At 46.3% G+C, this 56,990-nt stretch carries 54 protein-coding genes, 17 tRNA genes and 1 rRNA gene (1 of these 72 running past the window's edge); 59 read left to right on the forward strand and 13 right to left on the reverse strand.

Annotation, left to right across the window (positions count from 1 at the left end):
* From AC3Y23_RS14380 to AC3Y23_RS14465, 18 genes are all read left to right on the forward strand, one after another.
* A 23S ribosomal RNA gene (locus AC3Y23_RS14380) occupies positions 1-97 on the forward strand; the annotation flags it as partial.
* A gap of 62 nt (positions 98-159) precedes the next feature.
* A tRNA-Asn gene (locus AC3Y23_RS14385) sits at positions 160-235 on the forward strand.
* Between the two features lie 3 nt (positions 236-238).
* Positions 239-331: transfer RNA gene (locus tag AC3Y23_RS14390), tRNA-Ser, on the forward strand.
* A gap of 15 nt (positions 332-346) precedes the next feature.
* Positions 347-421: transfer RNA gene (locus tag AC3Y23_RS14395), tRNA-Glu, on the forward strand.
* Between the two features lie 55 nt (positions 422-476).
* Positions 477-552: transfer RNA gene (locus AC3Y23_RS14400), tRNA-Val, on the forward strand.
* 41 nt (positions 553-593) lie between these two features.
* Positions 594-670 (forward strand) — tRNA-Met (locus AC3Y23_RS14405).
* A gap of 4 nt (positions 671-674) precedes the next feature.
* Positions 675-752: transfer RNA gene (locus AC3Y23_RS14410), tRNA-Asp, on the forward strand.
* A gap of 12 nt (positions 753-764) precedes the next feature.
* Positions 765-840, forward strand: a tRNA-Phe gene (locus AC3Y23_RS14415).
* A gap of 20 nt (positions 841-860) precedes the next feature.
* Positions 861-936: transfer RNA gene (locus AC3Y23_RS14420), tRNA-Thr, on the forward strand.
* 5 nt (positions 937-941) lie between these two features.
* Positions 942-1,027 (forward strand) — tRNA-Tyr (locus tag AC3Y23_RS14425).
* A 4-nt stretch (positions 1,028-1,031) separates the two neighbouring features.
* Positions 1,032-1,105, forward strand: a tRNA-Trp gene (locus AC3Y23_RS14430).
* Between the two features lie 23 nt (positions 1,106-1,128).
* Positions 1,129-1,204 (forward strand) — tRNA-His (locus AC3Y23_RS14435).
* A gap of 45 nt (positions 1,205-1,249) precedes the next feature.
* Positions 1,250-1,325, forward strand: a tRNA-His gene (locus AC3Y23_RS14440).
* 46 nt (positions 1,326-1,371) lie between these two features.
* Positions 1,372-1,447: transfer RNA gene (locus AC3Y23_RS14445), tRNA-His, on the forward strand.
* Between the two features lie 17 nt (positions 1,448-1,464).
* Positions 1,465-1,539: transfer RNA gene (locus AC3Y23_RS14450), tRNA-Gln, on the forward strand.
* 5 nt (positions 1,540-1,544) lie between these two features.
* Positions 1,545-1,619, forward strand: a tRNA-Gly gene (locus AC3Y23_RS14455).
* A 7-nt stretch (positions 1,620-1,626) separates the two neighbouring features.
* Positions 1,627-1,700, forward strand: a tRNA-Cys gene (locus tag AC3Y23_RS14460).
* Positions 1,701-1,729: 29 nt separating this feature from the next.
* A tRNA-Leu gene (locus AC3Y23_RS14465) sits at positions 1,730-1,808 on the forward strand.
* 742 nt (positions 1,809-2,550) lie between these two features.
* On the opposite strand, the gene msrA is transcribed toward AC3Y23_RS14465, so the two are convergent.
* Positions 2,551-3,054, reverse strand: a complete 504-nt coding sequence (gene msrA / locus AC3Y23_RS14470) for a peptide-methionine (S)-S-oxide reductase MsrA (RefSeq protein ID WP_379200018.1) — start codon at positions 3,052-3,054, stop codon at positions 2,551-2,553.
* Between the two features lie 447 nt (positions 3,055-3,501).
* Here msrA and AC3Y23_RS14475 point away from each other — a divergent pair, with 447 nt between their 5' ends.
* The 5 genes from AC3Y23_RS14475 (at position 3,502) to AC3Y23_RS14495 (ending at position 9,180) form a co-directional block, all read left to right on the forward strand.
* A complete protein-coding gene (locus tag AC3Y23_RS14475; RefSeq protein ID WP_379200020.1) occupies positions 3,502-5,172 on the forward strand; it encodes a peptide ABC transporter substrate-binding protein in 1,671 nt (556 codons plus the stop codon).
* 70 nt (positions 5,173-5,242) lie between these two features.
* Positions 5,243-6,178: an ABC transporter permease gene (locus AC3Y23_RS14480; RefSeq protein WP_379200022.1), complete on the forward strand. Its 936-nt coding sequence runs from the start codon at positions 5,243-5,245 to the stop codon at positions 6,176-6,178.
* Complete coding sequence (opp3C, locus tag AC3Y23_RS14485; RefSeq protein ID WP_379200024.1) at positions 6,178-7,167, forward strand: oligopeptide ABC transporter permease; 990 nt, start codon at positions 6,178-6,180, stop codon at positions 7,165-7,167. Before AC3Y23_RS14480 ends, opp3C begins: the two co-directional genes overlap by 1 nt.
* A gap of 8 nt (positions 7,168-7,175) precedes the next feature.
* The gene (locus AC3Y23_RS14490) at positions 7,176-8,261 is read left to right on the forward strand and encodes an ABC transporter ATP-binding protein (RefSeq protein WP_379200026.1); all 1,086 of its coding nucleotides are present in this window, start codon (positions 7,176-7,178) and stop codon (positions 8,259-8,261) included.
* On the forward strand, positions 8,233-9,180 hold the full coding sequence (locus AC3Y23_RS14495; RefSeq protein WP_379200028.1) for an ABC transporter ATP-binding protein: 948 nt from the start codon (positions 8,233-8,235) through the stop codon (positions 9,178-9,180). Before AC3Y23_RS14490 ends, AC3Y23_RS14495 begins: the two co-directional genes overlap by 29 nt.
* A gap of 238 nt (positions 9,181-9,418) precedes the next feature.
* Here the strand turns inward: AC3Y23_RS14495 and AC3Y23_RS14500 are convergent, their stop codons facing one another.
* Positions 9,419-9,739, reverse strand: a complete 321-nt coding sequence (locus AC3Y23_RS14500; protein ID WP_379200030.1) for a hypothetical protein — start codon at positions 9,737-9,739, stop codon at positions 9,419-9,421.
* Positions 9,740-9,778: 39 nt separating this feature from the next.
* Complete coding sequence (locus tag AC3Y23_RS14505) at positions 9,779-10,495, reverse strand: response regulator transcription factor (protein WP_379200032.1); 717 nt, start codon at positions 10,493-10,495, stop codon at positions 9,779-9,781.
* 178 nt (positions 10,496-10,673) lie between these two features.
* Between AC3Y23_RS14505 and AC3Y23_RS14510 the strand changes: the two genes are divergently transcribed.
* The 13 genes from AC3Y23_RS14510 (at position 10,674) to AC3Y23_RS14570 (ending at position 25,432) form a co-directional block, all read left to right on the forward strand.
* The gene (locus AC3Y23_RS14510) at positions 10,674-11,540 is read left to right on the forward strand and encodes a carbohydrate ABC transporter permease (protein WP_379200034.1); all 867 of its coding nucleotides are present in this window, start codon (positions 10,674-10,676) and stop codon (positions 11,538-11,540) included.
* 34 nt (positions 11,541-11,574) lie between these two features.
* Entirely contained in the window at positions 11,575-12,429 is an 855-nt protein-coding gene (locus tag AC3Y23_RS14515; RefSeq protein ID WP_379200586.1) for a carbohydrate ABC transporter permease, read from the forward strand.
* A 111-nt stretch (positions 12,430-12,540) separates the two neighbouring features.
* Positions 12,541-13,878, forward strand: a complete 1,338-nt coding sequence (locus AC3Y23_RS14520; protein ID WP_379200036.1) for an ABC transporter substrate-binding protein — start codon at positions 12,541-12,543, stop codon at positions 13,876-13,878.
* Positions 13,879-13,954: 76 nt separating this feature from the next.
* The gene (locus tag AC3Y23_RS14525; protein WP_379200038.1) at positions 13,955-15,088 is read left to right on the forward strand and encodes an efflux RND transporter periplasmic adaptor subunit; all 1,134 of its coding nucleotides are present in this window, start codon (positions 13,955-13,957) and stop codon (positions 15,086-15,088) included.
* 27 nt (positions 15,089-15,115) lie between these two features.
* Positions 15,116-17,617 (forward strand): hypothetical protein, encoded by a 2,502-nt coding sequence (locus AC3Y23_RS14530; RefSeq protein WP_379200040.1) that lies wholly within the window; start codon positions 15,116-15,118, stop codon positions 17,615-17,617.
* 288 nt (positions 17,618-17,905) lie between these two features.
* Positions 17,906-19,018, forward strand: coding sequence for an amidohydrolase/deacetylase family metallohydrolase (locus AC3Y23_RS14535; RefSeq protein ID WP_379200042.1), 1,113 nt, complete (start codon positions 17,906-17,908; stop codon positions 19,016-19,018).
* Positions 18,984-20,087: a DgaE family pyridoxal phosphate-dependent ammonia lyase gene (locus tag AC3Y23_RS14540; RefSeq protein ID WP_379200044.1), complete on the forward strand. Its 1,104-nt coding sequence runs from the start codon at positions 18,984-18,986 to the stop codon at positions 20,085-20,087. The genes AC3Y23_RS14535 and AC3Y23_RS14540 overlap by 35 nt, the downstream gene beginning before the upstream one ends.
* Position 20,088: 1 nt before the next feature.
* The gene (gene dagF, locus AC3Y23_RS14545; protein ID WP_379200046.1) at positions 20,089-20,844 is read left to right on the forward strand and encodes a 2-dehydro-3-deoxy-phosphogluconate aldolase; all 756 of its coding nucleotides are present in this window, start codon (positions 20,089-20,091) and stop codon (positions 20,842-20,844) included.
* Complete coding sequence (locus tag AC3Y23_RS14550; protein WP_379200048.1) at positions 20,837-21,853, forward strand: sugar kinase; 1,017 nt, start codon at positions 20,837-20,839, stop codon at positions 21,851-21,853. Before dagF ends, AC3Y23_RS14550 begins: the two co-directional genes overlap by 8 nt.
* A gap of 11 nt (positions 21,854-21,864) precedes the next feature.
* Positions 21,865-22,578, forward strand: coding sequence for a GntR family transcriptional regulator (locus AC3Y23_RS14555; RefSeq protein WP_379200050.1), 714 nt, complete (start codon positions 21,865-21,867; stop codon positions 22,576-22,578).
* Positions 22,579-22,881: 303 nt separating this feature from the next.
* The gene (locus AC3Y23_RS14560) at positions 22,882-23,643 is read left to right on the forward strand and encodes a methionine ABC transporter ATP-binding protein (RefSeq protein ID WP_379200052.1); all 762 of its coding nucleotides are present in this window, start codon (positions 22,882-22,884) and stop codon (positions 23,641-23,643) included.
* Positions 23,636-24,298: a methionine ABC transporter permease gene (locus tag AC3Y23_RS14565; RefSeq protein ID WP_379200054.1), complete on the forward strand. Its 663-nt coding sequence runs from the start codon at positions 23,636-23,638 to the stop codon at positions 24,296-24,298. Before AC3Y23_RS14560 ends, AC3Y23_RS14565 begins: the two co-directional genes overlap by 8 nt.
* A 291-nt stretch (positions 24,299-24,589) precedes the next feature.
* A complete protein-coding gene (locus AC3Y23_RS14570) occupies positions 24,590-25,432 on the forward strand; it encodes a MetQ/NlpA family ABC transporter substrate-binding protein (protein WP_379200056.1) in 843 nt (280 codons plus the stop codon).
* A gap of 125 nt (positions 25,433-25,557) precedes the next feature.
* On the opposite strand, the gene AC3Y23_RS14575 is transcribed toward AC3Y23_RS14570, so the two are convergent.
* From AC3Y23_RS14575 to AC3Y23_RS14590, 4 genes are all read right to left on the reverse strand, one after another.
* Positions 25,558-28,092: an ABC transporter permease gene (locus AC3Y23_RS14575; protein WP_379200058.1), complete on the reverse strand. Its 2,535-nt coding sequence runs from the start codon at positions 28,090-28,092 to the stop codon at positions 25,558-25,560.
* Entirely contained in the window at positions 28,089-28,787 is a 699-nt protein-coding gene (locus tag AC3Y23_RS14580) for an ABC transporter ATP-binding protein (protein ID WP_379200060.1), read from the reverse strand. The genes AC3Y23_RS14575 and AC3Y23_RS14580 overlap by 4 nt, the downstream gene beginning before the upstream one ends.
* Positions 28,788-28,886: 99 nt before the next feature.
* Complete coding sequence (locus AC3Y23_RS14585; protein WP_379200062.1) at positions 28,887-29,903, reverse strand: sensor histidine kinase; 1,017 nt, start codon at positions 29,901-29,903, stop codon at positions 28,887-28,889.
* A gap of 11 nt (positions 29,904-29,914) precedes the next feature.
* The gene (locus AC3Y23_RS14590) at positions 29,915-30,601 is read right to left on the reverse strand and encodes a response regulator transcription factor (protein WP_379200064.1); all 687 of its coding nucleotides are present in this window, start codon (positions 30,599-30,601) and stop codon (positions 29,915-29,917) included.
* Positions 30,602-30,889: 288 nt separating this feature from the next.
* On the opposite strand from AC3Y23_RS14590, the gene AC3Y23_RS14595 reads away from it, so the two are divergent.
* The 10 genes from AC3Y23_RS14595 to AC3Y23_RS14640 all read left to right on the forward strand — a co-directional run bounded on the left by AC3Y23_RS14595 (position 30,890) and on the right by AC3Y23_RS14640 (position 41,169).
* A complete protein-coding gene (locus AC3Y23_RS14595) occupies positions 30,890-31,192 on the forward strand; it encodes a hypothetical protein (RefSeq protein WP_175369873.1) in 303 nt (100 codons plus the stop codon).
* Positions 31,193-31,239: 47 nt separating this feature from the next.
* Positions 31,240-31,917, forward strand: coding sequence for a PspA/IM30 family protein (locus AC3Y23_RS14600; RefSeq protein ID WP_379200067.1), 678 nt, complete (start codon positions 31,240-31,242; stop codon positions 31,915-31,917).
* A gap of 4 nt (positions 31,918-31,921) precedes the next feature.
* Positions 31,922-32,425: a PspC domain-containing protein gene (locus tag AC3Y23_RS14605; protein ID WP_379200069.1), complete on the forward strand. Its 504-nt coding sequence runs from the start codon at positions 31,922-31,924 to the stop codon at positions 32,423-32,425.
* A gap of 2 nt (positions 32,426-32,427) precedes the next feature.
* Positions 32,428-33,129, forward strand: a complete 702-nt coding sequence (locus AC3Y23_RS14610) for a PspA/IM30 family protein (RefSeq protein WP_379200071.1) — start codon at positions 32,428-32,430, stop codon at positions 33,127-33,129.
* Between the two features lie 825 nt (positions 33,130-33,954).
* A complete protein-coding gene (gene liaF / locus AC3Y23_RS14615; protein ID WP_379200073.1) occupies positions 33,955-34,602 on the forward strand; it encodes a cell wall-active antibiotics response protein LiaF in 648 nt (215 codons plus the stop codon).
* 44 nt (positions 34,603-34,646) lie between these two features.
* Positions 34,647-35,660, forward strand: coding sequence for a sensor histidine kinase (locus AC3Y23_RS14620; protein ID WP_379200588.1), 1,014 nt, complete (start codon positions 34,647-34,649; stop codon positions 35,658-35,660).
* Between the two features lie 24 nt (positions 35,661-35,684).
* A complete protein-coding gene (locus AC3Y23_RS14625; RefSeq protein WP_175369894.1) occupies positions 35,685-36,332 on the forward strand; it encodes a response regulator in 648 nt (215 codons plus the stop codon).
* A 209-nt stretch (positions 36,333-36,541) separates the two neighbouring features.
* Positions 36,542-37,390, forward strand: a complete 849-nt coding sequence (locus tag AC3Y23_RS14630) for a YwmB family TATA-box binding protein (RefSeq protein ID WP_379200075.1) — start codon at positions 36,542-36,544, stop codon at positions 37,388-37,390.
* A 204-nt stretch (positions 37,391-37,594) separates the two neighbouring features.
* Positions 37,595-39,145, forward strand: coding sequence for a glucose-6-phosphate dehydrogenase (zwf, locus tag AC3Y23_RS14635; RefSeq protein ID WP_379200077.1), 1,551 nt, complete (start codon positions 37,595-37,597; stop codon positions 39,143-39,145).
* 440 nt (positions 39,146-39,585) lie between these two features.
* Positions 39,586-41,169 carry a peptide chain release factor 3 gene (locus AC3Y23_RS14640; protein WP_379200079.1) on the forward strand — a complete coding sequence of 528 codons (1,584 nt, stop codon included), beginning with the start codon at positions 39,586-39,588 and terminating at the stop codon, positions 41,167-41,169.
* A gap of 119 nt (positions 41,170-41,288) precedes the next feature.
* Here the strand turns inward: AC3Y23_RS14640 and sspI are convergent, their stop codons facing one another.
* Positions 41,289-41,528, reverse strand: coding sequence for a small acid-soluble spore protein SspI (gene sspI / locus AC3Y23_RS14645; RefSeq protein WP_379200591.1), 240 nt, complete (start codon positions 41,526-41,528; stop codon positions 41,289-41,291).
* 95 nt (positions 41,529-41,623) lie between these two features.
* Here sspI and AC3Y23_RS14650 point away from each other — a divergent pair, with 95 nt between their 5' ends.
* From AC3Y23_RS14650 to AC3Y23_RS14665, 4 genes are all read left to right on the forward strand, one after another.
* Positions 41,624-42,322: a potassium channel family protein gene (locus tag AC3Y23_RS14650; protein WP_379200593.1), complete on the forward strand. Its 699-nt coding sequence runs from the start codon at positions 41,624-41,626 to the stop codon at positions 42,320-42,322.
* Between the two features lie 553 nt (positions 42,323-42,875).
* Positions 42,876-43,661 carry a TrmH family RNA methyltransferase gene (locus AC3Y23_RS14655; RefSeq protein ID WP_379200081.1) on the forward strand — a complete coding sequence of 262 codons (786 nt, stop codon included), beginning with the start codon at positions 42,876-42,878 and terminating at the stop codon, positions 43,659-43,661.
* A gap of 1,123 nt (positions 43,662-44,784) precedes the next feature.
* Positions 44,785-45,474, forward strand: a complete 690-nt coding sequence (locus AC3Y23_RS14660; RefSeq protein ID WP_379200083.1) for a hypothetical protein — start codon at positions 44,785-44,787, stop codon at positions 45,472-45,474.
* Positions 45,475-45,922: 448 nt separating this feature from the next.
* On the forward strand, positions 45,923-46,222 hold the full coding sequence (locus AC3Y23_RS14665; protein ID WP_379200085.1) for an iron-sulfur cluster assembly accessory protein: 300 nt from the start codon (positions 45,923-45,925) through the stop codon (positions 46,220-46,222).
* A 313-nt stretch (positions 46,223-46,535) separates the two neighbouring features.
* Here AC3Y23_RS14665 and AC3Y23_RS14670 read toward each other — a convergent pair whose 3' ends face one another.
* The 3 genes from AC3Y23_RS14670 to AC3Y23_RS14680 all read right to left on the reverse strand — a co-directional run bounded on the left by AC3Y23_RS14670 (position 46,536) and on the right by AC3Y23_RS14680 (position 49,248).
* Complete coding sequence (locus AC3Y23_RS14670) at positions 46,536-47,693, reverse strand: MFS transporter (RefSeq protein WP_379200087.1); 1,158 nt, start codon at positions 47,691-47,693, stop codon at positions 46,536-46,538.
* Between the two features lie 165 nt (positions 47,694-47,858).
* On the reverse strand, positions 47,859-48,905 hold the full coding sequence (locus tag AC3Y23_RS14675; RefSeq protein ID WP_379200089.1) for an LLM class flavin-dependent oxidoreductase: 1,047 nt from the start codon (positions 48,903-48,905) through the stop codon (positions 47,859-47,861).
* 61 nt (positions 48,906-48,966) lie between these two features.
* Complete coding sequence (locus AC3Y23_RS14680; RefSeq protein ID WP_379200091.1) at positions 48,967-49,248, reverse strand: ArsR/SmtB family transcription factor; 282 nt, start codon at positions 49,246-49,248, stop codon at positions 48,967-48,969.
* Positions 49,249-49,367: 119 nt separating this feature from the next.
* Between AC3Y23_RS14680 and AC3Y23_RS14685 the strand changes: the two genes are divergently transcribed.
* A complete protein-coding gene (locus AC3Y23_RS14685; protein ID WP_379200093.1) occupies positions 49,368-50,102 on the forward strand; it encodes a DNA polymerase subunit beta in 735 nt (244 codons plus the stop codon).
* Positions 50,103-50,178: 76 nt separating this feature from the next.
* On the opposite strand, the gene AC3Y23_RS14690 is transcribed toward AC3Y23_RS14685, so the two are convergent.
* On the reverse strand, positions 50,179-51,279 hold the full coding sequence (locus tag AC3Y23_RS14690; protein WP_379200095.1) for an MBL fold metallo-hydrolase: 1,101 nt from the start codon (positions 51,277-51,279) through the stop codon (positions 50,179-50,181).
* Positions 51,280-51,593: 314 nt separating this feature from the next.
* On the opposite strand from AC3Y23_RS14690, the gene AC3Y23_RS14695 reads away from it, so the two are divergent.
* The 3 genes from AC3Y23_RS14695 to AC3Y23_RS14705 all read left to right on the forward strand — a co-directional run bounded on the left by AC3Y23_RS14695 (position 51,594) and on the right by AC3Y23_RS14705 (position 52,910).
* Positions 51,594-52,091 (forward strand): RNA polymerase sigma factor, encoded by a 498-nt coding sequence (locus AC3Y23_RS14695; protein ID WP_379200097.1) that lies wholly within the window; start codon positions 51,594-51,596, stop codon positions 52,089-52,091.
* On the forward strand, positions 52,072-52,638 hold the full coding sequence (locus AC3Y23_RS14700) for a hypothetical protein (RefSeq protein ID WP_379200099.1): 567 nt from the start codon (positions 52,072-52,074) through the stop codon (positions 52,636-52,638). Before AC3Y23_RS14695 ends, AC3Y23_RS14700 begins: the two co-directional genes overlap by 20 nt.
* A gap of 101 nt (positions 52,639-52,739) precedes the next feature.
* Positions 52,740-52,910, forward strand: coding sequence for a hypothetical protein (locus tag AC3Y23_RS14705; protein ID WP_379200101.1), 171 nt, complete (start codon positions 52,740-52,742; stop codon positions 52,908-52,910).
* A 107-nt stretch (positions 52,911-53,017) separates the two neighbouring features.
* On the opposite strand, the gene AC3Y23_RS14710 is transcribed toward AC3Y23_RS14705, so the two are convergent.
* A complete protein-coding gene (locus AC3Y23_RS14710; protein ID WP_379200103.1) occupies positions 53,018-53,767 on the reverse strand; it encodes a YqjF family protein in 750 nt (249 codons plus the stop codon).
* Between the two features lie 184 nt (positions 53,768-53,951).
* On the opposite strand from AC3Y23_RS14710, the gene AC3Y23_RS14715 reads away from it, so the two are divergent.
* From AC3Y23_RS14715 to AC3Y23_RS14735, 5 genes are all read left to right on the forward strand, one after another.
* Positions 53,952-55,151 (forward strand): cell wall-binding repeat-containing protein, encoded by a 1,200-nt coding sequence (locus tag AC3Y23_RS14715; protein ID WP_379200105.1) that lies wholly within the window; start codon positions 53,952-53,954, stop codon positions 55,149-55,151.
* A 103-nt stretch (positions 55,152-55,254) separates the two neighbouring features.
* The gene (locus AC3Y23_RS14720; RefSeq protein ID WP_379200107.1) at positions 55,255-55,452 is read left to right on the forward strand and encodes a DUF2933 domain-containing protein; all 198 of its coding nucleotides are present in this window, start codon (positions 55,255-55,257) and stop codon (positions 55,450-55,452) included.
* A 29-nt stretch (positions 55,453-55,481) separates the two neighbouring features.
* Positions 55,482-55,742 (forward strand): hypothetical protein, encoded by a 261-nt coding sequence (locus tag AC3Y23_RS14725; protein ID WP_379200109.1) that lies wholly within the window; start codon positions 55,482-55,484, stop codon positions 55,740-55,742.
* A 217-nt stretch (positions 55,743-55,959) separates the two neighbouring features.
* Complete coding sequence (locus AC3Y23_RS14730) at positions 55,960-56,667, forward strand: response regulator transcription factor (RefSeq protein ID WP_379200595.1); 708 nt, start codon at positions 55,960-55,962, stop codon at positions 56,665-56,667.
* Positions 56,664-56,990 carry the beginning of a sensor histidine kinase gene (locus AC3Y23_RS14735; RefSeq protein WP_379200111.1) on the forward strand. The gene runs 1,092 nt beyond the window's last position, so 327 of the gene's 1,419 nt are visible here — the first part of the coding sequence; the start codon lies at positions 56,664-56,666; the stop codon falls past the right edge of the window. Before AC3Y23_RS14730 ends, AC3Y23_RS14735 begins: the two co-directional genes overlap by 4 nt.

Raw genomic sequence — 56,990 nt, forward strand, 5'->3', positions numbered from 1 at the left:
GTAAGACCCCTTGAAGACGACGAGGTAGATAGGTTGGAGGTGGAAGTGCAGCAATGCATGGAGCTGACCAATACTAATCGGTCGAGGGCTTATCCTATTAGATAAAATGCAAATTCGTTTCGATCCAGTTTTCAGGCGATTAAGGCCTGATATGAATATTCCCTGATAGCTCAGTTGGTAGAGCACTCGACTGTTAATCGAGTTGTCACAGGTTCGAGTCCTGTTCGGGGAGCCATATGGAGAGGTGTCCGAGTTTGGCCGAAGGAGCACGATTGGAAATCGTGTAGGCGCCACAAGCGTCTCGAGGGTTCGAATCCCTCTCTCTCCGCCACTATTATTACAGCAAGGCCCGTTGGTCAAGGGGTTAAGACACCTCCCTTTCACGGAGGTAACAGGGGTTCGAATCCCCTACGGGTCACCAATTTTACACTTGATTTTACATAGTGGAATGTGGTATGATAAGAAATGTCCGTTATGGAGGCTTAGCTCAGCTGGGAGAGCATCTGCCTTACAAGCAGAGGGTCGGGGGTTCGATCCCCTCAGCCTCCACCATGTAACCTCCTCTGGAGGACAAGGAAATATGTTTTTACTGACGCGGGGTGGAGCAGCCCGGTAGCTCGTCGGGCTCATAACCCGAAGGCCGCAGGTTCAAATCCTGCCCCCGCAACCAATTTGGAACCGTGGTGTAGTTGGCCTAACATGCCTGCCTGTCACGCAGGAGATCGCGGGTTCGAATCCCGTCGGTTCCGCCATTTAGACTTTATGGCTCGGTAGCTCAGTCGGTAGAGCAGAGGACTGAAAATCCTCGTGTCGGCGGTTCGATTCCGTCCCGAGCCACCATGAAGTATACAACTTAATATGCCGGTGTAGCTCAATTGGTAGAGCAACTGACTTGTAATCAGTAGGTTGGGGGTTCAAGTCCTCTCGCCGGCACCATCTTTGGGGGATTAGCGAAGTGGCCAAACGCATCAGACTGTAAATCTGCTCACGTACGTGTTCGGTGGTTCGAATCCATCATCCCCCACCATTTTAGGGGCATAGTTTAAAGGTAGAACAACGGTCTCCAAAACCGTTGGTGTGGGTTCAATTCCTGCTGCCCCTGCCAATTCTTTATTAAAGTTTAATATGGCGATCGTGGCGAAGGGGTTAACGCACCGGATTGTGGTTCCGGCATTCGTGGGTTCGAGACCCATCGGTCGCCCCATTTACTTTACTAAAATAATAGGCTTAACTAAGTCGGATTCATATGGCGACTGTGGCGAAGGGGTTAACGCACCGGATTGTGGTTCCGGCATTCGTGGGTTCGAGACCCATCAGTCGCCCCATTTACCTCACTGAAAATAATAAGCTTAATTAATTTGGATTCATATGGCGACTGTGGCGAAGGGGTTAACGCACCGGATTGTGGTTCCGGCATTCGTGGGTTCGAGACCCATCAGTCGCCCCATTATTGAAAATGTTTGTTGGGGATTAGCCAAGCGGTAAGGCAACGGACTTTGACTCCGTCACGCATAGGTTCGAATCCTATATCCCCAGCCATTTATGCGGACGTGGCTCAGCGGTAGAGCATCGCCTTGCCAAGGCGAGGGTCGCGGGTTCGATTCCCGTCGTCCGCTCCATAATTACGGCGCCATAGCCAAGTGGTAAGGCAAAGCTCTGCAAAAGCTTTATCCCCAGTTCAAATCTGGGTGGCGCCTCCATTATTTTTGGAGTTTCAATAGTTGAATATGCCGGTGTGGCGGAATGGCAGACGCGCTCGACTCAAAATCGAGTGGGAAACCGTGGAGGTTCGAGTCCTCTCACCGGTATACAAGCAGAAAAGCTCATTAGATGCAAAGTCTAATGAGCTTTTTTATTTGCTTCAAAATCTATTCATGGCATAGGAGAGAAAACCTTCGAACTGTACTCCTAATGAGAGTAAACATCGGCTGTAGATGCGCAGCCACTATGACCAAGCCACTCTAGACCTTCTTTCATCCTACACCATTTGCTAGCAGCAAGCTCGCGCAGCTATGATATCTAATTCGACGGAAGCTGTGACTACGAGCTCCTGGTTCGCCTTAAAGCGGAACAGAAGCAAATCGTGCTATGTATGAGGACCCCTACTGCACAGATTGCCTCGAATACATTTACGTAGATACTATGGGTGAACGAATTAAGCCAGGATATCATTCAAAACTATTTGTTTGGGAACTGACCCTATAACTTGAGACAAAATAAAACACCTTCAAGAAAATGTAAACATGTCATAAGATGTGGATACGATCTTGGAGGTGTTTTTGCGTTGACAACAAGAGTAAGCACTTAGTAGAGACTAAGATAAATGAAATTAGCAGGTTTGATTAAGGACCTGAGTAAGGGCCTGAGCATTCGTTAGTGCCGGGCTAACTCAGTTGAGCTTAATTGAGAGTAGGGCTGTCATTACAGCAAAAATAATAAATAGCTTCCCCGTCTTGAGGATCACATTAGGATCGCCTAATACACCTATTGCCTACTTTTTCAGCCTAGAATAGATGGATAATCTGTTAGATGGAAATGGAGCGTATGCTTTCATTTCTTCTCATCATCCTTAATCAAGCTAAAATCAACATGACACTGTGCATTCGGATTATTGGCAAGGTACTCTTGATGTTTTGCCTCTGCAATTTGGAAGTGATGAAGATTTCTTGCTTTTGTATGAATTGGTTGTGTATATAGTGCAGATTTAGAAGTAATGGCATTATCAATCATTATTTTATCAGACAAATTTTCATAGAAGATCCCTGTTCGATAGTGAGGACCTTCATCAGGCCCTTGCTTATTGTATGAAGTGGGATCAATTATTCTAAAGAGATGATCAATAATATTATCAAGCGATATGAGATTAGAATCATAGGTTAGCTTAACAGATTCAATTAGGTCATCGTAGTTATTTGTATCTATAGACTCATCTTCATGTCCAAATCCAACTTCTGTATCGATAATCCCTTTTAGGCGTCGATAATATTCCTCTACTCCCCAAAAGCAACCTCCTGCAACCACTATTGTCCGAATTTCATCATTACTAAACGTCATACTATTCTCCTCCATGGCTGGGATAGATATGTTTATGCTGTACATGTTTCCAAGCCCCTATTTCGTAAACGTAGTATATCACAATAAAAAAAATTTTATAAGTTTAATTCTTACAATTCGCATTTGAATTATTGACATAACAAACTATAAATATTATAGTAAATTACATTAGTGTTGCAATGATGTTATCAAAATTTTCAAACGCTTATTATATGTAAATCATCATGAGCTCGGTGGCATACATGAATCGTAAATTACATATCTCTAAAAGCTTTCAGCGGAAACTTGCTATGTTTTTAGCTTTATAAATTTACCGTTTAATTATCTTTTACTAGAAGATACAGCTTTTAATAGAGGATATAATAATTGGTTTTTGAATTTATTTTCACAACATTTACTCCTTCGTGTGGTGCAACTCTAGTGAATACGTAAACAAGGAGACTATTAATGAGTAAAAAGTTATTTGTATTAGGCATCGCTTTATCAGCAGTTCTTATTTTTACCGGTTGCACATCAACTAAAAATGATAGTGCTGCTGAAAGTAAAAATGTCACTGAAGGTAATAGTGTCTCTGAAAGCTCTAAGCGTGTTGTTAAATTTGCAAAAGACGTAGATATTATCAGTCTAGATACAACCCTCGCTTCAGATGGCTTTTCTCTTGAAATGATAGAAACATTTACAGATGGGCTTGTAGATTACGATAAAAACGGAAATATAGTTCCACGTATTGCAACCGATTGGAGTCATGACGATAGCGGGAAAGTGTACACGTTTAATTTAAGAAAAGATGCTAAATGGTCGAATGGTGAGCCTGTTACTGCTAATGATTTCGTGTATTCCTGGCGCAGAGCTGCAGATCCAGCAACAGCAAGTGAATATTCAGGTTTTGTAGCTGACGCGGGCATTAAGAATGCAGCTGCGATAACTGCAGGCAAGCTGCCAATTGAAGAATTGGGTGTTAAAGCGCTGGATGACCATACTTTAGAGGTTACACTTGAAACAGCAGTTCCCTATTTTATTAAATTTTTGCCCATCCCTGTTTTTAATCCTTTGAATGAAAAGTTTGTTACTGCACAAGGTGATAAATATGCTACGGCTCCAGAATATTTATTGTCTAATGGTCCGTTCAAATTCTCCGAATGGAATAAACTAAACAGCTGGAAAATCATAAAAAACCCGGATTATTACGCGGCAAATGATATCAAAATTGATGAAGTGGATTTTGTTAAACGCCAAGACTATTCTGTTGCAGCGTTAGAGTTTGAAAAAGGAGATATTGATGTAACCAAAATATCGTCCGAGCTCGTTGGCAGATATGCTGCTAATAAAGCATTTACCAGTGTAGTAACGGGTTATGTGTGGTATCTTTCCCCGAATAACCAATTTGAAACACTTAAAAATAAAAACCTGAGATTAGCGCTGGGTTATGCAATTGATAGAGATCATATTGCCAATGATATTTTGAAAGATGGATCGATTGGAGCAGACTTTATTGTACCTAAAGGTTTAGCTACGGATTCGGAAGGTGAGGATTTCCGGGATACTTCTCCTACATTCCAAACCTATAACGTTGAAAAAGCCAAGGAATATCTAGATAAAGCTAAAAGCGAGCTAGGTGTTAATCAAATAACACTCGAATTGCTAATTGAAAATTCTAATGAAATCAAGAAAACGGCAGAAGCGATTCAAGCGGACTTGCAAGCATTGGATGGTATTAAGATTAATATTGTCACGGTAACCAAAAGCGAACGTCTTGCCCGTATGAAAAAAGACGATTATCAGCTGGGATTGACTAGATGGGGTCCAAACTATGGAGATCCTTATGATTATCTCGGAACGCTATTCCTTTCTAACTCGAACTTCAATTATCCAAAGTACAATAATCCAGCTTATGACCAAATCGTGAAGAAAACAGCTCCAGGAGGGGCATTCGCTACGGATGAAAGTAGTCGTTGGAACTCTTTCAAAGAAGCAGAGAAACTGCTTCTGGGCGAGGACGGAGGAGCTATACCTGTGTTCCAAGCAGGGGAAGCGATGCTGATTAATCCGAAAGTAAAGGGCGTAGAATACTTCGTTGTAGGCGGACTTATTTCTTATCGTAATATTTCTGTTGAGTAAAAAGTAATAACTACAAAGCAAGAGACAAAAGAGCGCATTGCGCTCTTTTGTCTGCTAAGAGGTGAGATTTATGACAAAGTTTATTTTAGGGCGTATATTCTGGGCAATAGTTACATTGCTGGTTATTCTATTTGTTCTTTTTTTACTCCTAGAGTTTTTACCGGGATCGCCATTTAATGATGAACGATTAACAACTGACCAAATCACAATATTACGTGAACACTATGGTCTAAATAAGCCTTTCTTTGAAAAAGCATTTATTTTTTTCTTGAACGCAATAAGAGGAGATTTTGGTATTTCTTATTCTATTGTAAAAAACCAGCTAGTATCCGGTATCGTTTGGTCTCAATTGGGCGTATCCGTCAGAATTGGATTCCAGACGATGGTGTTGGGGAGTATTCTAGGCATAATGTTAGGGATCATCGGCGCGACTAGACTTCATACATGGAAGGATAGCGCTGCTACTGTAGTCTCCGTAATCGGTGTAAGTATTCCAGCTTACGTATTTGCTTTGCTGCTCAGTTACTATATTGGCTATCGTCTAGGATGGGCAGATCTAACTTATTCGATCGAGCATCCCTTCAGATCATCGATACTGCCAACATTGGCCTGTTCGATGTTTGTCATCGCACAAATAGCTCGCTTCCTTAGGACAGAGCTGATTGAGACGCTTAATTCTGATTATATTCAACTTGCCCGTGCAAAAGGGGTTAGATCCAAGCAAATCATTTATAAACACGGCTTACGTAATGCAATCATTTCCGTTATTACAGTTGTGGGTCCATTAATGGTTAATCTGATGACAGGATCATTAGTTGTTGAGAAAGTCTTTGGCATACCGGGGATTGGGAGTTTATTGGTTGATGCGATTCTGGTAAAAGATTATAACGTGATTGTCATGATCGCTTTTGTCTATAGCGCCCTCTATATTGTTGTTAATCTGCTCGTTGATATCTTATATGGCGTAATAGATCCAAGAATTCGTGTTGCAAAAGGAGGTGCGTAATGGCAACAAATTTATTTGAGTTTGATAAACGTCAAAATCACACAGAACAAGAAAGCATTCAGAGTGGCAGCTTCTTTAAAGATGCTTTTACGCGTTTTCGTAAAAATAAAGGTGCAGTTTTTGGCGTTGTTGTTATTATCGTAATCTTTTTGCTTTCATTAGTGGGTCCTCTTATGAGTGGAACAACGTTTGATCATGTTGAGAAGAGTCAATTAAATCTACCGCCAAGAATTCCATTAATAGAGAAGATAGGTATATTCAATGGTAAAGCAGATGGAATTGATATGTATGATAGTGAGTCTCTGAAGAATGTATACTATTGGTTTGGCAGTGATAGTTTAGGGCGTGATTTATGGGCCCGCGTTTGGAAAGGGACACAGATATCATTTTTAATCGCGTTCGTTGCCGTAAGTATTGACGTTATTATTGGTATTACTTTTGGTCTTATCTCAGGCTACTACGGCGGTAAAATTGATGGGGTAATGCAGCGGTTTATAGAAATCCTCAGTGGTATTCCCAGCTTGGTCGTTGTTATTATCTTTATGGTTTTATTAGAACCGGGAATCATCACAATTATACTTGCGTTGATACTAACAGGCTGGATAGGTATGAGCCGCGTTGTTCGTTCTCAGGTTTTAAGACTGAAAGAGCATGAGTTTGTATTAGCAGCGAAAACGCTGGGCGCTTCCAACTTCAAAATTATGATCAAAGAATTGTTACCCAATATAGCAGGGCAGATCTTAGTCATGTCTATGTTCTCTATACCGAGTGCTATCTTTTATGAATCCTTTTTGGCGTTTGTTGGTCTCGGACTTCAGCCTCCTCAAGCTTCACTTGGCGTTTTAATCAGCACAGGCTATCAAAGTATATTAACACAACCTTATATTGTTATTTCCCCTGTCATTGTGTTATCGCTATTAATGCTTAGTTTCAATCTCATAGCGGATGGGCTTCGCGATGTGTTTGATCCCAAAATGAAAGACTTGTAGGTGATAATATGAAGGACAATACATTATTAGAGGTTCAAAACTTAAAACTTAAATTTAAAATGAACTCCGGTTTTAATCATGTCATTCGCGATGTGAGTTTCGATTTGAATCGTGGGGAGACACTCGCTATCGTGGGCGAAAGTGGCAGCGGGAAGTCCATAACAACGAAAGCCATTTTAGGACTGGCAGGTAATAATGCCGTGATTGATGGAAGTATTTTTTTTCACAACGAGGGAGAAACTCTTAATTTAACAACACTAAGTGATAAAGAATTTGAAACAAACGTGCGTGGCTGTAAGATTGCTATCATCTTTCAGGATCCTATGACAAGCTTAAATCCCACGACCACTGTGGGAAAGCAAATTATGGAAAGCATGCTAATTCACCGTAAGGTAGCGACAAAGAAAGAAGCTTATACTCAAACACTGAAGCTATTGGAGCTTGTCGGGATAGAAAATCCCTTAAAACGGATTAAACAATACCCCCACCAGCTCTCAGGCGGGATGAGACAGCGTATAGTGATAGCTATTGCCCTCGCATGCGAACCTGATTTATTAATTGCAGATGAACCAACGACTGCTCTTGATGTTACAATACAGGCGCAGATCATTGATTTAATTAAAGATATTCAAAAACGTACAGGTATTGCCATTATTTTTATCACTCATGATCTTGGTGTTGTAGCTAATGTAGCCGATCGTGTTGCAGTTATGTATGCAGGACAGATTGTTGAAGAAGGTCGGGCAAATGAAATTTTCTATAATCCAAAGCATCCTTATACCTGGGGCCTTCTTTCTTCAATTCCTTCGCTGACAGATGATCCCCATGAAGAGGTATATTCGATTCCAGGTTCACCGCCTAGTTTAATTGAACCTCCTCAGGGGGATGCCTTTGCTTATCGAAGTGATTACGCACTTGCCATTGATTTTGAAGAAGAGCCCCCATACTTTAATGTAACCTCTACACATCGTGTAAAGAGCTGGCTGCTAGATGAAAGAGCACCTAAAGTAGAGCTGCCTGAAATACTCGCAAAAAGGCTGGCAAAATTAAGAGGGGGACGGATAAATGAGCCGCAAAAAGATACTGTCCGTTAAGCATCTGCATCAGCATTTTAAAATTGACCGAAAAACGACTGTTCGTGCTGTCAATGATGTATCCTTTGATATTTATGAGGGCGAAACCTTCAGTATTGTTGGTGAAAGTGGAAGTGGCAAAAGCACGTTGGGCCGCTCGTTGATACGCATCTATGATTACCAGCAGGGCGATGTTACATTTCTTGATGAGAAAATTTCTGGCCCTCTAAAAAAAGATAAAGAGAAATCTCTAAGAAGGAATATGCAGATGATATTCCAAGATCCTATGGCATCGCTGAACCCAAGAAAAAACATTCTGGATATCGTTGCATTGGGATTGGATATTAATCACTTGAGTCATTCGGCTGAAGATAGAAAACAACGTGTTATTAATGTACTGGAAAGTGTGGGTTTGTCAGGATCACTTATAAATCGTTATCCTCATCAATTCTCAGGAGGACAACGGCAAAGAATTGGAATAGCAAGAGCACTGATCGTTGAACCAAAGTTTATCATTGCGGATGAGATTATTTCCGCTTTAGATGTATCCATCCAGGCACAGGTCGTTAATCTCATGAAAAAACTACAGAAGCAACACAATTTAACCTATATGTTTATTGCTCATGATTTATCAATGGTACGATCGATCTCGGATAGAGTAGCCGTTATGCATCTGGGTCATATTGTTGAGCTTGGGACAGTGAAGGATATTTATGAAAATCCGCTTCATCCTTATACGAAGTCATTGCTATCTTCTATTCCAACTCCCGATCCCTTTGGTGAGAAGGCAAGAATTCGCCAGCTTTATAATAAACATGATATTGTTTATAGCGATGCTGTAATTCATCATTTAAGTGATACACACCAGGTTCTTGCATCAGATCATCATTTGAAACGATGGAAAGAAAGCCTTTATGATCCTTATTTAAGAGAGTTGTAAATCTGACCCAACAATTTGTCGTTTCAGCGTTTACTATAGTTACATCCATTTTTGAGGTAGATGAAGAGAGTGTCCCCGTAGCCATAGGCTATACGGGACACTCTCTTCTGTATTGAGCCGACCCGAAGGGCGGCTAATGGCAGGGAAGCAGCGAAAGAGACAACGGCGTCAGAACCGGAAAAGCAAAATAAAGAACAGCAGGGACCGCTCCTGACTGTTCCTATAATCTGTAGCAAACTTATTTGCTTTTTTTCTTGTCTGTTTTAGCTGGTGCTTTAGCAGGTGATTTGGCGGGTGATTTCGCTGGTGTTTTAGCTTCAGTTTTTGCTTTATCTTTTTTCGTTGGGGTAGCTGTTGGCTTAGGAGTGTCTTCTTTCACAGGAGTTGCTTTCGTTGTATCGGTGAGTTGCCCCATTGGAGCAGTATTAGGACTGGACTGGGTAACGGTAGTACCGGCTTTTTGGCCAGCCGACGATGTTGCAGTGGCAGCGAACGCGGATTGAGCGGAGATAAGGGAGATAGCCAGCACTGCACTTAGCAATGTTAATTTCGTTTTCATTCTAATCAGACTCCTATATGTGTATTCTGTTGGAATCTATCAATCAACCGAACTCCTTTCCGTCCGCAGTCGATAACCGTGCCCCCTTATGGTATCGATCGGAAGTTCCTTTATTTTTCTACGAAGCCGCTTCACCAGATCATCGATCGCCCGGTCATAGCCATAATAATTATCTCCCCAAATCATCGTAAGCAACGCGTCCCGCGTGAACGCCCGATTCGGCTGCTCAGATAACTTCTGCAGCAATTCAAATTCCTTCAGGGTCATTTCGACTTCTTCTCCAAGCCAGAACACACGTCGCTCTTCCAAGATGAGCCGCAGCTCGCCAACTTCTAACTCCGTGTCTTCCGGTTGCGAAGGGACAAGCTTCTCCTGGGCTTGACGAATCGAGCTAATCCGTTGGAACAAGCGGTTCACACGTGCGACTAATTCTCTCGGGCTGAACGGTTTAGTCAAGTAGTCGTCGCTGCCTAGCTCAAGCCCGAGGATGCGATCAACTTCTTCATCACGCGCCGAGATCATGATGATCGGCACTTCCGCCTCTTTACGAATTTTTCTGCACAACTCGAAGCCGCTCATCCCTGGAAGCATGATATCGAGAATCCACATATCTGGCGGATCGTTCTTCCACAGCTCCCAAGCGTCTTCGGCAGTCGAAAACTTCATCGTACGGTATCCCTCTTTATACAAATAAGTCGCAACGATTTCCTGGATCTGGATATCGTCGTCGACTACGGCGATTTGATAGGACTTCATGCAGTAACCTCCCCAACATTTACCCGAGGACAATTCTACCATAAAAGGTTCAGAAACGGCCCGATTCCACACGTTTTCCACATTGCTTACATATTTACTCCCAGATTTGTTTGTAAACTAATCGATGTACAGCCGTTCCGAACAAAGCGTTGATCGGCTCCCGATTGGAGGTTTCTTCGTGAAGTTTCACCGTCTGGCACGCAGGGAGCTTCTAGCTGCCTTAGGTTTTCTGGCTCCGAGCTTGTGTGGATTTTCCTTGTTCTATCTCATTCCGTTCGGTCAGAGTGTCTTGAACTCGTTCCAGGATCGAATTGGAGGAAGTTTCACGTTGTCCAATTACAACGAATTGTTCCTTAGCTCCTCTTTTCAAAAAGCGATGTCTAACACGTTCTGGTTCACCATGATTAGCGTGCCGATTCTCGTTACTGTATCACTTTTGTTAGCGTTACTCTTGAATCAGCGGGTATTTATTCGGAACTGGATACGCACTGCGTATGTACTGCCGCTTGTTGTGCCTGTTGCTTCGATTGTACTAGTCTGGCAAATCTTATTCGATTGGAATGGCACATTAAACGCTGTTTTGCAGCATTTCGGCCTTAGCCGTCACGATTGGATGAAATCCGACTGGGCTGGCTTTGTGATTGTGCTGGTCTATGTATGGAAGAACATCGGTTACAACGTCATCCTGTTCCTGGCTGGCTTGCAGAACATTCCGGATCAATATTATGAAATTGCCAATCTGGAAGGGGCAGGTCCAGTTCGCAGGCTGTTCGGAATTACGCTGACGTATTTGACGCCGACGACATTTCTGGTCGTACTCATGTCTGTGCTGAACTCGTTCAAGGTGTTCCGTGAGACGTATCTTGTCGCTGGTGCATACCCGCATGACCGTATCTATATGATGCAGCATTACATGAACAATATGTTCCTGTCCCTGGATATCCAGAAAGTATCGTCCGCGGCGGTGTTGATGGCGCTTTGCATTATGGTGCTTATGTTAATTCTGTTTCGCACAGAGCAGATTTTCCGCTCTTATATGGAGTAAACACAAGAAAAAGGTGAAGGGGGTGAATGAGGTGATGAAGCAATGGGTCGCGCCGCTGCTGCGTTCGTTGTTGCTGATCGCCATCGCCGTCCTGCTGCTTATGCCCGTTGTCCTGAACATTGTCAGTTCCTTCATGACAGAGCGGGAGATTACGTCAAATTACAGCATGTTAGGCAAAACCGATACGAGCGTATTCGTTAATCTGAAGTGGATTCCCGACTGGGTGTCGTTCCAGCAATATAACAAAGTACTAATCGCGACACCGCAATTTCTACACCTGTTCTGGAATTCCATATTGTTAGTGGTTCCTATCATCATCGGACAGGCGTTCGTGGCAACGCTCGCTGCATTCGCGTTCGGCAAGCTGTATTTTCCGGGCAGGGATGGACTGTTCTTACTTTATTTGATGACGATGCTGATGCCGTTCCAGGTGACGCTTGTGCCCAACTACTTGATGGCCGATCGGCTGGGTCTCCTAAATCATCCTAGCTCTATCATACTGCCTGGTATATTCGGCGCCTTTGGTGTGTTTCTGCTTCGGCAATTTATGCTCCAGATCCATTCGGCTTTTATTGAAGCAGCCAAAATCGATGGGGCAGGATACTTGCGAATATTCATATCGATTGCACTTCCGATGGTGAAGCCGGGTGTTGCCGCACTCATCGTACTCCTATTCGTCGACTATTGGAACATGGTCGAGCAGCCGCTTATTTTTCTGCAGGACGCTGCGATGCAGCCACTCTCTGTGTTTCTCTCCCGCATTCAGGAAGATGCGCTTGGCGTCTCTTTTGCCGCCTCAGTTATATACATGATGCCGATGGTACTTCTGTTCTTAAGCGCCGAACGGTATTTTATCGAAGGAATCCAGCTTTCCGGCGTGAAAGGCTGAGCGAAGAGAATAGGCAATATGAGTTCTGCCAAGTCAACGGATTGCTGGCTTTACGATGGCTGTGTTTCTTCTGCAACAACCAAATTTGACTACATTGAGAGGATGATTCATTTGAAAAAAATAGGGTTGATCGTCATGCTGTCCAGCGCCATGCTGTTATCTGCTTGTTCTGGCAACGAAGAAGGAGGTACTAAAGCCGAGACGGAGGGCGGCCAGAAAACTGTCGTCATCTCTGTCATGAGGAAGGATCGTTTCTTGGAAACTGCAGCGCGACAATTTGAGGAACAGCATAAGGATATTCATATCGAAATGAAAGAATATAAAGCATCGGATGTCACCGGAGACGGCGGTATGGCCGTAGAGTCTATCTCACTAGCAGACGTGGAAAAGTACGTGCAATCGCTGACGACGCAAGTCATTTCCGGTAAAGGGGCCGATCTTATTCTCATGAGCGAATTGCCCCAGGACAAATTCGTCGCCAAAAAACTGCTGGTGAACTTGAACGATCTATTGTCTAAAGACAGCTCGTTCGATCGAAATGCACTATACAGTAATATTTTGCAGGCATCCCAAGACGGAGAGGGTTTGTATGCTATGCTGCTCTCTTTCTCGCTCTCCCTGTTTCAGGGAAATACAGAGTTATTAAAGAAGGCGAATATTTCAGTTGATGCTAATAAAGCGTGGAGCTGGAGCCAGTTCAAGGATGTTGCCCAAAAGCTGAAGGAGCAAGGCGATGCCGAAAAGCTTATTAGCCTGGATCCCCTGTCGCTGCTCTTCGATTTTATCGAGGACAATTATTCTCAGCTTGTAGGGCAGGGTCAGCCGAACTTCGACTCGGATTTATTCCGCAATATGATAACACAAATCAAATCAATGTATGACGAAGGCTTACTCAGTGATGGAATGTCGTTCGATAACGGTAATGCGGCATTTCAAATGGTGAATGTATTCAGCCCCGAGCAAGCACTGACAAAGCCCCAGGGTATGGATTATTACCAGAAGCCGAACGCAAGCGGGCAAAAGGTTGGTGCACCGTTCCAGCCTACGTACAGTTTAGGGATAAACAGCAAATCTGATGTTCAACAGGAAGCGTGGGCATTCATCAAGTTTTTGCTTTCTGATGAAATGCAGGCTTCCCCGAATCTCGCGGGAATACCAATGAATAAAGGGATCAGTGATAAAAAATTCAAGGAAACTCTGCAAAAAATAGAGAGCGGAACACTGGAAACCATGATACCACTAGACATGCTGCCGGATGGCGAGACAGTAAAAAAACGGATTGAGACGGTAGAGAAGCTGATCTCGGAAACCAATTTTCGAAGATCTAGCGATATGAAAGTGATAACGATCGTCATGGAAGAGTTCAATAGCTTCATGAGCGGACAGAAATCGGCAGAAGAAGTAAGTAAACTTATCCAGAACCGAGCGAAAACATATTTGAATGAGTAACGGAAGAGGGGGAGATCGTTACTGGATCTCTCCCTATCATGAGTTTTAGAGGCAGGAAGAAATGGAGGAGCAGCAGATGTTACTGCAGGGAAAACAACGCTGGGCAAGTATAGGGTTAATCCTATTCTTTGTGCTGCTGGCCGGTCTAACATTATTCAGTAATACCCTAGAGACGGCAATGCTGCCGAAAGTGACCACCGAGAAACCTTCAAGTAAGCGTCTGGTGCATCATATTAAAGGCAGCGGCATCCTCACCCCGAAGAAAGTGAAGACATTGAACAGTGATAACGGCTGGCTGATCAGCGAAGTGCATGTGAAGGAGAAGGAGCGCGTAAAAAAAGGACAGCTGCTAGTGACTTTCGACAGCACCAAGTCGCAAGAAGAGCTGATAGATGCGGAATACCAACTTAAGAAACATGACTTGAACCGGGAAAAGCTGAAGGAGCAGTATATTGCCGCTGGCAATGCCGAAGACGAAGAAGGGATGATCAGTGCCAAACGGGAGCTGGATATCAACACATTGGATCGGAACAGCCTCCAGCGCAATATAGAACGGCTAAAACGCGAGCTAGGCAAAAGCCGTGCAGTCCACGCTCCGTTTGATGGAAGAATTATTGAACTGCCAGCAGAGCGAGGAATGATGATTGGGCAGGGGCAAAAGCTCATGACAATGGTCCAACTGAGTGAAGGGTATGAATTTTCTTTCACATTAGATAAGGATGCGGCAGCAATGCTGCAGCAGGATGAGAAGATTCCTGTTCAATTGAAAGGAAAAGAAAGTGAGAAATTCACTGGCACGCTATCTAAAATCACGATTGCCTCTTCAGTCCCAGGCCCAAATGACAAAGGAGAGGGCGAGCAAAATGCGCCTGAGAGCACGAATAAGCGGAAAATCATTATGACGCTGCCGGCGGAAGGAACCGAGGGAGATGAAGAGGCTTCGATAGCCATAAAGAAGGAGCCCGCTGCGCAAGGCCTGGTAATTCGGAATGAGCTGATCAAGCGTGATGGAGAGAGTAACTATGTGTGGGTGGTCCGTGAGAATAGAGGCACCCTTGGAACAACTTACACTGTTCAAAAGGCGTATGTTGTTAAAGGTGACACCGTGGAAAAAGAAACGATTATTCTGGGCGGGCTTTTGAAGGATGACGAACTGATTGTGGAATCAAGTGAACCCTTACAGGAGGGGAATCGAATTAGAATCAAATAAGTAATACTGGAAGCGGGAGGGAGTGTAATGAACAAACTTAGAACGACTGGTGCGGCCATACTGCTCTGTACAATTCTTTTTATCCAGGCAGCGGGCTATGGGGGTCACGCGATTACTGCAAGTGCTGCTCCAACTGCACCTCAAGGTTTTACACTGGATCAGCTCGGGACGATACTCCTGAAGAATGGGGTTAGCGTCAAATTGACCGATGTCAATCTGATGGAGCAGGACAACGGTAATATATTGACCTACTCGTTCAGCTATACGAATGGTACTAATAGCAGTGTTCTTTTAAAAGACTATTTCAATAAAGTGACTACACCGGGAGGTACCGTTGTCCAGGGAAATACGGTGACTAGCAGTACATATGCCAAAGCTATTCCTGCTAAATCTACTCAGAGTGTCACTTACTATGTGAATATCGGCAAGGCTAACAAGATTAACGGGATGAAAATTTCCTTGTACACCTGGGACTTCAACAGTGCGGATTTCCGTAGACAACTGGGCACCTTTACTGTTCCTGCTACTTATTCCATCATCGTTCCTCAAGATCAGAGCCAGAATCTTATACTGAACAATCAGCCGGTTAGCACTAAGGCAGAAAGCTTGCAGATCTACAAGTACAATGGAAAAGTATATGCAAAAGTAGGCATCAGCTTCTCCAATCTCGGCACGAAGACCCTTGAAGACTTGAATTTAAAAGGATACCTTGCCTCGGCGGGAGGCTCGATCTTCAAGCTATCCTTGGATGATACGGCAGGAGCGAATCATAAAGTGCAGCCCAAGGAGAAGAAAACGATCTTTTTCCTGACGGAAATTCCTTCCTATATTAAAACAGATAGAATGCGCCTACAGTTCTCCCAGGAGGACAGTACACTTAAGATCGAGCTGCCGGTAGCCACCTATAATCTTCCGACAGCTATTACTCCAAATCTCGTGGTTCCTAGTACCGTGGTTAAGAAGATTCTGATCAGCAATAACACCGTAGAAACCGAGCTGAAAAGTGCCAAGGTAGCTGCAAGCGGCGCTTCAGCCAAGTGGGAGCTAAAATTCCGGTTGAAAAATAGCGGCAACAAATCCGTTACGCTACCTGCGTATAAGCTTGAAGTGAAAGCGTCAGAAGGCTTCAGCTTCCCGGTAGACTCCAAGGCGTTCGCGAGTCTGACCCTAAAGCCGCTGGAAGAGAAGACCATCGACCTCTCAGCCGAGGTTCCTTTATCGGTAAATCAGGGTAAACTGCAGCTGCAACTGGTAGAGCCTGCTGCGGAGGGGAAGATTATTTTCCCGACGGCCTATTATCAGATCCCTTATTCGCTGCAAAGTAACCAGTGGCAGGATTCAGAATATATGGTTGATAACAATCAGGGCAAGTTTGGTGTGAAGTTGGTAAATGTTCAACGGCTGCCATGGCTTGATAAAGACCAAATGGTGGTCAAAATCAACATTCGCAATCTTCAATCCACTTCTGTGCAGCTGCCTACCCTTAAAGGAGTTGTGATGGCTGAGGGCAACAATGTTAGCGATACTTCGCAGGTAGTTACGGAAGACACGCAAACGATTCTGGCTCCCAATGAAACGGCTGCCGTCTACGTTCTGTTCAAGGTTCCTTATGCTTATACATTCAATCACTTAAAGATTGAGCTCCAGGAAACGGTAAGAGAGGAGAAGGAGAACTTCCTGACCTTGAACACCACCCAACTGTATAATCAGGTGAAAGAGATCGCACCCCTCAGTCCCTTCAAGCTGGAGTTAGCCGGGAAAAAAGCAGAGGTGGCTGAACTCCATACCACTGTCTATCCCGGCACTGGCTCCAATATCATGTACACAGAGCTGGTCATGACAAATGAGGAGAAGCGCAAAGCCGATCAGGCGCAGCTTGTGGTGTACTATAAGACGCAGGACAGTTACTACTATGAGGCCAAGGTCAGCCAGTCGGAAACCCCTCCAGGTCCTAATGGGAAAAGCTTGGTGACCGTCTGGAGCAAGATTCCCGCGAATGTGGACCCCGCAAAGCTGGTACTGTATCTGGGCGCAGGGGTCGCTGATGGCAAGCTAACTTCTCCCGGTGGCAAACCTGCCGGTTATATCAACACGGTGTCGCTGGGGCTGAACATGGTTACTGCGGAGCCGCAAAACAATCTGCTGGGTATAAATATGTCTCCATATACGCTATCCATTACGGATGCAAATGCCACAGTTACTGTAGGTAGTGATACGCTGAATGCAGTGTTGAATTATAATCTTGAGGTCAGCAATCTCTATGAAGCCGGGCCATATGAGCATAAGCTTGTGCTGGAACTCGTTGATCCGCTGGGACAGTCCATGTCTCAGACGCTAAATTTCGGTACAGAGCTTCAGGTAGGGAGCTTTAAGCGATATACACTGTCGTTAATAAGTGATGGATATAAGACGCTGGGCGGAGGAGCAATTCGGTTGAATGTATACGATGAATTCCAAGGGCAGCGGAAGCAACTTGCAACACAAACATTTAAGCTCACTTCGCTAAGCAAGAAAAATGATCAGCAGTAATGGGAGAGGGATGTGTAAAAAGTAGTAGGGAAGAAGCCGTGAGGGCAGCCTCACGGCTTCTTGCGTGCTAGCAAACGAAAGTAAGAGAAGAGGTGGCTGAATGTATGAGCAAGTGAATAGTGGTTCCGCTCAGCTGAAGATTTAGTAAATCCGCGAAACCACCACGCTTCCCGCAAAGCACTTGTCAGATATCGGTAACTTGAATATGATAGGAGTAAGAAAATCGTTGATCCGTAGTACCTTTCTATCATTAAACATTATAACGTTATAATGAATGAGGTGGAAGAATTGAATGAAAGGCTCGTACTGCGTAATTTAAAAAGCATCAGCGGGCAGGCCTTGGATATCGTCGTGGAGAATGGGCGAATTGCGGACATTACGGAACCTGGGGCAGGCCGAGGCTTGCGAGAGTGGGACGGGGGAGGTGCTTTTGTAAGCTCCGGCTGGATTGACATGCATGTGCATGCCTGTTCTGAACTTCACCCCTATGGTGACGAAATAGACGAGATTGGGGTCAAGCAGGGCGTTACAACTATTGTCGATGCGGGGAGCTGCGGAAGCGACCGAATCGCCGAGCTTGCCGACAGCGCAAGGAATGCGAAGACACGTGTGTTTGCTTTTCTGAACATTTCCCGAATCGGATTGCAGCGAGTGGATGAATTGTCCCGGCCAGAATGGATCGACAATGTCAGTGTTCAGGAATCCATGCTGAAGAATCGTTCATTCATCGTTGGACTAAAGGCGAGAATCAGCAGGAGCGTGGTAGGAGAGATGGGCATTGAACCGCTGCGCAGAGCCCGAGAGTTGTCTGACGAGACAGGGCTGCCACTCATGGTGCATATCGGCTCAGGTCCCCCGGAGATCGAAGAAGTAGTGCCGCTGCTTAAACGTGGAGATATTATCACTCATTATCTGAATGGCAAGAGCAATAATCTCTTCGACGAAGAGGGGCAACCCCTGAAAGTGTTGCAAGAGGCGATAGCGCGAGGCGTTCATCTGGATGTGGGTCACGGTACGGCAAGCTTTTCCTTCAAAATCGCTGAAGCGGCGAAGCGTCACGGGATTCCGCCGGATACCATCAGCACCGATATTTATCGCGGCAATCGGTTGAACGGGCCAGTCTACATCTTGGCAAATGTGTTATCCAAATTTCTCTACTTGGGTTATTCGCTAGAAGATACACTTGCGGCGGTCACTACACGAGCAGCGGAATGGCTCGGCAAGCCGGAGCTGGGCCGGATAGGGATCGGAGAGCCTGCCAACCTTACATTGTTCACCGTAGAGAAAGGGCCAGCCGTATTGGTGGATTCCGAAGGAGAGCAAAGAATAGCAGATCAACTAATCCAGGTTAAAGGAGCTGTTGCACATGGAGAATTCTTTGAATGCGAAGTACGGGCTTAAGCGGGTTATTAATGCCAGCGGACGCATGAGCATATTAGGCGTATCTGCACCCAGCGATACCGTTATGGAGGCTATGAAAAAAGGTGGGCAGAGCTATGTGGAAATTGCCGATCTAGTCGATAAGGGTGGCGATTATATTGCACGAATTCTTGGCTCCGAAGCCGCAGTGATTGTGAACTCAGCTTCTAGCGGAATCGCACTGTCGGTAGCCGCCTTGGTGACGCAAGGCAACCGCCGCATCAGTGAGCGCCTGCATCAGGATAAGATTCAGCGAAATGAGATCATCATTCTCAAAGGTCACAATGTGCAATATGGTGCACCTGTGGAAACGATGGTATACCTGGGCGGAGGGAAACTAGTCGAGGTTGGGTATGCCAACGAAGGCCGAGGCCAGCATATTGAGGATGCTATCAGCGATAACACCGCAGCTATTCTCTATGTGAAATCACATCATGCGGTCCAAAAAAATATGATCTCTGTCGATGAAGCTTGGGAAATCGCCCAGCGGCGGGGTATTCCTCTAATCGTCGATGCAGCAGCTGAGGAAGATCTCCACAAGTACGTGAAATGCTCTGACTTAGCTATCTATAGCGGTTCTAAAGCGATTGAAGGTCCGACCTCCGGCATCGTTGCCGGGCGGCGTACATATGTTGAATGGCTGAAGGTACAGCTGCATGGTATAGGGCGGAGCATGAAGGTGGGCAAGGAGACGGCCTTTGGACTGCTCCAAGCGCTGGACGAATACATCCTTAAGGAAGACCGCAGCGAACAGGAAAAAGAGATGCTGCAAACCCTGCTTACGCTGAACGAGGTACCTGGCGTGAAGGTAACGATTGTGCAGGACGAGGCAGGACGGGCAATCTATCGGGGACGCGTGCATCTGGATCAGGCACAGACTGGAATTAGCGCAGTAACTGCGGTGGAAAAGTTGAAAGAGGGCGATATTGCCATATATACACGGGACTACGGGGCAAGGCAAGGCTATTTTGACATTGATCCGCGTCCGCTGCTGGGTGATGACATCCAGGTTATCCAAGCCGAAATTTATAAACTGGCAGGAGGAAAATAACATGTCTAATATTGCAAAACGCTTCTATAACCATAGGGTGGCTTTAAATGTACTAGCGAAGGATATTGAGAATGCCAAAGCTCTTTATGAAGCGGCAGAAGGATATGTTCTGGTAGGCGTCCTTTCCAAAAACTATAAAACAGTAGAGGAAGCCGTGAATGCGATGCGCGAATACGGTAAGGAGATTGATGACGCCGTGTCGATTGGGCTTGGTGCCGGAGATAACCGCCAGGCGGCTGTGGTTGCCGAGATTGCTAAGCATTACGGGGGAAGTCATATCAATCAGGTATTCCCCGCCGTGGGAGCTACCCGGGCCAATCTTGGGGGTACAGAGGGCTGGATCAACAGTCTGGTGTCACCCACAGGCCGACCGGGCTACGTCAATATCTCAACAGGTCCTTGGAGTGCGGCAGGAGAGGAACACGCCATCGTACCGGTGAAAGCAGCGATTGCGTTAATCCGGGATATGGGCGGGAATGCGATCAAATATTTTCCGATGCAAGGCCTGAAGCTTGTAGAGGAGTATCGTGCTGTAGCCAAGGCCTGTGCCGAGGAGAACTTTGCCCTCGAGCCAACAGGCGGCATTGACATGGAGAATTTCGAAGCCATTCTACGAATCGCTCTGGAAGCCGGAGTGCAGCAGGTGATCCCCCATGTGTACTCTTCGATTATTGACAAGGCATCTGGCAAGACGAATATAGACGACGTGCAGACCTTGCTGCAAATGATGAAAAAGCTGGCTAACGCCTATGCCTAAAAAGATTGCCGCCTTCGGCGAGGTCATGATGCGCCTGCAGGTGCCAGGCCATGATTTGCTGTCCCAGAGCAATATGCTGCGCTACTCTTTTTCCGGAACTGGTGTGAATGTGTTGTCAGCGCTGGCCAACTTCGGGCATACGGGCTGCCTGATCTCGCGCTTACCACACAACCCGGTCGGAGACGCTGCGGCCGCCGAATTGCGGGGACTGGGAATCACCACAGAATTCCTCCAGCGGGGTGGAGATTATATGGGCATGTATTTTCTCGAAAATGGATTTGGAGTTCGTCCCGGCCGGGTAACCTATACCAATCGTTTGGAGAGCAGCTTTAATAGAGCACCCGAAGGCACATATGATTATGGCGGGATTGCCCAATCTATCGCTGCCATTCATTTCTGTGGGATTACGCTGGCTATGAACGATGCTGTTCGAAATCATATGAAGGCACTAGCCTTGGCTGTGAAAGCGCAGGGAGGACTGGTGATTTTCGATTGCAACTACCGCGCGTCGCTCTGGGGAGCGGAAAGCCATACCCGGGCTAAGCCATATTATGAGGATATGCTGAAACTAGCAGACATCGTTATAATGACCGAGAAAGACGCCTTGTTGACGCTAGGGATGAGCACGGCCAAGGAGTGTCGTAAGGCGCAGCTTGAAGAACTCATTCCGGATGTAGCCAGCCAATACGGCATTCAGGTCATTGCTGGAACCCACCGGGAAATCCACGGGGACAATACCCATTCATTGCTCGGTTACATATATAAGGACCAAAGTTTGGTATTCGCTGATCCCCTAAGGTTCTCTGTATATGATAGAATCGGTGCAGGAGATGCTTACGCGAGTGGAATTATTCATGGAGAGCTGGAGGGTTGGCCCGCGATGCAAACCGTCCGGTTCGCGGCAGTGGCGGGCATGCTAGCCCATACGATCTCCGGCGATACGCCGAAGGCTTCGGAAGGAGATATTCTCCGTGCAATGACGGAAGCCGTAGGCGATGTGGAAAGGTAGTGGAATTTGACATGAGTTTGTCGAGGCAAGACAGACCGTTATACCTGCAAATTAAGCATATTTTAAAAGAACGAATTCTTTACGGTGTGTACCCGCTAGGGTCAATCATTCCTTCAGAGCCGAATCTGGAGAAGGAATTTGCCGTCAGTAAGATTACCGTCCGAGGGGCTGTGCAGGAGCTGGTTCAGGAAGGGTTTCTGGAAAAAGGCAGCGGGAGAGGCACCAAGGTCATTCGCAACAAGGAGATCTCCCGGCTATCCAAGTGGAAGCATTTCACGGAAATTCTCGTGGAGGCAGGGCATACCATCCGCAAGGAGTGGTTGCGTGCAGAGGTGCATCTGTGTGTAGAAGGCAGCGAGCCTTATCGGTTGTTCGGCGAGCGTTGTCTGAAGCTGGATCGTATTTTTTTCCTTAACGATGCGCCCTACATTTATTATACGCATTATCTGAGCATGACCGTAGAGGAACTGGAGTTATCCAGCTTAAGCGGACGTTCTCTCTATGATTGGCTTGAGGAGCAGGGCATTTTACCCGACAGGTTGCGAGATGAATTCGCTGTGGCTCTCGCCCCGCCGGAGGTGAAAGAGAATCTTCGTCTGCCAGGCAATAGCCATGTGCTGAAGAGAACGCGTTATTCCTTTAATGAGCAGGGAACAGCGATGGAATGGAGTATTGGTTATTACAATACAGAATTGCAGAGCTATGTAGCAGACTATGATGTGTAGATCTACAAGCTGTATAGATGTGTAAATGTACAGACGTTGTTAAAGTATGTGGTATAGCAGTAAGCAGATCGGGTTATATTACAAAAATCCTCTTCGCGATTCATTCTCGCGGTGGGGATTTTTTTCGTATTCATGGGGCCTTTCCAAAAGAGTATAAATCATTTTAAGAAAATTAATGACACAGACGATGAAATACCTTATTATTTAAGGAGATTTTGAATAAAACAGTTTTTGAATATTTATAGTACAATATTTACCTGATCGTTCGCTGCTGCCGTAAGGCATGGGAAGGAGGGGATTCACATGCTGTCACTGAGCCGTATAAGCAAGAGCTTTGAAGTAAAGGATGGCGTGTATCAGGCGGTAGACTGTGTCACGCTTGAGGTTGAAAAGGGATCTATACACGGAATTATCGGGGCAAGCGGGGCGGGAAAGTCTACATTACTGCGCTTGATCAATCTACTGGAACGTCCGGATGAAGGCACCGTTAGCTTAAATGGTCGAGAGATGACACTGCTTCCGGAGAAGCTGCTGCGACAAGAACGGCAGAAGATCGGCATGATTTTTCAACAGTTCAATCTTGTATCGAACGTGACAGTTAGCCGCAATGTCTCCATCCCTTTGGAACTGGCTGGTGTCTCGAAGCGTGAACGCGCGGAGCGGGTGGAGGAATGCCTGCGTTTTGTAGGACTGGCTGACAAAGCCGGACAGTATCCCGCTCAGCTCAGTGGAGGGCAGCGGCAGCGGGTAGCCATTGCCCGTGCGCTGGCGAATCATCCGGGACTGCTGCTGTGCGATGAACCCACATCATCGCTTGATCCAGCAACGACGGCGGAGATTCTTGGGGTGCTGCAGCATATCAACGAGAAGCTTGGGGTCACGATCGTTATCGTTACCCATGAGATGGATGTCGTCAAAAGACTATGCAGCCATGTCTCTGTGATGGAGGCTGGACGAATGGTAGATACCTTTTCCCGGGCGGACGGTGAATTCCTTCCTGCGGCAAGCAGCTCCGGTTCCTACCGGGAGCAGATTCTTGGCAAAGTGAGGGAAGAACATGCTTGAGAATGCCTTCAAATACCAGGAACAAATGTGGCAGTCTATCGGGGAGACCTTTGTTATGGTCGGCATTTCCGTAGGAGCGGCGGTGCTGCTGGGCCTCCCGCTGGGAACGCTGCTCTATTTTTGCCGCAAGGGTCAGCTGTATGAGAATAAGACGTTGTCTCTGGTGCTGAACACGGTCGTGAACATCGTGCGTTCCTTCCCATTCCTGTTGCTCGTGGTTGCACTGATTCCTGTGACTCGTCTGATTGTGGGAACGGCTATTGGGACGATTGCAGCTACAGTTCCGTTGTCCATTGTCGCCATTGCCTACTACTCTCGTCTGGTAGAGCAGTCATTGCTGGAGATCCCGCGGGGAACTACGGAGGCGGCATTATCGATGGGAGCTTCCAAGCTGGGGCTGATTTTTAAATTTCTGTATGTTGAGGCCCGCTCAGGGCTGGTGCTGGGATTAACCACCTCAACCATCAGCTTCATCTCTTTTTCCACGGTGATGGGGGTAGTTGGCGGGGGCGGGGTTGGTGACTTTGCGATCCGCTACGGCTATCAGCGTTATGAGACCGAGGTAATGGCTTATGCGATCGTGATCATGATCGTGCTGGTCCAGATCGTCCAGTTCAGCGGCAGTACCATAGCGCGGTTGCTGGACAAGAAGTAAGGCTTGTATCTTTATAAGCCGAACAAAAAAGTAACGAAAAGCGAGGAGGAACGAAGGGGGAAGTTTGGAACTGGAGGAGCGAAGCGCTCGCCTGAAAGCTTTCCGTAGGAAAGCTCGCGTCGGAAGCATGAGCTCACCAGATTTCAACCGCTAGAAGCGGTTATTAAATAAGAAATCTGGGGACAACAGCGACCGGAAGTCCAAACATTCCACCGTAGTGACGATAGAGCTTTAAGTTCGGATCTTAAGTTCGTCTTATATACAAATATCAATCTGGGGGTAATCAAACTAATGAAAAAGTCTATAATTGCACTGTTCGCAGTAATGGTATTGATCGTGGCAGGTTGTGGGAACAAAAATACATCCGTGAATGAAGCAGCACCATCGGCAACAGCAGAAGCAAGCGCTGAGCCTGTAAAAATAAAAGTGGCTTCGCTGATTCCACCGATGACGGATATTCTGGATATCGTTAAACCGCTGCTCAAAGAAGAAGGCGTAGATATGGAAGTCGTGGTGCTGTCGGATAACGTACAGCCGAACGAAGCCCTGGCGAATAAGGAAGTGGATGCGAACTTCTTCCAGCACGTTCCTTACATGAAGCAATTCAATGAAAGCAAGGGGGCACATCTGGTACCTGTTCAACCGGTGTATAACGCGATCTATGGCGGTTATTCCAAACGGTATAAGAACATCGCTGATCTGCCGGAAGGTGCTACACTCGTCATGGCGAATGACCCGTCAAACATCGGCCGCTCTCTGGTAATGTTCGAAGCTGCCGGACTGATCAAGCTGAAAGAAGGCGTAGGCATTCAAGCTACACAGGCTGATATCACTGAGAATCCGAAGAACTTCAAGTTCAAGGAAGTAGATCTGCTAATGCTGTCCCGTATGCTGGATGATGCCGATCTGGTAGCGATGACTCCGGCCTATGCCAAACCACTGGGATTGACACCTACCAAGGATGCGCTGATTACAGAGAGCGAGGATTCCGAATTCGCGATTACCCTGGTAGCACGTGAGGACAACAAGGACTCCGAAGCCATCCAGAAGCTGGCCAAGGCGATTAGCGGCCCTGAAGTGAAGAAATTCCTTGAGGACAATTATGCGGATATCGCATTGCCTGCTTTTAAATAAGAGGCTTAAAAGATAAGTTTGTTAATTTATTTTGTTCATCTCATATGAAAAAGGGCAAGCCCGATGTGAACCGGGCTTGCCCTTTTTGCGTTGAACAGGGTACAGGACGCTATTGCGTCAATGTCTTACCCAGCTTCGCGCAGCCGCTCCACAATCGTAGCATGGGATAATGTTTTATATGCGCTCAGGGTTACTGTGTAAGCGATAATTAGCAGCACCGGCACGGTGAGGATAAAGGGCAGCCAGCTCATTCTAAAGACAGTAAAGGCCATAGCATTTGTAATGCTTTTAGCAATGGTATGGGTTAGCAGTACACCTAATGTTGAGGTTATAAGTACAGTGAACAGCACGTTGTACAGCCCTTCATAAATCAAAACGCGCTTAAGCTGCTTTTTAGTCATACCTATACTCTCCAGAACAGCAAACTCGTTTTTGCGCGAGAGGACGCCTGTAAGCACAGCATTAATATAATTCAACACACCGATCAGGGCGATGACAAAGCTAAGACCGTACCCTATCGTTTGAAAAACATTAATGAATCCGCCAAGTTCGGCTTTGTAATCCTCTCTTGATTTTAAGCTCAGCTCGTCTGTAGATTGGACGATCGCTTTGGTCGCTTGTTTCACGGTGTCCAGCTTGGCTGGATCGACATGAAGTGTGGCGGAGACAATCACAGCCGGATCGCTCTCCATGGCTGGGTTCTCCTGCAACTCTGAAGAAGGTAGGAAGGCGTTGAAGCCATATGCGGAATAACGTTTTGTCGTGGCGGCATAAATACCGTCCTGCTTCAACAAGGCCATCACTTCGTAGCTTTTACCGAGAGTCGGAAAGGATAGGATATCTCCTGGATGATAATAGGTATCCAGCTCGGAATCATCTCCAAGCGAGGCGGTTGAAATTAGTATATATTTGCCGGAATCGAACTTTAGCTGATCAAATGTTCCGTCCATAATATCTTTATCTACCAGCGTATACCAACCCGGATCAACTCCATACAAGTCGACAGGTATATTCCCATTCTTCATCGTCCAGGAGATAGGGGAATCAGCAGTAGCGCCAACGGCTAACGGTTCCAGCACAGCACGGGAGGCAGCATCAAAAGGTAGATGCTCATACCTGTAGTAAACTTTATCTAAGGATTCAACCCCGTCTATGCTGCCAAGCTGATCAGAGAATGCTTCCGTTAGCCTGTAAGGATCACCATTACGTCCGCCTGTGATGCTGGTCAGCACTTCATTCTGAACAAGCAAATCTCCAGATATAAAGGTTGCCAGATATTTATTCACATCTAGCGAAGAGATTATCGTGAAGATCGTACTGAACAAGACGATACTGAGTGAGAGCGATGAGAGCATCAATACGAGTTTCTTTTTACTTCTGAGCAAATTAGAGAAAGCCATACGATGCAATTTCGCTCCATGCCTTGATCTTTTGATCTTGGACTTCATACTGCTGCTGACCCCGGCAAATTTCACAGCCTCAACCGGAGAAATGCGTGCGGCCATTCGGCCTGGCTTGCTTGACGCGATCCGTACCGTTAGATAGGAGAATACGGCTGCGCCTGCAAAAATCCAAGGACTGGAGGAATATACCGTACCGACAGAGTCGCTTGAAAAGCTGTTGCCCATCGGTGTAATCAGGCGGCCCACTAGATAGCCAAGCCCAAGCCCGAACGGCAGGGCGACCAGATAGAGCCAATGGGCCTGCGTGTGAATGATTTTTCTGAGTTGCCGAGGGGTGGTGCCTATGGTCTTCAGTAGTCCGTAAAATTTCACATCTCGCACTACGGAAATATAAAAGATATTGTAGATTAGCAAATAGCCACTGAGCATGGTGATTAGAATAACTACGAGATAAGGAAGGATATTCATGAGATCGCTAAAGAGGGAGACACTGGCATACGCCGGATTTACACCATATTCTACTTTTAATCCAGTGTCAGCCAAGATCCCTTTTATTTTCTCCTCGATATGGAAGGAGTTATCCAGCATTATTTCTAGACTGGAAGTATTAACGTAAGAACCTGTTGCTTCAGAGTGGTCAGGATCAATTCCAGAAATATATTTGTCAGTAAAGGCTTTAGATACGAAAGCCAATCCGGACATCGCCAGATTCTTATCTGTTTCATAGTATCCTGAGACGGTGAAGTCCTGGCTAATGATCTTCTCACCGGTATCAATATCCAATCGCACAACTGCACCCAATTGATGTTTGGCCCCAAGCATGTCCAGTTCCCAGGTGTTCAAGACGATCTCGTTCTCGGCTGACGGCAGCCCGCCCTCTATAAAATCGACAAAGGTATGCTTGGCATAGCTTTCGTCAACATGCAAAACCTCAACACGGTTATTCTTGAAGAGAGGGTTGCTCACTTCACCCACCTTAAGAGAAATTCCATACTCCTTAATAGAAGGATGTACACGAAGCTTTTTCAGTTCAGTAGGGTTCAAATATTTAAAGCCCCCATGGAAATCACTGCCGGTGGTCTGCATCTGCGCACGTTCCATCGATTGGTTGATACTGAGGGCCATGGTGAACACGGCCGTAATCAAAAGCGTAGTCAATACGATGGCACCAATGATAGCCCAATTGCGTGCAGGGTTGGCTCGCAGACTTTTTTGGGCCAAGCGGGTGATGATCTTGCGATTATTCGTAACGATCATGCGCCGCTCACCTCTGGATTTCTGGCAGAACCGGAGGCGATCATACCATCTTCGATCCGTATAATACGATCCGCGGTCTGAGCAATCTGCTCGTTATGGGTGATCATCACGATGGTCTGGTTAAACTTTTCACTCATCTGTTTCAGTAGAATCAGCACTTCCTGGCTGGTCTTGCTATCCAGATTTCCTGTAGGCTCGTCCGCCAAAATGATTGACGGTTTGGTCGCCAAAGCTCTGGCAATCGCCACTCGCTGCTGCTGCCCGCCGGACAGTTGAGAGGGGAGCTGCTGCAGTTTCGCTTGTAAACCTAACGTACGAACGACCAAATCAAAGTAAGATTCATCTATACTTCCTCCGTCGAGTTCAATCGGCAACACAATATTCTCCCGTACATTCAAAATAGGGACCAGGTTATAGCTCTGGAATACGAAGCCTACCGATCTACGCCTGAAAATCGTCAGCTTCTCATCGTTCATGGCAAAAAGATCATGACCGTCCACATAGACTTTACCCTCCGTGGCCCGGTCCAGACCGCCCAGCATATGCAGGAGCGTGCTTTTGCCGCTGCCGCTGGTGCCTACAATGGCGAGGAACTCGCCTTTTTCTACGGTCAGAGATATACCGTCCAGCGCCTTAACTGTATTTTCACCCTTACCATAGTGCTTCTTCAGTTGCTCCATTCTTAAAATCGGCATGCTTTATTCCTCCCAAGTTAAGTAAAAGCTGTCCACTCTCTAGAGAGTAGCAAACAAATCTGACAGGACCGTGACCGCAATCTGTCGTTTTTGACACATTCACCTATGGGGGAGGAAGATGGAGAACGTTGAGCCTTGGCCTGGAGTAGAGCTTACCTTGATATAGCCACCTTGCGCGGTGATGATTTCCCTCGCTAAAAATAATCCGATCCCCACACCTTTTGCATCCCCCACATTTTTCCCACGATAGAAGCGCTTGAAGATATGTGGCAGATCCACAGGGGCGATGCCGCTGCCTGTATCTGAAATTTCGATGACTGCGAACATCTCGTTACTCTCGGCTGCAACATGGATTTTTCCTTCTGGTGCTGTGTATTTTACGGCGTTCTCCAGCAGGTTGAACATGGCTTCGTTTGTCCACTTCATATCGTGGCGGGCTGCAATCTCTGAATCACAGCTAATACTGATCGTGATCTCTTTACTTTCCGCTTGATTAAATACTTGTGCTACCGCTGGGGTGATAGCCGAAATGATGTTACTGACTTGTGGATGAAGGGAGATCATGCCCGACTCCAGCCGGGACATTTTGATCAGGGATTGGATAAGCCAATCCAACTTAGCCGACTGTGTCTTGATTTGACTGGCGAAATGCCGCGGCTCTGAATCTAGTAGGGGAGTCTCCTCAAGAAGCTGGCTGTAGACCATAATGTTGGAGAGCGGTGTTTTGGTCTGATGAGAAATGTCAGATAGCAGTTCCTTGATCATGTTCTTCTCGGCAGCCATATTCTGCTCGCTTGCCTTTGATGTCTCTATGTAACGGATTAGTTTGTGTTCTAGTGAGGATAAAGAAGTCTCTTCATATAAGGTCAGCTGGTCACGTCCATGAATGGCTCCATCCACAATGTCGTCTACCTTTTGTATATGAGCAGTGAATTGCTGCTTCTGGAACCACACCCAGGCAGCACCCAGCAGAATCATTAATGCCATGAACAGAAATGAGATATATAAGAGTTTACTATTCATCCCATAGAACGAGAGATGGATACCCGTATAAACCGATACGATGATAATGAAGAAGATGGTGAAAAGAAGATGAATCAGCCTGGTCTGCTGCATGAATTTCTTCATCATAGCTGCTGTTCTTTCGTCCACATATAACCCAGACCATAGACGGTCTTAATGTAATGCGGAGAGGAGGGATCGTCTTCAATCTTGCTCCGCAGCCGTTTAATCGCTACAGTCAGCGCGTTCTCGTCCACGAAATCTGCGTCTTCGCTCCAGATTCGATTGATCAGTTGTTCTCTCGTCAGAATGTTCCCGGGGTTAGCCACGAGCACCTTCAGCAGCTTATGCTCTGTTCTGCTCAGTATCAATGGCTGATTGTGTTTATAGTATTCCAGCTTCCCAAAATTGAAGGACAGTGGACCGATTGTTACTCGTTCTTCATTGCCTGAGTCTGTTCTTCTCAGTACAGCAAGCACTCTGGCTCGCAGAATCATCAGGCTAAACGGCTTGGTGATGTAATCGTCACCTCCGAGTTCGAATCCGGTTACAATATCAGGCTCCAAATCATTGGCGGTTAAAAAGATAATCGGCACTCTGGAGACCGTGCGAATACTCTCGCAAAAGTCCAGCCCGCTTCCGTCGGGCAGATTAATATCCAGAATAAGCAGATCAATTTGCTGGGATGCCATGATGGATTTTGCTGTCGCTATATCATAAGCCTGTTTGACGATGAATCCGCTTCGGGAGAGCGTCAGCGCAATTCCCTTGTTCAGACTGTGATCGTCCTCGACGATTAGTAAGGTTGTCATTTTTATTCTCCTTTGATTGCCTGAGATTAACCAAGTGGACATGAAGTTGATGATTAATTATAACTTTCCATAATTTTCTTGTGAAGCTGTAAAACAGGCCAAAACCCGCATTTTTGCAGAGAAATGAGGTCATTTATGGACCTGTCCAGCTCTCTGACAGCCTGCAGTCCCATACCTCCCCCGTCTAAGGTCCAGTACCAAAAACCGTCCCCGGTCTGTTTTGAAAGAACGCAGATTGCCCTAGAATAAGAGCATAAGGTTAAGGACAACGAAAGGCGGTGAGAAAAAATGCAAAGAAGACAAGGAAACGGGTTGGCGATTGTACTGATCGTAATTGGTGCCCTCATGCTGATGGGAATTGCGCTTCCTCTGATTCACGGGATGTTCAGATTGTTGTTCCCGGTGTTGCTGGTTGTTCTCGGGTACTACGGAATCAAGAGAGGTCACAAGCTTATTGGTTGGGTAGTATTGTTCGTCGGTGTCATGTCTCTGATCGCGAAGCTTTCCTGGATCATTGGACCGCTTCTGGGAATCGCTTTGGTAGTCTGGGGCATCTCGGTATTGAAGGGAAAAAGATCGGGTACCTACTAATAAATAAGTTTACTTAATGAATATAAGCAGGGAGGGAGCAGGAAATCATGAGTGTTTTTCGCCGCATGAGGGATATCACTGTAGCTAACTTAAATGAACGTCTGGAGCAAAGTCAGGATCCCGTGAAGCTGATTGATCAATTTCTACATTCAACTCGGGAGGAAATCAGCGAAGCGGAAAGGCTTTACCAGCAATATGCCTCGCACACGAAGCAACTGCAGAATCAGGTAAATCAGGCAACTGCCATGAGAGACAAACGTGAGGAGCAAGCACTTCTGGCACTCAAAGCCGGTGAGGACCATCTCGCCAAGCTCGCTTTGCAGGAGAAGATCATTCACGAAGAAAAGCTGGAGCAATACACTGGTCTGCTAGAGCAGAGTCGTGAATCACTGTATGAATTGGAATCACAACTCAATGAATTGAAGCTGGAATACCAGACCGTATATAGCAAACGTCAATATTACTCCGCACGGATGGAGTCGCTGCGTTTGCAGCAACGGATGAATCAAAGAGCCAGTGCTTATGGCAATGGTGGAGATGTTCCCAAGATGTTCGGACGGCTAGATGACCGGTTGAACGATTGGGAATTGGAAGCCAAAAGCCTGCGCGATCTTCGGCGCATGGGTCAGGAATATGCAGTGCAAGCTGGTGAGACGGTAGCCACTGTACTCGAAAGAGAAATGGCCCGCTTAAAGGAGAAGCTGAACAATAGCGGAAAGGAGTAGTACTATGACCCGATTGTATCGTTCAACAAGAGACAGAGTCGTAACCGGGCTAGCCGGCGGTGTGGCGGAAACCATAGGTATTGACTCCACATTATTCCGAATTCTGCTGCTGATCAGCATTCCGTTCACAGGCGGAACGGTCATTCCGGTATACATCATCGCCGCACTGATTATTCCGAAAGAGCAGCATTATAATCCATTTGGCCCCGGACCTGGAGCTCCAGGTGGTTCATATGGTGGGTATCAACACGGTCCACACGGACATGGTAGCAACGGCGGATACGGTGGTCATGGAGGCCACGCTGGCAATGGCGGGAACGGTGGATACGGCCACGACCCTTACGGAAGTCAGTCGAATCACAACCCTAATTTTGGGAAAAGCCAAGCATATTCTGCTCCAGACTCCGGTCTGGATGCCATGATGAAAGATATTGAGAAGAAAGCCCTGCAAAAAGAAGTGGAAGAGCTTAAACAAAAACTGTCTAAATACGAGAAGGGAGAAGTGTAATCATGGGAGTATTTAAAAGAATCAAGGATATGACTAAAGCGTCGGTAAACGACTTGTTGGATAAGGTAGAGGACCCGATTGTAATGCTCAATCAGTATCTGCGCGATATGGAGGCTGAGATTCACGAAGCGGAAGTAACCGTTGCGAAGCAAATGGCCAATGAGCGCCGCATGAAGCAACGTGTAGAGGAAGCCGCTAAAATGTCCGCACAACGCGGAGCCCAAGCAGAACTGGCGCTGAAGAACGGCCAAGAAGAAGTGGCTCGCAAGCTGTTGGAAGAAAAAATCTACTTCGATCAAAAAGAAGCCGAGTACAGCCAGCTTCACGCTCAAGCCGAAGTTCAAGCTAAAGACCTGGTACAGCAACTGCATGACATGAAGGATGAGTTCTACAAGCTGCGTAACAAACGCAATGAACTGGTATCCCGTGCTCAAATGGCCAAAGCCAAGAAGCAAATGTCGCAAATCAGCAGTGTGCATTCCATCGAGAGCGGTAGCGCATCCCTTGGATTCCATCGTATGGAAGAGAAGATCATGCAGCTCGAAGCGGAAGCAGATGTCCTGCGTGCGCCATACACCCCTTCTGCAGCCTACAATCCGGTTGATGCTGAGAAGCAACTGAAGGTTGAAGAACAACTCGCTGCACTTAAAAACAAGCTGAATGGCCCATCCTCGGCGCCTTCGCTCAGCAAAAAAGAAGATTAAAGCCTGTTCCCCAAATATAGGCGGATATGATATGCTGAACTAGGAAAAGCCATACGGTATGGAGTCCCCATACCGGTATGGCTTTTGTAGCGGTTATCCTCTTAAAGAAATTGGGTTGCTGGCAGCAGGCGTGCACGTTTAAATTTCCGGATTTTCTGCTGTAAATTTCTTTAAGATAATGAAGTGCACTATATTTGGTACGATGTTTGGTGCTGAGTATGGTACTGCGATTGGCATTGTGTTTGGCGCTGAGTTTCGCACTGCGATTAGCATTGTGATTGGTATTGTGATTGGTACTGCGATTGGTACTGAGTTTGGCACTGAGTTCGCCATTGTATATTGGATCGTATACTTGGATTCTATTTGGCATCCTATTTGGAATTAGTGGCATTTTTGTACCTTATATTCCTCGTTTTTGGGGGAATTAAGCAAATAAGAGCATTATTGCACCTTATTTTTGCGAAAATGCGCTGTAGGGCATAAATCGGAAGAATTAACGTACAAAATTGCCCTTAATCTAAGCTGATCCTCAGTTACAGCCAAATTAAGGTACAAAAATGCCTTTATTTATATTTTGAAGATGCTTTGAAGAATCTTTTTACTCATTAGTTTTGATTCGCAAAACTTAAAGCCGATAAACAAGTCATGAAGAGGAATTTTGGAACTGAAGGAGCGCGAGCAAACGCCTCCCTCAATGCCTACGAAGTGAGTTTTGCTTCGCAAAACTTAAAGCCTATGCTTACGAAGTGAGTTTTGCTTCGCAAAACTTAAGGCCTATGCTTACGAAGCAAGTTTTGCTTCGCAAAACTTTTAGGAGGTGCAAAAATGGATAAGCGGAGCCGTTTGATTGCCATCGGACTCATCGGCGTTGGCAGCATAATGATATTTGGCAGATGGATTGGCTTTTTCTCCATTGTCGCCCTCCTGTTCCTGCTGCTGGGTATTTACCGCACGACGACAGGCAAAGTGAAGCAAGGCTACACCTTGCTTGGTATCGGCGCGGTCATGCTGCTGCTGGATCATCTGGTGCTGGTGCTCGGCATATGCCTGATCTCGCTGGTCATCTTTTTCAGGAAATCCAAGCAGTTGCAGCATCAGTCAAGGTTTATGCAGAAGCAAAACTTTTCTTCCAGATTTGAATGGGATCGTGTGCCTTGGGTGATGCAGAGCCTCAGCGCCTGGCATGTGCTGGGAGAGGCGGATATAGACCTTTCTCTTGCTATGGCAGATGATCGGGAGACGATCATGTTGTTTCACGGGATTTTTGGCGATATGGATATCCATCTGTCAGACGGATATGGGGTGGAGATTGAGGCCTTTGTACTGTTCGGATCGATCGACTTTGGCCATCAGCGGGATACAGGCATGCTCAACCGGCTAAACTGGAAATCGCCCAACTATGAGACCTGCGAACATAAAGTGAAATTTAACGTATCCTATTTAATAGGGGATTTGGATATCAGATTATCCTGAACAGAAGAAAGGAGGGCCCCCGAGTGGGAAAGAAGAATACGAATATGATTTCGCGCAGCATGGGTGAGGGGGCTCTTTTCTCCTTTGTCATGCTGCTCGTTATTCTGTATATCATGTATACATATGGCTATTTGAAACCGTTTGAGAACTGGACGGTTGGGGTGCGGACGGCGATTACGCTGGTGCTGCTTCCTGTAGGGTTCGGTATGGGCTTTGGGTTCTATCAAGGTTTTCGCGTGAAGCGTAAGCTCGAACGGCTGCGGGAGACTCTGGTCCTGTGGGAAAAAGGCAACCTGACGCTATCCATGCCGCAGCTTGGCGACGATGAACTGGGCAGGCTCGGCGAACAGCTTAGCCGGATCAGCGTCAAATGGGAAAACCAGGTGAACACCCTCCAGCGGCTGTCCACCAACAATGCGCAGCTTGCCGAGCAGGCGCGTGTCTCGGCGATCATCGAGGAGCGGCAGCGGCTTGCGCGTGAGCTGCATGATGCGGTTTCGCAGCAGCTTTTTGCCATCTCTATGACGGCTACTGCGGTGGGACGGACGCTGGAGAAGGATTTTGACAAAGCTCAACGCCAGATTGCGTTGATCGAAGAGATGTCAGCGGTGGCCCAATCGGAAATGCGGGCATTGCTGCTGCACTTAAGGCCTGTCTATCTGGAGGGCAAGGGACTGGAGCAGGGTCTGCGGGAGCTGGTTCGGGAGCTGCAAGAGAAAATGCCCATTGAGATTGTGTTCGAGATGGACCCTGATGTTCATTTGATGAAGGGGATCGAGAACCATTTGTTCCGCATTGTGCAGGAGGCTATTTCCAACACGCTGCGGCATGCCAAGGCTTCCAAGATGGAGATCAGGTTGCATCGTCGCGGAGATACTGTGCGGTTAACGCTGCGAGATGATGGTGTAGGCTTTGAGTTGGATGAGAACAAGCAGACCTCTTATGGTCTGTCGAACATGCAGGAGCGTATTATTGAGACCGGAGGCTCCATTCAGTTCATCACCGCACCGGGCAAAGGAACACGTATTGAGATTACTGTACCGGTAGTCAATGAATAGGAGGGAAGGGTAGCAATGGAGGAAATGGAGACATCTATCAAGGTGCTGCTAGTCGATGATCATGAGATGGTCCGGATCGGACTGGCTGCGGTCCTGGGTACTGAAGACGGTATCGAAGTAGTAGGGGAAGCAGGGAGTGGGGAGGAAGGCATCCGCCTTGCCCATGAATACAATCCCGATGTAGTGTTGATGGATCTTGTCATGGACGGTATGGACGGTATTGAAACGACGAGGCAGTTGATGAAGACATTTCCCGACTGCAAAGTCATTGTGCTCACCAGCTATTTGGATGATGAAAAAATGTACCCGGTGATCGAAGCCGGAGCTTTCAGCTATCTGCTCAAAACTTCACGGGCGACTGAAGTCGCGGATGCGATTCGCGCTGCGGCTCGGGGACAATCTGTACTGGAATCCCAGGTGGCTTCCAAGATGATGAATCGCTTCCGCAACGATGCAAAGGTAGAAGCACCGGCGTATAAAGAACTGACAGAACGTGAGATGGAAGTGCTGCGCCTGCTGGCTCAGGGTAAATCCAATCAGGATATCGCCGACCAGCTTATTATTGGGATCAAAACTGTGAAATTCCATGTGACGAATATTCTCGCCAAGCTGGATGTGGAGGACCGCACCCAGGCGGCCATTTATGCATATAAAAACGGACTTGCGGAGTAATCCGCAGGTTTTTTTATTGCAGGTGAATCAATATCAAAAATCCATAAGTGAGCGTCTAATCATCGATAACAAGTTATACATGGTATCGGTATATATTGTTCCTATTCGGATTGAAATCAGAATTATGAAATTGATTCAGGTTTAAAATCTCTCATCCCTGGTCATCCTGTTTAGTAGATTGCTAGACCGGATGGAGAGGGAGATGGACGATGAAGAATGGGAACAAGGGAGCAGGGAAAGCAACGCTGCTGGTACTGTGTTTGAGTCTTGCGGTGATCCTCGTGGCTGGATTTATTAATGAGGCGGAGGCTGAATCCATCAAGGAAGTGGCCACAGCACATACTGTTGCCACAGGCGCTGATGTGACAAACAGTGATGGGGTTAGCGGCCTACAAGACTCCCTTTCTTTATTGGAATCGGTCGGCCAGCGGGCTACGCAACCTGGCACCCCCCTGCGCCTTGTTCTGAAATGGCAGGGTGAGTACAGTGGGAGGGATGCCGTAAGTCCAGCAGGTCCTGTCAGTGCTGCGGAGCTAGCCAAAGGCCTTGGACTAGGCACACCTACAGCTGTTCAAGAGCATGGCCATCTGACCTACCGTGCTACGTCCTCTCTGACAGAGAATGCCTTAATTTCGCTCTTCTGGAGTGAGCTGGGCGAAGGCCATAGCTATGTGATAGCCACTTTGGAGACAGCAGATTTGACTAAAGCAGGGGATTGGCAGAGTCAAGCTCTACAGATGGGCAAGCTCATGCTGGACAATGGTATTGATGCCGAATGGAATGCCTCCCTGCAAGGAACGGCCAAAGAGCAAGGGCAACCTAAAGAGGCTTTACTAGTGACGGAAAAGAACCTTGCTGCTCAAGTTCCTGGGCTGGCTGAAGCGGAGAGTTATGAAGACGATGCCACCTACAGCCGTTCTTATACGGTGCCAGGGCTGGAACGCTTTGTTGTTAGTGGCAATCACAAGCTGGCAATGCAGGCGGCTGTCCATAGAGATGATATCAATAATGAGAACAGAATAACCATCGGTTTTCCTTTGATTACGATTGAATATTGAAGAAAACATCATATAAGTTGAAATATAGTCCATAATAAGAAAAGGTGATCGCTTTTGTCGATATCCCGAGGGTAATTGTCAGGAATGTGATAGCATCCTTTTTCGGAATATGATAAAATGGCATCACGCCGTTAAAGTGTTAATGCATGTATCCGGCGTTGAGAATGATTGTCAACTAAATTACATACAGAGAGATGAGGAGCCATGGCTGAAAATCAAACCCTTGATGCACTGCACACACCCGGTGCTGTATTTTTTATCTTTGGGGCTACCGGAGACTTAGCCCGGCGTAAGCTGTTCCCGGCTATTTACAGCTTGTACCGTGAAGGCAAACTGGCACATGATTTTGCGGTAATCGGCGTGGCGCGTCGTCCGCGTACTCAAGATGAATTCAGAGAAGACGTGAAGGAATCCATCCGTGAATTCTGCCGTTATCAGGCAGAAGATGAGAGCGAGTGGAACGGCTTCGTCCAGCATTTTGAATACAAATCTCTGGACATCAATAATATTGACGGTTTCCGCGAGCTGAGTGCCCAGACAGAAGTGCTGGAAGGTAAGTTCGAAATTCCGGGCAACCGTATTTTCTATCTTGCGCTAGCACCTGAGCTATTTGGCAGTGTGTCCAACAACTTGAAAGCCGGCGGCATGCTGGATAGCAGAGGCTGGAATCGCCTTGTCATCGAGAAGCCATTCGGTTATGATCTGGAATCCGCAGAGCAACTGAACGAGCAGATTCGTCAGGTCTTCAAGGAAGAAGAAATCTACCGGATCGACCATTATCTCGGTAAGGAAATGGTGCAGAACATTGAGGTGATCCGTTTTGCAAATGCCTTTTTCGAACCGCTTTGGAATAACAAGCATATTGCCAATATTCAGATAACACTCGGCGAAACTGTGGGTGTCGAAGAGCGCGGCGGATATTACGATCATGCCGGAGCTCTGCGGGATATGGGGCAGAATCACATATTGCAACTGCTGACCATGATTGCCATGGAACCACCTAGCCGCTTGCTGGCTGAGGATATCCGTGACGAGAAGGTCAAGGTACTCCGTTCACTCCGTCCTTACGCTAGCTCTGAAGAGGTACGTGAGAACGTTGTGCGTGGTCAGTACACAGAAGGCTCGCATAAAGGTCAGTCCCTGCCAGCTTACCGGCAGGAAGACAAGGTAGATCCGGAGTCCAATACGGAGACGTATTTCGCCGCCCGCGTATTTGTAGACAACTTCCGCTGGGCCGGAGTTCCGTTCTATATCCGTACAGGCAAACGTCTGCCGGTGAAGACAACGGAAGTGGTTGTGGAATTCAAGGGCATGCCGACCAACGTCTACTTAGGTCAAAAGCATAAACTGGAACCGAACCTGCTCGTAATCCGTGTAAACCCGATGGAAGGCATCTATGTGAAGATCAATGCCAAGAAACCGGGCTCGGAATCGGAAATTCAGCCACTGGCTATGGATTTCTGCCAAAGCTGTATGGTGGGTATCAACTCGCCGGAAGCTTATGAGCGTCTGCTGCATGATGCAGCTCGTGGTGATTCCACTTACTTCACGCGTTGGGATGAAGTATCGTCGGCATGGTCGTTCGTGGACCGTATCGCCAAGGCGTGGAAGGAAGGGGCTAGCGATCTGGCCTCCTACCCTGCAGGCTCATGGGGCCCTGTCGAAGCGGATCAACTGCTGGCACAGGAAGGCTTCCACTGGTGGCCGGTGAACGGCCAGGAAGAAGATAATGTAGTATGGCGGCTGAATAACTAAACAATGAAGCCGTACATGTTGTGTATAAATCTCCCTGCGGAAGATCGCGGGGAGATTTTTTTGAAAAAATAAGAATGTGATGCTTAACACTATAAATCATCCCTATATTTCTCGCTGAAACAGATACCGTCCCTTAGCGGACGGCAAAGCCGTTTCTACTTGGATAACAGGATTATTGTCTTGGTGCAAGAGATCAAACGTATATTTTTACAAGAAACGGGTACTTGTCCTTGTTCTAAGGCTAAAGTAGCCGTTTCTTTTTACAAAGCGGGCTTTTATGTAGATAATCTCTGCCCGATTTTGTTATACTTTAAAGGATGCTTGCATTTCATTAATTCTCCAAGTGAAGGGAAATGTAAAATGATCAAATTACCGATTTGATGCGGACCTGGCGCCATTGAAAACGCACCATGAATTTTATATATGAAGGGATATGTGTAATGAGTAAAGAGAATGAGATCCTGCAGAAGGAAGTGGATAAGCGCAGAACGTTTGCGATTATTTCCCACCCGGATGCCGGTAAAACAACTTTGACGGAGAAGCTGCTGTTGTTCGGTGGCGCGATCCGGCTGGCAGGAACGGTTAAAGCCCGCAAGGCCAGCAAACATGCAACAAGTGACTGGATGGAAATTGAGAAGCAGCGGGGGATTTCCGTTACTTCCTCGGTTATGCAATTTGATTATAATGATCATCGGGTGAACATTCTGGATACCCCGGGTCACCAGGACTTCAGTGAGGACACCTACCGTACCCTGACGGCAGCAGATAGCGCGGTCATGTTGATCGACGTAGCGAAGGGTGTCGAGGCTCAGACGATCAAGCTGTTCCAGGTCTGCGCCAAACGGGGCATTCCGATCTTCACCTTCATCAATAAGCTGGACCGTGAAGGCCGTAGTCCGTTTGACCTTATGGAAGAGCTGGAGCAAGTGCTGGGTATTCGTTCTGTGCCGATGAACTGGCCGATCGGTTCTGGACGCGAGCTGTGCGGAGTATATGACCGGATGAAGAACCAGGTGGAATTGTTCCAAGGGGATGACCACTCAGTGATTAAGGTACAGAAGGTTGAAGGGTACCATGATCCGATTATTCGTGAGATGGCTGGAGAATATCTGCATGATCAGTTGTGCCAGGACCTGGAGCTGCTGGACGTAGCGGGTGACGCTTTTGATTATGAGAAAGTGCTGCGGGGAGAGCTTACACCTGTATTCTTCGGCAGTGCGATCAACAATTTCGGGGTACAGACCTTCCTGGATAACTTCCTTGAGCTGGCACCAAAGCCGGAACCGCGCCGTAGTACTGCGGGTACCGTGGAGCCGACAAATGAGAAGTTTACAGGTTATGTATTCAAAATTCAAGCCAATATGAACCCGGCTCACCGTGACCGGATTGCCTTCCTGCGTATTGTGTCTGGCAAGTTCCAGCGCGGCATGAGTGTAAAGCATGTCCGTGCCGGTAAGGATATCAAGCTGGCTCAGCCGCAGCAATTTTTGGCACAGGATCGTGATATTGTGGAAGAAGCGTATCCGGGCGATATCATTGGTTTGTTCGATCCAGGGATTTTCCGAATCGGGGATTCGCTGAGCCAAGCTGGTGATATTGAATTTGATGAGCTGCCAACGTTCTCGCCGGAGATTTTTGCCAAGGTAAGTATTAAGAATGCCCTTAAATCGAAGCAGTTCCAGAAGGGTGTCGACCAATTGACCGAAGAGGGCATGATCCAAGTGTTCCGTACGGTTAGCTTTGACGATATCATCTTGGGCGTAGTTGGACAACTGCAGTTCGAGGTATTCGATTACCGCATGAAGGGTGAGTATGGCGTGGACGTACAGCTGCAGCGGATGACGTATCAGTTCGCTCGCTGGATCGTTGACGAGAATGAGCCTGACCCAAGTAAATTCCGGATCAACTCGACGCTGGTCAAAGACAAGAAGGGCAACTTTGTGGTGCTGTTCGAGAACGAGTACGCGATGCGTACAGCTATGGAGAAGAATCCGACGGCGAAGTTCTTGGAGACCGCTCCTTAACTTTTAGTAAGAAACTGTAGTTCCCATAATCATTTGTTCGGATATTGATGAAAAACCTCCGCGCTCAGGCTGGCTAGCATCCTGATGTTGCGGAGGTTTTTGGCTGATGGCACTCCAGATCAGGAAGTGGTCAGAGATCCGGGAGTCATCGACTTGAGATTTTCGTGCAGCAGGTCGATAACCTTATCTTGCTTGGCAGCGTCGAGGTGCTTCCAAGTGATCTCGAACATCACACCGAGGCCGGGAAGCGCAGCTTCAGGACCGTCGATAGAGCCCTCGATCATATGACGAAGATCGGCTTCGGATTGCCCGTGCACTTTATGAATAACCGCCTGCCGCAAATCAAGTGTAATTGGCATCATACAACCTCCTTAATAATTGAGCAAAGGGTTACAGGATATAATGTACCCTGCCTTGGGGCTGAAAATTCAAGTTTTTAAGGCCTTATGCTATACTGTGGGGAGATGCAGACAGCAACGGGAGGTGCATGGATATGCCCAAAAAACAATATGCCATCATCGGCATGGGGCGTTTCGGCTCAAGTGTAGCCAAGGCGCTTAGCGGCATGGGGTTTGATGTGCTGGCAATTGATGCGGACGAGCAGCGGACACAGGAAATATCGAGTATCGTGACCCACGCGGTAACCGCGGATTCCACTGATGAAGAAGCGCTGCGGGCGCTGGGCATTCGTAATTTTGATGTGGTTGTGGTAGCGATCGGGGAGGATATCCAGTCCAGCATTTTGACCACGCTGATCCTGAAGGATCTGGGGGTTCCGGCGATTCTGGTCAAAGCGAAAAGCGAGTTGCACGGTAAGGTGCTGGGCAAAATAGGAGCGGACAAGGTTATTTATCCAGAGCGGGATATGGGGATGCGTGTGGCGCATCATCTGGCTTCCCCGAACATTCTGGATTATATTGAGCTGTCGCCGGATTACAGCATTCTCGATATGAAGGTCTCCGGGCCGATGCTGGGCAAAAACCTGCTGGAACTCGACATTCGGGCAAAATATGGCTGTAACGTCATGGCGATTCGCAAGGGTGAGGAGATGAATATTTCGCCTCGGGCCGAAGATCGCTTGGCTGAAGGCGATATTCTGGTTATCGTTGGCCGGAAGGATAATTTGGCGAAGCTGGAGATGGCTTATTTGTAGGGGGACTGGGGCTGTGGGGGCTTTAGAACCAAAACGTCCCCTTGGTTTTACTGGGATTTCATCTATCCAAGATGAAAAATGGGCCGAAAAGCTCAACTTCACTCTATAGGGCATTGGAATAACGGGAATTTCTCCTGTTATTTTCATTAAATCCGCTTCTTTTCTAAAAATAACTGGAAAAACTCCTGTTAATCACCTTAGTCTGCCCAATTAAGTGATGGAAGAGGTGGATCAACAGGATAAATTCCTGTTATTTATGACCAAAGCTTTGAAAGGGAAAAATTAACGGGATAAATTCCAGTTATTTATGTTCAAAGCCCTAAAAGGGAAGAATTAATGGGATATTTCCCCGTTATCAAAGCCCTTGGGGTAATGGGGAAACGGAATTGTTTGCCTTAAAAGTCTGATTCGAACTTCTAAGTTCTCTTATAATCGAGAAATCAGGTTTTAACAGTGAACATAAGAACCCTCCGAGCTCTTTGAGCCCGTAGCAATCCAATTAAGCGGCCATTACTAAATTTGGTTGTTGATTCGAAAATGAAAGGAAGACCTTATGGAAATCATGTCTCCGCAAAATACGCGGGTAAAAGAATGGGCCGGGCTGCAGGAGAAAAAGCACCGTGACAAGGCCCATAAATATATCGTCGAGGGTGTACACCTCGTACAGGAAGCGCTGCTGGCGGAAGCCGATGTGGAGATTCTGGCTTATGACCTCGACAAGGGGATGCCAGCCGAGCTGAAGGATCACCTTCAGGCTGTGCAAGGCATGGAAGTGATCGGTGTATCGGCTGCGGTCATTGCCAAATGCAGCAGCACTAATACACCGCAGCCAGTGTTCGCCATCGTGCGGAAGGAAGGGCACGGGGCGGAAGCTATCCTGTCTGTGCAGGATAGCTTCGTGGTAGTACTTGACGGGGTGCAGGACCCTGGCAACGTCGGCACGATTATCCGCAGCGCCGATGCCGCCGGCGCGGATGGGGTGATACTGGGTCAGGGCTGCGCCGACCTGTACAATCCGAAGACCATCCGGTCCACGATGGGCTCGCTGTTCCATCTCCCTATTATAGAGGGAGATCTCGGCGAGATCCTGCCGCAAGCGCGTGAGCGCGGGGCATTACTGGTGAGCACTTCGCTGCAAGGCGAAGAATCGTGCTACAGCCACGATTTTCGCGGCAACCAGTGGCTGCTGATTGGCAGCGAAGGCCGCGGCATTTCGCCACAGACCGCAGAGCTCGTGGACAAGAGTATCATCATCCCGATGGCTGGCCGGGCGGAATCGCTGAATGCAGCGATGGCGACCACGATCCTGCTGTTTGAAGGGATGCGGCAGCGGGGTTAATTAAACAATAAATTTTGTCTACGTGTGAGTAACGAGTATAACTGAGACATTTTTCATGATATGTTTGAGACTGAATTTAGAGCTGGTAGTAGCGACGTTGCTACTACCGGCTTTTTAATTATTAAGGAGTGCAAACTTTAATAAAGTTGGGTCTTCAATATTTTAAAAGTATAAATATGATATTTCGGCTATTTATAGGGGCCTTTATCAGCTGTAATTAAATAATAATTCCTGTACATTTTCAAAAAAACTGACCAGGAATAAAAATTAGTGTCCAAAATACCCAAATACTGGATAAGATCGATTTTTTCCTCGATCCATTTTCCAGTCTTTTTGTCGTTGCGGTAGAAAATAATGCAGTGATCTCTCAGTCTTTTCTCGAATCATTACTCAAGCAGAAACCCAGGCGGATCAAGGCTTTTGAAGCAATGGAAGAGGTTTTCTCAAGCTTTTACTCAGGCACTTCTCAGGCTATTACCCAGGTGTTTTAGATGCCGATCCTTGCTTTCCTCAGGCATTTCTCTACCAAATCAAGGACACTAATTTTTATTCGTTTTCGTTCACAGTTGAACCAGTTTCTTACCGGTTTTTGGCCCCTGTAACCTGATCTGAAGGGACAATAATTTTTATCTCGAAAATGTAGGAAAAGCCTTGTGGGGCAAGGGATTAAGCCTGTTGTGTGAGGGGAACATTTGGGACAGGAATTTTTATTTTTTTACATCAACTCGTTTTTTAAAAAATGAATTTCTTGTTTCCGATCTGAAGAATCATTGAAATGCTTTTCGATATTGAAAAGTTTCCTTTCGTATATGTCCTGATATGTTTGAACCCTATATAATTTCACGATATTTTAACAGGTAGTGATTCGTTTCTTTAATAATAATTAGTACTTAATCTCTTTTTGCAAATATATGGGTTAGTTTATTGAACAGAATTTTATTTTGAGTTAGATGATTAAGCAGTCTGTATATAAAAAAACATTTGCATATAAATAGATTAATACCCCTGAGGTTTGGATAAGACTACTTAAACAAATTAGAGGAATCTTGATAAAATCTTTATAATTTAATAATTATTACATGGTATAATATACCTATAATAAGTTATAAATGGGGGAACATCTATGGGGTTCTTGAAAGGACTAGGTTCATTAGCTGGACAAGTAGTAGGCGGGGTTATTGGTGGCTCTATAGAAATAGTAGGAGAAGTTACTAATAGTAATTTCATTAAAGAGGTTGGTAAGGGAGTGCATCAAACGACCGCAAGAACTGGTGAACGACTTGGAAGTTTAGCAAGTGGAACTTATGATGTAGTTGCTGGAACCATTACTGGTGATAAATCTCAATCAAATAAGGGGCTTGAAGAAGTTTTTGATACGGTTGGGAATACAGCCAAGGACATCGGTAATGGGATAGTTCATGTGGCTGGGAAAGGAATGGGTACTGTTGAAGCAATAATTGGTGGGGATAAAGATAAAGCTATTGAACTTGGTAAGGATCTGGCAAAAATCTCCGCGATCGGAGTACTATCAATTGGGATAATTGATCTGGTTGAAGGATTGGATGGTGTAGATGCTGATTTAATAGCCTCAGATAGTATAGATGTAGATGGGTTAGCTGATGCAACAAGTATCGATATTGCAGATTCTGATTATACCACTATTGAAAATCCTGAAATGCATCACGTCACTCCACATTGGAGAACTCTTCCTGATGGTAGAGAGATATTTATTGACGGTGATGGCGATACCAGTATTAATACAGGTACTGGATGGAATCAGCATAACCCAGATTACAGAATAACGAAAGCTTAATCTTGAAATAATTCAACCCACAGTTAATCCGTATGTAAGTCCTTGATTACTTCCTAAGCTCAGATTGAGACTTCAAATTAAATCTTAATTCTTGTGATTTGAAACAGCGTCCAACAATTTTAGTCTAAATCTTTAGTTTCTTTGAGCAAACATCTAAAGGGCATTTAAATAACGACTTATGCCAATAGTTATTACAGATTATGTAAAAATAACGCTACAAGATCGCCTTAATAGGCGTTTTTTAGTGCCAAAGTGAAATATAACTCACATCCACGACCCTAAAAAACTATCCTCAACTCATCAAAGACTGGAAAATGGCGGCTTTTCAACCGTTCATGTTCCAGTCTTTTTCTTTGCTCCTCGGGAACACTAAATTATATATAGCACCTTAAGTTATGTTATAATGAACTTCTTACTGTAAATTAAGACGAATAGAGGTCGATTGAAGATGAAGTGTAAAATTAACCGTAATGCAGCTAAAGTTCTAAAAGATATGCTAAACAGTCCAGAAGCTGAAGGAAAGATGATTCGTGTAATTATTACTCAGAATCATGGCAATCACGGCCACTATGATGTAGCACTTGATACACCAACTGAACATGATGAAATTATCGAAACAGATAAGGATATTAAGATATTGTTGGATACACGCGAACCGCTTTTGGATGGGGTTTGGATTCAATATTTTTATGTGCCACAGGAGGGCTTCTTCATCACGAATCCTTCTACGGGATTTCTTGAAAAATAAGCATTGAAGTTTATAGAGTATTTCAGCAAGCCGAGCAGATTTCAGGTGTTTCCTCCTGATGTCACTCGGCTTTTCAATTTTAATCCGACTGCTTGTTGCCAAGACTCATCCGTCTTTTTTTCGCTAGGGTCCAGCTGGAATTTGACTAATCAATATCCACGATGGGGAGGGGAGTTAGTCCTCATATATTGAACATAAAAAGAATCGCCCCTGATGAAATGCTTGGGGAAGCTCCATTTCACCAAAAGGGCGATTAGAAATAAGAATTGTGCAGAGGGGGCTACACAAATCTTATTTATTTTATTATTCAAAATTAATTCGCAGACTGTTTTCGCATAGCAAGCGATATTATTGCCGGGAGGATTGCAATGGCGACACCAATTGCGCCAACTACGCCGACCGCTTGCAGTGAGAATTTTTCCACAACCAGACCACCAATGACAGCTCCCACAGCCATTCCAAGTTGTACGATGGAGGTGTTCAAGCTCAGAAGGATTCCCGATGCTTTGGGCGCCATGCCAATCAGATACACTTGTTGAGCGGGAAAGGTAGACCAGGCGAAAAATGACCATAACATCAGCAAAGGAAAGACAGCAGCCGTAATATGAGCGAATGCAGTCATAAGGAGCAGAATACCAGCGTGGAACAGCAGGCTTCCAATCAAAGTACGTGGAATCCCCCATTTATCTGCGCCGTATCCTCCAACCTGGGAGCCAAGCAGACTTGCTATACCGAAAGCAAACAGCCCGATACTCACCAGGTTATCGCTCATTCCAGTAATGCTGAGCAGAAATGGTGTGATGAACGTGTAAATGATAGTGTATCCCATGATCCAGAAGAAACTGATCGATAAGGTTAATGAAAGCCGCGGATTTTTCAACAAGGCGAGTTGTTCTCTAAGCGGTACAGCTGCTTCACCTTTGGACCTTGGAATAGTGAATGAAATGATCAGCATCGCGATCAAGCTGAGTACACCAATTCCGAGGAAAATCATTTTCCAATCGTAGGTGCTGGCAATAACTCTTCCCAGAGGAACGCCCAAAATAAGCGAAAGGTTAAATCCAAGCAGAACAGTAGCAATGGCGCTGCCTTGTTTGCCTGGTTGGGCCATTTGAGCAGATACCGTTAGCGCAACCACCATAAAGACACCGGTGCCTAATGCTAAGACGACTCGTGCTACAACCAGCATCGTATAGCCGGTGGTTAAGATTGTGATCAGATTTCCTATAAAGAATAGGACCAAAGCAGCCAACATGAGTTTTCTCCGGTCTATTTTTGAGGTGATCGCAATGAGAATAGGCGTACCAATCGCGTAAGCAATCGAGTAAACCGTAATGAGTTGACCAGCAGTAGACAGTGTTACGCCTACATCGCTAGAGACCCGATCCAGTATCCCGGATATTACAAATTCTGAAGTCCCCACTAAAAAACTTACAATAGCTAATATATAGATTTTCCACGTGTTATGCATTATTTTGCCCCTTTCGATTTTACATTTCTAGAAATATAGAATTGTTAGCTGGAAAAATAGATGAATTTTCTTTCGCATCGTATATTTTTAATCTTTTTAATACCGGAAGTCCAAACATTCCACCGTAGTGACGACCAAGCCTTACGCTCGGATCTGAAGTTCATCTTATTTAGCCAATTCCTTGCGTACAATGGGTGCTACTTTTGTGCCGAAAAGTTCAATCGTTTTTAACAGATCACTATGAGGCAGAGTGCTAAAGTCAACATACATAAGGAAACGGGTCAAGCCCAGTTGTTGTACTGCACGCACGATTTTTTCGGCTACGTATTCTGGATCTCCAACATAGAGAGCACCACGGGGGCTTAACGCATCCTCATACGTACTTCGTGAATAAGCTGGCCAGCCGCGTTCTTTACCAATTTGATTCATTTGATCTGCCATGATGGGGAAATACTTGTCCTTAGCTGTTTCAAATGAATTTGCAATAAAACCATGCGAATGACAGGCGATTTGCATATCATAGAGATTGTGCCCTGCTTGCTCAGCGGCTTGACGATATAACTGTACTAATGGAGCGAAACGCTCCGGCATACCGCCAATAATGGAAAAGATGACAGGAAGACCAAGCTGACCGGCACGAATGGCCGACTCCGGACTACCGCCAGTGGCAATCCACACAGGAAGCGCGGGCTGTTGCGCACGTGGATATACGCCCATATTGTTTAGTGAAGCACGGTGTTTGCCTGTCCATGTTACTTTCTCTGCAGATCGAATATTAAGTAAAAGATCCAGCTTCTCTTCGTATAATTCTTCATAATTGTTCAGGTTATATCCGAAGAGGGGAAAGGATTCGACGAAAGAACCACGTCCAGCCATAATCTCAGCTCGCCCATTAGTTAAGTTATCCAGTGTGGCGAAGTCCTGATAGACACGAACTGGATCGGCCGAAGACAGTACCGTTACGGCGCTAGATAGCCGAATATGCTTAGTGGTGGAAGCAGTAGCAGCCAAGATGACCGCTGGCGATGAGCTTGTGTAGTCGAGACGATGATGCTCACCGATGGCATAGACATCAAGACCAACTTGATCAGCCAATTGAATCTCTTCAATGGCTTGTCGTAGCCGTTCTGCTGGCAAAACACCTCCCGCTTCAGGTCTGGTGTGAAGAAAGGTTGTTATTCCAAGTTCTATGCTTGTTGAGTGTTTTTCCATTTTTCCTGTCTCCTTTTATATTCTATATTTCTAGAATAATAGAATTGTATCTGAAAAAAATTTACACCAAGATATATGGCGCAAATTTCTCTGCAATTTCGTGATTAACACTGTAGTGAATAAACGGACCGCTCTTTCGTGACTGAATTAAGCCTGAATCCGTCAGTTGCTTTAGATGATGTGATAATGTTGAAGCTGCCACGGTTTCGAGTCCTTCGCCAATAGCAGTCACACATTGATTGCTTTCTTTTACCAGCATCAATGCGATTTTTAGTCGTGTAGGTTCACCTAAAGCCTTGTATACTTTAACAGCTTGTAGTAGTTCATTGTCAACTTGATCCATCCTGTTCTCCTTTCTCATCATCATTTCTATTATTCTATAAATATAGAAATGATATTAACATCTAATTTCTACAGTGTAAAGATAAAGATTTAATTTATAATGAATTATGGAGGTGCCTAATGGATTCTATTCGCTTGATCAAAAACGAAATTCATCGCAATTTAGTGATGGAAATATACGAGGAAATCATTCAGGATCACGAAGCTGTTGGCTTACTTCTTCAAGGTTCAGTAGCAAGGGGTGAATCCTACGAAACCTCTGATTTGGACATGTACATACTGTTGAAGGAAGGGTTAAGCAGACCCTTTCGCTCAGAATTCAGGCAAGGCATTTGTGTTGAACTTAAATATTCAGATTTCGCAATGGCGACCCGTAAATGTGAAAATGGACCTATGGGGATGTACAATTTCTTGGACTCAGTCATTCTCATTGATCACGAAGGGCAACTCCAACAACTTATAGAACGATCCAAACAACTTTACTCTGGGTATCAAACTCCTGTCACAGAAATGAAATCAATAAAATATTGGCTTGAGAGCACTCTGATTAAAATTAAAGCTGCTCAAATGGCAGAGGATGATTTAAAAGCTGCTTTTGTTGCCGGAACTACTTCATGGAAAATCCTCGAAGGGGTTTGGGCAGCCAATAATAAGCCGATGCCCCCCAATGGTTCAGTCTTGTTTCATCTGAAGGATCTGGAGGGATTATCCGATAATCTAAAGGGTTTAATTAAGAACCTTTTTGTTGGGGAGGTCAAGGAACGGATAGAATCCTCCATCCAAATTATTGAATGGATTATAGAAAGTTTAAATGATCTTATAATCGAGCGAACAAATAAGCCAGTCTCCTCCTAATAACCGCAGCCCCACTGTTAATCGTGTCTAACAACTGGGGCGCAGTTCACTAAAGGAAAGCTGGCTTTTTAACGTCTTATTCTATACTCTCCCACCAGCGCTCAATCTGCTGCTGATCCCTCCAAAGTTCCACCGGCTCGCCGATCATCGGCATAAGCAGATGAAAAGTTTTATCCTCACCGAGCTCAGATATTCTGCGGAAAGGCGTGTCCCAGCTATGGATGCTCAGGGCGAACTTGCCGGCATGAACCGGCAGCAGGCTTTTTGCACGCAGGTCTTTCGCGGCCTTCGGTACTTCATTAGGAAACATGTGGATATTTCTCCACTGCGTATTGTATTGCCCATTTTCCAGTATGACGAGATCAAACGGCCCATGCTGCTTACCAATTTCAGCAAAATGAGGCCCGTAGCCGCTGTCTCCGCTGTAAAATATTTTTTTAGCAGGTGTCTCTATTGCGAAGGATAGCCATAACGTCCGCTTCCGTTGCAAGCCGCGTCCCGAGTAGTGTCTCGCAGTGACACCATGCACAGTAAATCCATCACCCAAAGGGATCGTGTCTCCCCAATCCAGCTCTGTGATAACCTCAGCACTAAATCCCCAATGTTCCAAATATGAACCTACCCCCAAACCACAGACCACCTGCTTGATCTTTGGCCGCAGAGCCGTGAGCGTAGCATAATCGAGGTGATCCCAATGGTCATGGGAGATGAACAGATAATCGATAACCGGCAGATCGTCAGGGGAATAGTAATTGGTGCTAGGGAAGGCCTTCGATAAGGAGACGGGTGCACCTGATTGACTGAAGATCGGATCAAACAGCATATTTTTACGACCCGTCCTGATAAAAAACGAGGAATGGCCGAACCAAACCATCATTTCCTCATCGTCCCGAAGAGCATGGAGATCAGTCTTTTGTACAGGGATCTTCTGGAGTGGTTTGAGGCGCTCCTTTGTAAAGATTTTCTCCTTTATAACAGTATATAAGTTAGAGTTCTCACCATAGATTGGTGTGGTCAGTACGTTCTGGAACTTTCCATTCCGATAATGCGGAGACTGTTCAATCCGCGCAAGCCGGTTGCCAGAGGGCAGTTTTCCGAATGGGGCTTGATGCAAATACAGAAAGGCAATCAGGACGAGTATCAGAACTACGATAACAATCGTTAATAGAAGGGTCATCTTTTTTCACCCACAGTAGTTAAATTTGTGACTGCTATGTAAGCTGAACTTAAGAATTAGGCAAGCTGACTGGAGAATGCCCTGTAAATATCAGGACCTCATCAATCAGCAAGGTGCTATTCTTAAGTTCACTTTATGCATGTATTATGTCGTTATTGTATTGAAAATACACCCTATACGCTGAGCTTCCCGCCTTCTGGCCGGAGCTTTTTTTGTATTAATTTAGCAGCAACCGTTGCATCCTAAAAAAATATTAAACGTCATGAAAAATATCGCAGGGCTCAGTTGTATTTAAAGTGAAAGGAGGTGGTGAGGTGTACACTTCATTTGATATCAATGAATCGGTACGACGGGCCCTGGACTTATATTCTCAAAGCATGATTAAGATTGCGTTCACTTACCTGAAAAATGTAGCGGATGCAGAAGAGGTGGCACAAGAGGTGTTTCTGACCTATCTGCAAAAACGTCCAGCCTTTGAAAATAACGAGCATGAAAAGGCATGGCTTATTCGCACAACGATCAATAAAAGTAAAAACATGCTGAAAACCGGCTGGTTTAAAAGTAGAAATCCGGTCCCGGAGGATCTGAGCTACCTCCCAAAAGAAGAAAACGAGATCTTACAGGCCGTGCTGGCCTTGGATAAAAAATATCGTATCCCCATTCATCTGCACTATTACGAAGGCTATTCGATTCAGGAAATTGCCGAGATTATGGGAGCGAAGCCGGCTACTGTGGGCACATGGCTGGCACGTGGACGCCTTCTTTTAAAAGAAAAGATTGGAGGTCTGGAAGATGAAGAAATCAGTTTATAAATCAGCGATGTCTCATGTGAAAACAAGTGAAGATTTCCAAGAGGTAACGTATCAGAAGCTGTTATCAGAGATGGATAATACAAATAACACTAAAATAAATAATCCTGAGGAGCGGGTAAATATGCAAACTGCAAATAAGAGAACAGTAAGAGGTTGGGCGATTGGGGTCGCGGCATGTGCCGTATTAGCGGTGGGTACCTTTACAATGAGCCAGAGTGCACTTTTTAACACACAGACCCCATCGGCTGTGACTACCACTAAACCTCCAGTTAAAGGCAAAGCCGCAGTCAATATCGAGGGTGTAATCTCTGAGGTAAGCGCAGACGGTAAGAGCTTCAAGGTCGGCGATCTATGGGTGACGGTAACAGACGCAACGGAGCTGGGCATCAAAGGCCCAACTGCGGCGGAGCCATCTGAGGATTTACTGCAAAAGGAATTTAAAGTAGGCAATATCGTCTCCGGTTATACTTCTCAGGATGTCAGCACAGGTAAAGTGACGGCGGACAACATCTACAACAATATGGCTCCGCAGAAGGACGCTCAATAAAGCAGAACGCAGGATTTCTGCAGGCGCCGAATAGCACATTCTCTTAGGATAAAAGGCTCTCTCTTTCCCCATACTAACGTAAAGGGATGGAGGTGAATGTCATGCCTAAGAACAGCGCAGATCCGAAGTATGATCGAGCGAATAATCGCGCGGATAAGAAGCACAATCAGCAAAATCACGCTCATTTCACAGAGGAGCCTCAGACGTTGACCAACAATAAGGCTGAGGATTATGTTCCAAGTCTTAACCAGATCCCCAAAAATGAATCCTAAGCAAACACCAAGGCTGCTCTTCCGTCGCTATTTGACCGGAGGGCAGTCTTTTTCGTGTTGAATCATTAACAGGCTGAGTGGTTTATGCCATAAGAGGTTAGCGGCATTTATATTTTTTTGAGCGGCCAGAGTAGGACTTCAAGACGTTCTGTGTAGGTCAAAAATGAGGGCTCGGATTCATGTGCAAGCCCCAGGGCCTTAGTCGAAGTATGTTGGTCGAGCTGAAGCTTGGCTTCCTGTAGAGGCCATGGTTGATGGTGGATATCACCGACATATAGATTTCCCTTCGAACTGACTGCAAACAGGCAGTACCGTTCCGTTAGCCAGTGAAGCAGAGTTCCGGGTATAGCATGAACAGGTACGGACTGGGCCGCTGAGTAAACACCGTTAAATACGGCCTCTCCAAGTTTAGTCTGTCTTTTGCTAATGTAGCGGACACCATGCCCTTCGGATTGAAGCGTCATATCTGCATAGTTGTAAGGCAAGTAAGTGAGGACCCGGGCACCGGTAACAGCGGGCAGACTGGAAGCATCCATATTTAGAAAAAAGACGCCCGGCTTGCCATCTTTAATTACATAGGTACGAATATTAAGCTCCAGGAATGTATGAACAAAAGGAAGGGGAGGCAGCCCCCTCACGAGCAGTGGGTCCATCTGAAAAGGAACAACGCTAATCCATGGTCTCCCTTCCCATTGCTGCAGTTCTAGGCCCGGAGGAATGAACGGCGATACAGAAGCTTCGCTCACAGGCCAATGGGCGAACAAGACCTTATTCCAGCCTTGCTTCATCATCCACGGTCCTTTGGGCAAGGGGAAGGGGCGATGAGATGTGTGTTCAAGAATTTCTTGGTTGTTCAAGTTGTGCTGTCCTCCCAGGCGAGATGTGTTATCTATACAATCTCCATATTTAAACTTATAAATCATCCTGAGCAAAGATTGCTTTGCTCCCCCTATATACCCCGTCAACTACACAGTTTCTCCATACTTATTGGTTACAGTAATAACTAATAAAAATATGGTATCTAAAAATGGAGGGAATGTAATGAAAAAGATGATCGTCGTCGGCGTGTTAACGCTAGCGCTGGGCGCTACACTGGCCGGATGTCAAATCGGGAATAAGGCTGCTAATACTGATGCTGCTACTGCCAATCCAAAGGACGGAGCTACAGTGGCCATGCCATGGGTAGGCACGAAAAATACAACAAGAATTAACACCTCCGATCCTGCCGAAGCGGCGGCGCTGGTCTCGCGGACGCTCTGGGCAGCAAGAACCGATAGCAACACACCTTCGAGTGTAGTTCTGACAGATGTGGGCAATTGGCAGATTGCCGCCGTCAGTACAGATTTGATCCATCATCCGAGCAATGGACCTGTACTCTTTTTCAATAAAGAGACTGTTCCTGCAGTGACCTTGAACGAGCTGAAACGTTTGAATCCCAAAGGTGCGGAAGGAAATGAGGGAATTAAGCTTGTGATCGTAGGTCCTGTAACGGCTAGCGTGGAAGAACAGCTGAAGTCGCTGAATATGAAGATGGACAAGATTGAGGGGGACGAGCCGGCAGCTATAGCCCGGGCTATTGATGCTTATTATGAAAAAGTGTCAGGCAAGCTGCCCCAAGCCGTGATTATCGGCTCCATGGACAGTCCTGAATATACATTGCCTGCGGTGAACTGGATAGCCCATATGCCGGAACCGCTGTTATATGTGAAGAAAGAAGAGATTCCTGTGCCTACTGTGGAGGTGCTAAAGGAACGTGGCGGGAACGCAGCGATCTATATTTTGGGTCCTAAATCGGCGGTATCGGCTAAGGTCGAGGATGAGCTGAAGACGTACGGAACGGTTACCCGTATTTCGGGAGATGACCCGTACGAGAACGCTATTGCTTTTGCAAAGTTTAAGGATACAGGCAATGACTTTGGTTGGGGGATCACCACACCGGGACATAACTTCTCTTTCCTGACGTCAGATTCCCCTATGCTGGCGATTGCCGCCGCTCCGTTCAGCCATTTGGGCAAGCATGCTCCATTACTGTATGTAGATAAGAAGGCGATGCCGGACTCAGTCATGGAATATTTAATGGAGGTTCAGCCGAAGTTCCAGACATCGCCCGCAGAGGGGCCCTATAACCACGCCTGGTTAACTGGAAGCGAGGCTGGAATCTCTGAAAAAGTACAAAGTGAGATTGATGATATGCTGGAGATTTCTCCTGCGTCCGGGGGCAACCCTCATGCTGGGCATTAACGGTCACGGATCTCTTCCAATTTTCTAAGCCTTCCACATCAATTCTACACATCGTATCGGTACAATGAAGATATTAATCCGATTACCTGGGAGGTATTGCGCTATGGACTGGTCTTGGCTATTGCTGCTTGCGTGTCCTTTAATGATGATATTCATGATGTTCGGTATGCGTGGAGGACATGGACACGGACACGGGTCATCCAAACAACCTGCTGCCCAAGAATTCCAAGCAGAACTGCAAGAACTCAGAATACAAAATGAGAGGATGCAGAAGGAAATACAAGAGCTGAAACAGAGCTAAGACATTAAAGAACCGGGGAGGCTGCGACAATGAGTTGCTGTGGAAACCAGCCGGAGAAGAACCATGGGCCAGACCATAAGGAGTCTGATCCTAAGGCAAGTGGCAGACGGAATCTATTGATGAAGCTATGCTGTATTCTGCCAATGGTTGCAGTGGTGCTGATGATTGCTGCCAATGCTGTAAAAGGTGGTGGAGGAGCCAATTCGATATTAGTGTACAGCCTGCTCCTTCTCTGTCCGCTATCCCATCTGGTGTTGATGCCTTTATTGATGCGGAAGAAAAAGCATTGATATCTAAGATGTATTTCTCCGTAGTGACGACCGAGCCTTACGTTCGGATATTAAGTTCAGATTTAATAGCATCACGTAGCCGCAAGTCACTCATGCTTGCGGCTACGTGTCTAACTGACCAGACCAAGACATTGTGACGGAGCATGGCTTGCGCTACTATATAGTGAAGAGTAAGGCTCCGTATCTATCGATCATAAGAGCGAAGAAGGTGAACAACATGCCGAAGCTTCAGGTGCTGGTTGTGGATGATGAGTGGAATATGCGCAATCTGCTGCGCATTTATTTGATGAAAGAAGGCTTTGCGATTAAGGAGGCTTCGACTGGCCGGGAGGCCTTGTCCATGATCAAGAAGCATGATTTTGATATTATTCTGCTGGATGTAATGATGCCAGATATGGACGGCTGGCAAGTGTGCAAGGCTGTTCGGGAGCTGGGAACAATACCTGTTCTGATGCTCACAGCACGTTCGGAGACGAAGGACAAGATCCATGGTCTGGGCATTGGCGCAGACGATTATTTAACGAAGCCGTTCGAACCGGAAGAATTACTGGCGAGAATCTATTCTCTGATTCGCAGAGCGGCAATGGCTCAGGTCATCGAGCCTAAACAGCGGAGCATGGAGTTTCCGCAACTGTCGATCTGGCCGGAGGCTCGCGAGGTTCATATTCAGGAGACGGTAGTCGATTTTACGCAAAAAGAATTCGACCTGTTACTCTTGCTTGCCCAGAGCAGCCAACGTGCCTATACCCGCGAGGAACTGGTGGAAAGATTGTGGGGACATGACTACGAAGGGGAGAGCCGGGTGATTGATACCCATATCAAGAATATTCGTGAGAAGCTGCAAAAGGCGGGCATGGGTTACAACCCGATTCAAACCGTGTGGGGTGTCGGTTATAAGTTTCAGGTTCCGGGAGAGCAGGAATGAGGGGCAATCGTATTGGCTTTAAGCTGGGCGCGGTAATTATTACTGTATTTCTGGTCGTTATCTTGTTCCTGGCCTTTGCCATCGACAGAATGTTCACTAATTTTTATACTGCGGAAATGCGCCGGGAGACAGAGGATCTCACCTCCCACTTTGCACTGATGGCCAACACCACGGACACAACCTCTGAGCAGATGATGACGACCTTTGCGGAGTTTTCCAATGTAAGCATCTTTAATGTCCTGAGGGATGGGGAAGTGATTCTCCATTCTGGCGTACATGATTCAGAGGATAGCTCTTTCATCCATGCTTCTGATCTTATTCGT

The sequence above is a fragment of the Paenibacillus sp. MAHUQ-45 genome, assembly GCF_058133325.1.

Bases quoted from the DNA above. Each gene is read 5' to 3' on its own strand.
- AC3Y23_RS14600 (WP_379200067.1), top strand. From the start codon at position 31,240: ATGAGTGTTTTTCGCCGCATGAGGGATATCACTGTAGCTAACTTAAAT.
- AC3Y23_RS14665 (WP_379200085.1), top strand. From the start codon at position 45,923: ATGAAGTGTAAAATTAACCGTAATGCAGCTAAAGTTCTAAAAGATATG.
- AC3Y23_RS14640 (WP_379200079.1), top strand. From the start codon at position 39,586: ATGAGTAAAGAGAATGAGATCCTGCAGAAGGAAGTGGATAAGCGCAGA.
- AC3Y23_RS14570 (WP_379200056.1), top strand. From the start codon at position 24,590: ATGAAAAAGTCTATAATTGCACTGTTCGCAGTAATGGTATTGATCGTG.
- msrA (WP_379200018.1), bottom strand. From the start codon at position 3,054: ATGACGTTTAGTAATGATGAAATTCGGACAATAGTGGTTGCAGGAGGT.
- AC3Y23_RS14715 (WP_379200105.1), top strand. From the start codon at position 53,952: ATGAAAAAGATGATCGTCGTCGGCGTGTTAACGCTAGCGCTGGGCGCT.
- AC3Y23_RS14655 (WP_379200081.1), top strand. From the start codon at position 42,876: ATGGAAATCATGTCTCCGCAAAATACGCGGGTAAAAGAATGGGCCGGG.
- AC3Y23_RS14680 (WP_379200091.1), bottom strand. From the start codon at position 49,248: ATGGATCAAGTTGACAATGAACTACTACAAGCTGTTAAAGTATACAAG.
- AC3Y23_RS14515 (WP_379200586.1), top strand. From the start codon at position 11,575: ATGAAGCAATGGGTCGCGCCGCTGCTGCGTTCGTTGTTGCTGATCGCC.
- AC3Y23_RS14480 (WP_379200022.1), top strand. From the start codon at position 5,243: ATGACAAAGTTTATTTTAGGGCGTATATTCTGGGCAATAGTTACATTG.
- AC3Y23_RS14550 (WP_379200048.1), top strand. From the start codon at position 20,837: ATGCCTAAAAAGATTGCCGCCTTCGGCGAGGTCATGATGCGCCTGCAG.
- AC3Y23_RS14690 (WP_379200095.1), bottom strand. From the start codon at position 51,279: ATGACCCTTCTATTAACGATTGTTATCGTAGTTCTGATACTCGTCCTG.
- AC3Y23_RS14675 (WP_379200089.1), bottom strand. From the start codon at position 48,905: ATGGAAAAACACTCAACAAGCATAGAACTTGGAATAACAACCTTTCTT.
- zwf (WP_379200077.1), top strand. From the start codon at position 37,595: ATGGCTGAAAATCAAACCCTTGATGCACTGCACACACCCGGTGCTGTA.
- AC3Y23_RS14605 (WP_379200069.1), top strand. From the start codon at position 31,922: ATGACCCGATTGTATCGTTCAACAAGAGACAGAGTCGTAACCGGGCTA.
- AC3Y23_RS14590 (WP_379200064.1), bottom strand. From the start codon at position 30,601: ATGACAACCTTACTAATCGTCGAGGACGATCACAGTCTGAACAAGGGA.
- AC3Y23_RS14540 (WP_379200044.1), top strand. From the start codon at position 18,984: ATGGAGAATTCTTTGAATGCGAAGTACGGGCTTAAGCGGGTTATTAAT.
- AC3Y23_RS14625 (WP_175369894.1), top strand. From the start codon at position 35,685: ATGGAGACATCTATCAAGGTGCTGCTAGTCGATGATCATGAGATGGTC.
- AC3Y23_RS14595 (WP_175369873.1), top strand. From the start codon at position 30,890: ATGCAAAGAAGACAAGGAAACGGGTTGGCGATTGTACTGATCGTAATT.
- AC3Y23_RS14555 (WP_379200050.1), top strand. From the start codon at position 21,865: ATGAGTTTGTCGAGGCAAGACAGACCGTTATACCTGCAAATTAAGCAT.
- AC3Y23_RS14490 (WP_379200026.1), top strand. From the start codon at position 7,176: ATGAAGGACAATACATTATTAGAGGTTCAAAACTTAAAACTTAAATTT.
- AC3Y23_RS14670 (WP_379200087.1), bottom strand. From the start codon at position 47,693: ATGCATAACACGTGGAAAATCTATATATTAGCTATTGTAAGTTTTTTA.
- AC3Y23_RS14630 (WP_379200075.1), top strand. From the start codon at position 36,542: ATGAAGAATGGGAACAAGGGAGCAGGGAAAGCAACGCTGCTGGTACTG.
- AC3Y23_RS14730 (WP_379200595.1), top strand. From the start codon at position 55,960: ATGCCGAAGCTTCAGGTGCTGGTTGTGGATGATGAGTGGAATATGCGC.
- AC3Y23_RS14560 (WP_379200052.1), top strand. From the start codon at position 22,882: ATGCTGTCACTGAGCCGTATAAGCAAGAGCTTTGAAGTAAAGGATGGC.
- AC3Y23_RS14700 (WP_379200099.1), top strand. From the start codon at position 52,072: ATGAAGAAATCAGTTTATAAATCAGCGATGTCTCATGTGAAAACAAGT.
- dagF (WP_379200046.1), top strand. From the start codon at position 20,089: ATGTCTAATATTGCAAAACGCTTCTATAACCATAGGGTGGCTTTAAAT.
- sspI (WP_379200591.1), bottom strand. From the start codon at position 41,528: ATGCCAATTACACTTGATTTGCGGCAGGCGGTTATTCATAAAGTGCAC.
- AC3Y23_RS14580 (WP_379200060.1), bottom strand. From the start codon at position 28,787: ATGCCGATTTTAAGAATGGAGCAACTGAAGAAGCACTATGGTAAGGGT.
- AC3Y23_RS14660 (WP_379200083.1), top strand. From the start codon at position 44,785: ATGGGGTTCTTGAAAGGACTAGGTTCATTAGCTGGACAAGTAGTAGGC.
- AC3Y23_RS14525 (WP_379200038.1), top strand. From the start codon at position 13,955: ATGTTACTGCAGGGAAAACAACGCTGGGCAAGTATAGGGTTAATCCTA.
- AC3Y23_RS14585 (WP_379200062.1), bottom strand. From the start codon at position 29,903: ATGCAGCAGACCAGGCTGATTCATCTTCTTTTCACCATCTTCTTCATT.
- opp3C (WP_379200024.1), top strand. From the start codon at position 6,178: ATGGCAACAAATTTATTTGAGTTTGATAAACGTCAAAATCACACAGAA.
- AC3Y23_RS14705 (WP_379200101.1), top strand. From the start codon at position 52,740: ATGCCTAAGAACAGCGCAGATCCGAAGTATGATCGAGCGAATAATCGC.
- AC3Y23_RS14725 (WP_379200109.1), top strand. From the start codon at position 55,482: ATGAGTTGCTGTGGAAACCAGCCGGAGAAGAACCATGGGCCAGACCAT.
- AC3Y23_RS14495 (WP_379200028.1), top strand. From the start codon at position 8,233: ATGAGCCGCAAAAAGATACTGTCCGTTAAGCATCTGCATCAGCATTTT.
- AC3Y23_RS14620 (WP_379200588.1), top strand. From the start codon at position 34,647: ATGATTTCGCGCAGCATGGGTGAGGGGGCTCTTTTCTCCTTTGTCATG.
- AC3Y23_RS14505 (WP_379200032.1), bottom strand. From the start codon at position 10,495: ATGAAGTCCTATCAAATCGCCGTAGTCGACGACGATATCCAGATCCAG.
- AC3Y23_RS14720 (WP_379200107.1), top strand. From the start codon at position 55,255: ATGGACTGGTCTTGGCTATTGCTGCTTGCGTGTCCTTTAATGATGATA.
- AC3Y23_RS14565 (WP_379200054.1), top strand. From the start codon at position 23,636: ATGCTTGAGAATGCCTTCAAATACCAGGAACAAATGTGGCAGTCTATC.
- AC3Y23_RS14475 (WP_379200020.1), top strand. From the start codon at position 3,502: ATGAGTAAAAAGTTATTTGTATTAGGCATCGCTTTATCAGCAGTTCTT.
- AC3Y23_RS14530 (WP_379200040.1), top strand. From the start codon at position 15,116: ATGAACAAACTTAGAACGACTGGTGCGGCCATACTGCTCTGTACAATT.
- AC3Y23_RS14575 (WP_379200058.1), bottom strand. From the start codon at position 28,092: ATGATCGTTACGAATAATCGCAAGATCATCACCCGCTTGGCCCAAAAA.
- AC3Y23_RS14685 (WP_379200093.1), top strand. From the start codon at position 49,368: ATGGATTCTATTCGCTTGATCAAAAACGAAATTCATCGCAATTTAGTG.
- liaF (WP_379200073.1), top strand. From the start codon at position 33,955: ATGGATAAGCGGAGCCGTTTGATTGCCATCGGACTCATCGGCGTTGGC.
- AC3Y23_RS14500 (WP_379200030.1), bottom strand. From the start codon at position 9,739: ATGAAAACGAAATTAACATTGCTAAGTGCAGTGCTGGCTATCTCCCTT.
- AC3Y23_RS14610 (WP_379200071.1), top strand. From the start codon at position 32,428: ATGGGAGTATTTAAAAGAATCAAGGATATGACTAAAGCGTCGGTAAAC.